The organism is Micromonospora sp. NPDC005172 (assembly GCF_040608555.1).
Classification (GTDB): domain Bacteria; phylum Actinomycetota; class Actinomycetes; order Mycobacteriales; family Micromonosporaceae; genus Micromonospora.
The window spans coordinates 57,672-115,342 of record NZ_JBEXIL010000015.1 but is presented as its reverse complement, the minus strand read 5'-3'; the positions used below and the strand labels follow the sequence as shown (position 1 = coordinate 115,342).

46 protein-coding genes (2 of these 46 cut by a window edge) are annotated in these 57,671 nt (G+C 71.6%); 30 read left to right on the top strand and 16 right to left on the bottom strand.

Translation table 11 applies throughout. From position 1 onward, the window contains the following. Nucleotides 1-993: the 5' portion of a serine hydrolase domain-containing protein gene (locus tag ABZV06_RS13375; protein ID WP_355621199.1), read on the bottom strand. Its footprint begins 321 nt before the window's first position; 993 of the gene's 1,314 nt are visible here — the first part of the coding sequence; the start codon lies at nt 991-993; its stop codon lies off the left edge, out of view. A 120-nt stretch (nt 994-1,113) separates the two neighbouring features. Here ABZV06_RS13375 and ABZV06_RS13370 point away from each other — a divergent pair, with 120 nt between their 5' ends. The 4 genes from ABZV06_RS13370 (at nt 1,114) to ABZV06_RS13355 (ending at nt 6,088) form a co-directional block, all read left to right on the top strand. Then, entirely contained in the window at nt 1,114-1,587 is a 474-nt protein-coding gene (locus tag ABZV06_RS13370) for an NfeD family protein (RefSeq protein ID WP_355621196.1), read from the top strand. A 5-nt stretch (nt 1,588-1,592) separates the two neighbouring features. After that, complete coding sequence (locus tag ABZV06_RS13365; protein ID WP_355621193.1) at nt 1,593-2,699, top strand: SPFH domain-containing protein; 1,107 nt, start codon at nt 1,593-1,595, stop codon at nt 2,697-2,699. A gap of 199 nt (nt 2,700-2,898) precedes the next feature. After that, the gene (locus ABZV06_RS13360; protein WP_355621190.1) at nt 2,899-3,669 is read left to right on the top strand and encodes a hypothetical protein; all 771 of its coding nucleotides are present in this window, start codon (nt 2,899-2,901) and stop codon (nt 3,667-3,669) included. 220 nt (nt 3,670-3,889) lie between these two features. After that, complete coding sequence (locus tag ABZV06_RS13355; protein ID WP_355621187.1) at nt 3,890-6,088, top strand: transglycosylase domain-containing protein; 2,199 nt, start codon at nt 3,890-3,892, stop codon at nt 6,086-6,088. Nucleotides 6,089-6,354: 266 nt separating this feature from the next. Here the strand turns inward: ABZV06_RS13355 and ABZV06_RS13350 are convergent, their stop codons facing one another. After that, entirely contained in the window at nt 6,355-8,202 is a 1,848-nt protein-coding gene (locus ABZV06_RS13350) for a thiamine pyrophosphate-requiring protein (protein ID WP_355621184.1), read from the bottom strand. A 92-nt stretch (nt 8,203-8,294) separates the two neighbouring features. On the opposite strand from ABZV06_RS13350, the gene ABZV06_RS13345 reads away from it, so the two are divergent. Genes ABZV06_RS13345 through ABZV06_RS13335 form a run of 3 tightly spaced genes read left to right on the top strand, consistent with a single transcriptional unit; the run spans nt 8,295 to nt 12,343 of the window. Beyond that, complete coding sequence (locus ABZV06_RS13345; RefSeq protein WP_355245795.1) at nt 8,295-9,134, top strand: RNA methyltransferase; 840 nt, start codon at nt 8,295-8,297, stop codon at nt 9,132-9,134. Between the two features lie 28 nt (nt 9,135-9,162). Then, the gene (gene argG, locus ABZV06_RS13340) at nt 9,163-10,614 is read left to right on the top strand and encodes an argininosuccinate synthase (RefSeq protein ID WP_355245717.1); all 1,452 of its coding nucleotides are present in this window, start codon (nt 9,163-9,165) and stop codon (nt 10,612-10,614) included. A 46-nt stretch (nt 10,615-10,660) separates the two neighbouring features. Next, nucleotides 10,661-12,343, top strand: coding sequence for a PucR family transcriptional regulator ligand-binding domain-containing protein (locus ABZV06_RS13335; protein ID WP_355621181.1), 1,683 nt, complete (start codon nt 10,661-10,663; stop codon nt 12,341-12,343). A 193-nt stretch (nt 12,344-12,536) separates the two neighbouring features. Here the strand turns inward: ABZV06_RS13335 and ABZV06_RS13330 are convergent, their stop codons facing one another. Beyond that, nucleotides 12,537-13,886 carry a hypothetical protein gene (locus ABZV06_RS13330; protein ID WP_355621179.1) on the bottom strand — a complete coding sequence of 450 codons (1,350 nt, stop codon included), beginning with the start codon at nt 13,884-13,886 and terminating at the stop codon, nt 12,537-12,539. 82 nt (nt 13,887-13,968) lie between these two features. Here ABZV06_RS13330 and murD point away from each other — a divergent pair, with 82 nt between their 5' ends. Then, nucleotides 13,969-15,321, top strand: a complete 1,353-nt coding sequence (gene murD / locus ABZV06_RS13325; RefSeq protein WP_355621176.1) for a UDP-N-acetylmuramoyl-L-alanine--D-glutamate ligase — start codon at nt 13,969-13,971, stop codon at nt 15,319-15,321. Nucleotides 15,322-15,337: 16 nt separating this feature from the next. On the opposite strand, the gene ABZV06_RS13320 is transcribed toward murD, so the two are convergent. Further along, entirely contained in the window at nt 15,338-16,300 is a 963-nt protein-coding gene (locus ABZV06_RS13320) for a hypothetical protein (RefSeq protein ID WP_355621173.1), read from the bottom strand. 88 nt (nt 16,301-16,388) lie between these two features. Between ABZV06_RS13320 and ABZV06_RS13315 the strand changes: the two genes are divergently transcribed. Together ABZV06_RS13315 and ABZV06_RS13310 are read left to right on the top strand one after the other, a co-directional pair. Beyond that, on the top strand, nt 16,389-17,261 hold the full coding sequence (locus ABZV06_RS13315; protein ID WP_355245732.1) for a hypothetical protein: 873 nt from the start codon (nt 16,389-16,391) through the stop codon (nt 17,259-17,261). A 19-nt stretch (nt 17,262-17,280) separates the two neighbouring features. Continuing rightward, nucleotides 17,281-18,174 carry a hypothetical protein gene (locus ABZV06_RS13310; protein ID WP_355621170.1) on the top strand — a complete coding sequence of 298 codons (894 nt, stop codon included), beginning with the start codon at nt 17,281-17,283 and terminating at the stop codon, nt 18,172-18,174. 6 nt (nt 18,175-18,180) lie between these two features. Here the strand turns inward: ABZV06_RS13310 and ABZV06_RS13305 are convergent, their stop codons facing one another. Then, the gene (locus ABZV06_RS13305; protein ID WP_355621167.1) at nt 18,181-19,074 is read right to left on the bottom strand and encodes a glutamate cyclase domain-containing protein; all 894 of its coding nucleotides are present in this window, start codon (nt 19,072-19,074) and stop codon (nt 18,181-18,183) included. A gap of 239 nt (nt 19,075-19,313) precedes the next feature. On the opposite strand from ABZV06_RS13305, the gene ABZV06_RS13300 reads away from it, so the two are divergent. Further along, the gene (locus tag ABZV06_RS13300; protein WP_355245741.1) at nt 19,314-20,612 is read left to right on the top strand and encodes an aspartate aminotransferase family protein; all 1,299 of its coding nucleotides are present in this window, start codon (nt 19,314-19,316) and stop codon (nt 20,610-20,612) included. Then, nucleotides 20,609-22,120, top strand: a complete 1,512-nt coding sequence (locus ABZV06_RS13295; RefSeq protein ID WP_355621164.1) for a CoA-acylating methylmalonate-semialdehyde dehydrogenase — start codon at nt 20,609-20,611, stop codon at nt 22,118-22,120. The genes ABZV06_RS13300 and ABZV06_RS13295 overlap by 4 nt, the downstream gene beginning before the upstream one ends. A 153-nt stretch (nt 22,121-22,273) precedes the next feature. Here ABZV06_RS13295 and ABZV06_RS13290 read toward each other — a convergent pair whose 3' ends face one another. Beyond that, nucleotides 22,274-23,260, bottom strand: coding sequence for a BadF/BadG/BcrA/BcrD ATPase family protein (locus tag ABZV06_RS13290; RefSeq protein ID WP_355621161.1), 987 nt, complete (start codon nt 23,258-23,260; stop codon nt 22,274-22,276). Between the two features lie 205 nt (nt 23,261-23,465). Here ABZV06_RS13290 and ABZV06_RS13285 point away from each other — a divergent pair, with 205 nt between their 5' ends. Genes ABZV06_RS13285 through ABZV06_RS13265 form a run of 5 tightly spaced genes read left to right on the top strand, consistent with a single transcriptional unit; the run spans nt 23,466 to nt 28,487 of the window. After that, entirely contained in the window at nt 23,466-24,419 is a 954-nt protein-coding gene (locus ABZV06_RS13285; RefSeq protein WP_355245750.1) for a MurR/RpiR family transcriptional regulator, read from the top strand. Then, the gene (locus ABZV06_RS13280; RefSeq protein WP_355245753.1) at nt 24,416-25,165 is read left to right on the top strand and encodes an SIS domain-containing protein; all 750 of its coding nucleotides are present in this window, start codon (nt 24,416-24,418) and stop codon (nt 25,163-25,165) included. Before ABZV06_RS13285 ends, ABZV06_RS13280 begins: the two co-directional genes overlap by 4 nt. A 26-nt stretch (nt 25,166-25,191) precedes the next feature. Further along, nucleotides 25,192-26,631, top strand: coding sequence for an N-acetylglucosamine/diacetylchitobiose ABC transporter substrate-binding protein (gene ngcE, locus ABZV06_RS13275; protein ID WP_355245756.1), 1,440 nt, complete (start codon nt 25,192-25,194; stop codon nt 26,629-26,631). 18 nt (nt 26,632-26,649) lie between these two features. Then, nucleotides 26,650-27,558, top strand: a complete 909-nt coding sequence (locus ABZV06_RS13270) for a sugar ABC transporter permease (RefSeq protein WP_355245759.1) — start codon at nt 26,650-26,652, stop codon at nt 27,556-27,558. Beyond that, complete coding sequence (locus ABZV06_RS13265) at nt 27,558-28,487, top strand: carbohydrate ABC transporter permease (RefSeq protein WP_355245762.1); 930 nt, start codon at nt 27,558-27,560, stop codon at nt 28,485-28,487. The genes ABZV06_RS13270 and ABZV06_RS13265 overlap by 1 nt, the downstream gene beginning before the upstream one ends. A 6-nt stretch (nt 28,488-28,493) precedes the next feature. Here ABZV06_RS13265 and ABZV06_RS13260 read toward each other — a convergent pair whose 3' ends face one another. Together ABZV06_RS13260 and ABZV06_RS13255 are read right to left on the bottom strand one after the other, a co-directional pair. Further along, nucleotides 28,494-30,185: an ABC transporter ATP-binding protein gene (locus ABZV06_RS13260; protein WP_355621259.1), complete on the bottom strand. Its 1,692-nt coding sequence runs from the start codon at nt 30,183-30,185 to the stop codon at nt 28,494-28,496. A gap of 50 nt (nt 30,186-30,235) precedes the next feature. Next, entirely contained in the window at nt 30,236-31,966 is a 1,731-nt protein-coding gene (locus ABZV06_RS13255) for an ABC transporter ATP-binding protein (protein WP_355621256.1), read from the bottom strand. 131 nt (nt 31,967-32,097) lie between these two features. Between ABZV06_RS13255 and ABZV06_RS13250 the strand changes: the two genes are divergently transcribed. After that, nucleotides 32,098-33,777, top strand: a complete 1,680-nt coding sequence (locus ABZV06_RS13250) for a bifunctional 3'-5' exonuclease/DNA polymerase (protein ID WP_355621158.1) — start codon at nt 32,098-32,100, stop codon at nt 33,775-33,777. A gap of 171 nt (nt 33,778-33,948) precedes the next feature. After that, nucleotides 33,949-34,542 (top strand): NTP transferase domain-containing protein, encoded by a 594-nt coding sequence (locus tag ABZV06_RS13245; RefSeq protein ID WP_355245768.1) that lies wholly within the window; start codon nt 33,949-33,951, stop codon nt 34,540-34,542. A gap of 254 nt (nt 34,543-34,796) precedes the next feature. Here ABZV06_RS13245 and ABZV06_RS13240 read toward each other — a convergent pair whose 3' ends face one another. The 6 genes from ABZV06_RS13240 to ABZV06_RS13215 all read right to left on the bottom strand — a co-directional run bounded on the left by ABZV06_RS13240 (nt 34,797) and on the right by ABZV06_RS13215 (nt 42,763). Further along, nucleotides 34,797-36,194, bottom strand: coding sequence for a GH1 family beta-glucosidase (locus tag ABZV06_RS13240; protein ID WP_355621155.1), 1,398 nt, complete (start codon nt 36,192-36,194; stop codon nt 34,797-34,799). Beyond that, nucleotides 36,191-38,431: an alpha-xylosidase gene (gene yicI / locus ABZV06_RS13235; protein WP_355621152.1), complete on the bottom strand. Its 2,241-nt coding sequence runs from the start codon at nt 38,429-38,431 to the stop codon at nt 36,191-36,193. Before yicI ends, ABZV06_RS13240 begins: the two co-directional genes overlap by 4 nt. Next, on the bottom strand, nt 38,428-39,309 hold the full coding sequence (locus ABZV06_RS13230) for a carbohydrate ABC transporter permease (RefSeq protein ID WP_355621149.1): 882 nt from the start codon (nt 39,307-39,309) through the stop codon (nt 38,428-38,430). Before ABZV06_RS13230 ends, yicI begins: the two co-directional genes overlap by 4 nt. A gap of 1 nt (nt 39,310) precedes the next feature. Beyond that, nucleotides 39,311-40,279: a sugar ABC transporter permease gene (locus ABZV06_RS13225; protein ID WP_355245780.1), complete on the bottom strand. Its 969-nt coding sequence runs from the start codon at nt 40,277-40,279 to the stop codon at nt 39,311-39,313. A 67-nt stretch (nt 40,280-40,346) separates the two neighbouring features. Continuing rightward, nucleotides 40,347-41,651, bottom strand: a complete 1,305-nt coding sequence (locus ABZV06_RS13220) for an extracellular solute-binding protein (RefSeq protein ID WP_355621146.1) — start codon at nt 41,649-41,651, stop codon at nt 40,347-40,349. 86 nt (nt 41,652-41,737) lie between these two features. Beyond that, nucleotides 41,738-42,763, bottom strand: a complete 1,026-nt coding sequence (locus ABZV06_RS13215) for a LacI family DNA-binding transcriptional regulator (RefSeq protein WP_355245804.1) — start codon at nt 42,761-42,763, stop codon at nt 41,738-41,740. Nucleotides 42,764-43,402: 639 nt separating this feature from the next. On the opposite strand from ABZV06_RS13215, the gene ruvC reads away from it, so the two are divergent. From ruvC to ABZV06_RS13175, 8 genes are all read left to right on the top strand, one after another. Next, on the top strand, nt 43,403-43,930 hold the full coding sequence (ruvC, locus tag ABZV06_RS13210) for a crossover junction endodeoxyribonuclease RuvC (protein WP_355247153.1): 528 nt from the start codon (nt 43,403-43,405) through the stop codon (nt 43,928-43,930). Further along, nucleotides 43,927-44,529 (top strand): Holliday junction branch migration protein RuvA, encoded by a 603-nt coding sequence (ruvA, locus tag ABZV06_RS13205; RefSeq protein ID WP_355247156.1) that lies wholly within the window; start codon nt 43,927-43,929, stop codon nt 44,527-44,529. Before ruvC ends, ruvA begins: the two co-directional genes overlap by 4 nt. Beyond that, nucleotides 44,526-45,593 carry a Holliday junction branch migration DNA helicase RuvB gene (ruvB, locus tag ABZV06_RS13200; RefSeq protein ID WP_355247159.1) on the top strand — a complete coding sequence of 356 codons (1,068 nt, stop codon included), beginning with the start codon at nt 44,526-44,528 and terminating at the stop codon, nt 45,591-45,593. The genes ruvA and ruvB overlap by 4 nt, the downstream gene beginning before the upstream one ends. 138 nt (nt 45,594-45,731) lie before the next feature. Continuing rightward, nucleotides 45,732-46,070: a preprotein translocase subunit YajC gene (gene yajC / locus ABZV06_RS13195; protein WP_354856026.1), complete on the top strand. Its 339-nt coding sequence runs from the start codon at nt 45,732-45,734 to the stop codon at nt 46,068-46,070. 279 nt (nt 46,071-46,349) lie between these two features. Further along, the gene (gene secD / locus ABZV06_RS13190) at nt 46,350-48,248 is read left to right on the top strand and encodes a protein translocase subunit SecD (RefSeq protein ID WP_355247162.1); all 1,899 of its coding nucleotides are present in this window, start codon (nt 46,350-46,352) and stop codon (nt 48,246-48,248) included. Between the two features lies 1 nt (nt 48,249). Beyond that, a complete protein-coding gene (gene secF / locus ABZV06_RS13185) occupies nt 48,250-49,446 on the top strand; it encodes a protein translocase subunit SecF (RefSeq protein WP_355247164.1) in 1,197 nt (398 codons plus the stop codon). Nucleotides 49,447-49,548: 102 nt separating this feature from the next. Then, a complete protein-coding gene (locus ABZV06_RS13180) occupies nt 49,549-50,115 on the top strand; it encodes an adenine phosphoribosyltransferase (RefSeq protein ID WP_355247167.1) in 567 nt (188 codons plus the stop codon). Between the two features lie 246 nt (nt 50,116-50,361). Continuing rightward, entirely contained in the window at nt 50,362-52,887 is a 2,526-nt protein-coding gene (locus ABZV06_RS13175; RefSeq protein WP_355621143.1) for a bifunctional (p)ppGpp synthetase/guanosine-3',5'-bis(diphosphate) 3'-pyrophosphohydrolase, read from the top strand. A 66-nt stretch (nt 52,888-52,953) separates the two neighbouring features. On the opposite strand, the gene ABZV06_RS13170 is transcribed toward ABZV06_RS13175, so the two are convergent. Both ABZV06_RS13170 and ABZV06_RS13165 read right to left on the bottom strand, forming a co-directional pair. After that, nucleotides 52,954-53,793 carry a peptidylprolyl isomerase gene (locus ABZV06_RS13170; protein WP_355247173.1) on the bottom strand — a complete coding sequence of 280 codons (840 nt, stop codon included), beginning with the start codon at nt 53,791-53,793 and terminating at the stop codon, nt 52,954-52,956. A 59-nt stretch (nt 53,794-53,852) separates the two neighbouring features. Next, nucleotides 53,853-54,725, bottom strand: a complete 873-nt coding sequence (locus ABZV06_RS13165) for a peptidylprolyl isomerase (RefSeq protein WP_355247176.1) — start codon at nt 54,723-54,725, stop codon at nt 53,853-53,855. A 266-nt stretch (nt 54,726-54,991) separates the two neighbouring features. Between ABZV06_RS13165 and ABZV06_RS13160 the strand changes: the two genes are divergently transcribed. The 3 genes from ABZV06_RS13160 to ABZV06_RS13150 form a co-directional block, all read left to right on the top strand. Next, on the top strand, nt 54,992-55,702 hold the full coding sequence (locus ABZV06_RS13160) for an MBL fold metallo-hydrolase (protein WP_355621141.1): 711 nt from the start codon (nt 54,992-54,994) through the stop codon (nt 55,700-55,702). Between the two features lie 71 nt (nt 55,703-55,773). Continuing rightward, a complete protein-coding gene (hisS, locus tag ABZV06_RS13155) occupies nt 55,774-57,102 on the top strand; it encodes a histidine--tRNA ligase (protein ID WP_355621138.1) in 1,329 nt (442 codons plus the stop codon). A gap of 70 nt (nt 57,103-57,172) precedes the next feature. Continuing rightward, nucleotides 57,173-57,671: the 5' portion of an acyl-ACP desaturase gene (locus ABZV06_RS13150; protein ID WP_355621135.1), read on the top strand. Its footprint extends 443 nt past the window's final position; the window shows 499 of its 942 coding nt (coding positions 1-499); the start codon lies at nt 57,173-57,175; its stop codon lies off the right edge, out of view.

The following is a 57,671-nucleotide window of genomic DNA, read 5'->3' as shown; positions in this document are numbered from 1 at the left end:
TACGAGGGTGAGCAGTCGCCGGCTGAGCGCGCCGAGGCCACCGGTGCGCAGGCCGTACGAGTTGGCGAAGCCGACCACGGCGGTGCGGGTGGGCCGGTGCACGGCCAACGAGGCGATGTAGCCGGGCATCGATCCGCCGTGCCCGACGAACACGCGGTCGCCTTCGCGGAAAAGTTCCAGTCCGAGACCGTGACCGTGCCTCCACGCCTCCAGGTCGCTGATCACCAGGGGGGTGCACATCTCGGTAAGCGTTTCGGCGGCCAGCACCGACGGGTCGGGGTCGGCCAGGAACGCGGCCCAGCGGCCCAGGTCCTCGATCGTCGACCAGAGCTGCCCGGCGGGGGCCATCGCGCCGGTGTCGGTGCGGGGCTCCTCGCGCAGCGTGTCGTGCCAGGGGTGGACGACGTAGCCGCGGGCGTACGGCTCGGTGGCCGCGTACGTGGTGCGCCGCATGCCGAGCGGGTCGAGGACGCGGGTGTTGAGCAGATCGGCCCAGGGTGTGCCGGTGAGCCGTTCGAGGAGGCCGCCGAGCAGCCCGTACGCCAGGTTGGAGTAGTGGTATGTGGCGTGCGGCGGGTAGGCGATCTTGTCGGGGCTGACCCCGGCGAGCAGGGTGGTGAGGTCGACGCCCGCGGCCCGCTCCCACCAGTCGCCCTCGGGTTCACGCTGGATGCCGCTGGCGTGCCCGAGCAGTTGGCGCAGCGTCAGCGAGCCGACCCCCGTGCCCGGCAGGTGCTCCTCCAACGGGTCGTCGACGGTGAGCCGACCCGCGTCGCGCATTTGCATGATCAGGGTCGCGGTCATGGTCTTGCTGATCGAGCCCAGCCGGTACTGCAGGTCGACGGCCGGGCGGGGGTGTTCGCCGGCGGGGGCCACGTGCACCAGCGTGCCGTCGCGGACCACGCCCAGCACCAGCGACGGGGCACGGCCCTCGGCCTGCGCCTGGGCGACCCGGGTGTCGATCTGTCGGGCGGTCTCGGCTAGCAGCGTCAACGGGATCTCCTCGGGTCGGGCCACCGTCGGGTGGTGTTCCGGTGGGCCGGAAAGGGTCTCGCCGAGCCTACTGATCTTCGCGGGGAGGCCGCGCGAGCATTTGCGTGTCACGATCGTGGTGTGGACGCCGTGGTGTGGATCGTTCTGGGTGTGGTGCTGGCGGTCGCCGAGATCTTCACGACGACCCTGTTTCTGATCATGTTCGGGGTCGGCGCGTTCGCCGCCGCGGGCGCTGCGGCTCTGGGAGCACCGGTCGCCGTGCAGGCCCTGGTCTTCGCGGTGGTGTCCGCCCTGAGCCTGGTGGTGGTCCGGCCGGTGATCAAGCGGCACGGCCGGTCGGCGCTGGAGAGCGGCGAGCAGCCGTTCGGCGTGGAGGCGATCGAGGGCTCCACGGCCCTGGTGCTGGAGCGGGTGGACGCCGACCACGGCCTCGTCAAGATCGAGGGGGAGATGTGGAGCGCCCGGCCGTACGACACGACGCAGACTTTCGAGCCCGGTGAGCGGGTTCGGGTGATAAAGGTCCGGGGCGCTACCGCCCTGGTGTGGCAGGACGATGTTTCTTCCGCCGGCGAGCTGCCGGAAGCGAGAGGGTGAACGGGATGACGATAGTCGGGGTGCTGATCATCGCGGTGGCGTTGATCGCCGTGATAACGCTGGCCAAGGCGGTGCGGATCGTGCCGCAGCAGCGCCAGGACGTGGTGGAACGGCTCGGTAAGTACAAGCGCACCCTCAACCCCGGCCTCAACCTGCTGGTGCCGTTCATCGACGCCGTACGCACCAAGGTCGACATGCGGGAGCAGGTCGTCAGCTTCCCGCCGCAGCCGGTGATCACCTCGGACAACCTGGTGGTCTCGATCGACACGGTTCTCTACTTCAAGGTGGTCGACTCGGTCCGGGCGACGTACGAGATCTCCAGCTTCCTCCAGGCCATCGAGCAGTTGACGGTGACCACGCTGCGCAACGTGATCGGCTCGCTCGACCTGGAGCGGGCCCTGACCAGCCGGGACGAGATCAACCGGCACCTGTCCGGGGTGCTGGACGAGACGACCGGCCGCTGGGGCATCAAGGTGACCCGGGTCGAGATCAAGGCGATCGAGCCCCCGGCCAGCATCCGTGACTCGATGGAGAAGCAGATGCGCGCCGAGCGGGACCGCCGCGCGGCGATCCTGACCGCCGAGGGGCACAAGCAGTCGGTGATCCTCACCGCCGAGGGTGACAAGCAGTCGGCGGTGTTGCGGGCCGACGGTGACCGGCAGGCCCGGATCCTGCAGGCCGAGGGTCAGGCGAAGGCGATTCGGACGGTCTTTGACGCGATCCACCAGGCCAACCCGAGCCAGAAGGTGCTCGCCTACCAGTACCTGCAGGCTCTGCCGCAGATCGCCCAGGGCAGCGCCAACAAGGTCTGGATCATCCCGGCCGAGCTGACCAAGGCCCTGGAGGGCATGGGTGGCGCGCTCGGTGGGCTGAGCCAGATGGTGGGGGATCTGCCCTCGCCGGAGGCTGCCGACCACGCGAGCCAGGTCGAGCGCGAGGCCGCGGAGGCGGCGCAGGCTGCGGCCGCCGCCGCCCAGCAGATCCACGACGAGGTACGCGTCGCCGAGGCGCAGGCCACCGGCGGCAACAAGCCGCAGGGGTTGCCCGCGCCGGAGCCGGTCACCCCGGACAGCCTGGTCAACGACCCGACCGACCAGCGCGAGCGCGGCTGATCCGGTACGTGCCGCCGGCCGCGCGGCGCGGAGGCGGCGCGCGGCCGACGTCGGTCGTCAGCCGCCCGGCCGGATAAACGCGAGAAAGGCTCATGGGGCGCTCCGACGCCTGCCACGATCGGTCCTAGGACGGGTGGTGACCAGGCAATCGGGGCGCCCCGGCGCGTCTCGCACCGCTCGTGGACGAGCGAGGTGACGCATGAAGGATCCGGCGAATCGGATGTGGTCCTCGGCCCCGGTGCCCGGCGCGCACGATCCCGTCGCACCCCTGGGCTCCCGGCGCAGCGGCGGCGGCTTCGGTGTACTGCCCTTCGTCGGCGAGCCCACCCCGCTCGCACCGGCCACGAACGCCAGTTGGGCCTGGTCGGTACGCCGGTTCGCGCGGGCCGCGGTGTGGCTGCTGCCCGCGTACGCCATCCTCTACGGCGCGGTGGCGATGGCCAGTGACGGCGGCGTGGGCAATGACCCCTATCCCGCCGACGGCCAGGCGGTGTACCTGATCGGCTGGGTGGCCGCGGTCTGGCTCGGCCTGCTCGCGCTGCTGGCCCTCACCGGCCTGCTGGCCGCGACGCGCAGCCGCCGGGTGGCCGCCGCCGGCCTGCTGGTGAGCATCGCCGGCACGGTGCTGATGCTGCCGTTCGCCGGGTTCGAGGAGCAGACGCCGGTCTTCGGCACCACCGCGCGGTCGCTGGTCCTGCTCGGCGCGACCTTCTACAGCGTCGGGTGGTTCCTCACCGGATGGGCGGTGGCCCGCTCTGGCACCTTCAGCCTCGGCGACGGAGTCATGCTGATCATCGCCGCGCCGCTGCTCGGCCTGGGTGGCGCGTTGATCGGGTCGCTCCAGACCTTCGGTGCGATCTTCGTGCTGATCGCCGGCATCGGCATCGGCTACCGCAGCGGCCGCCTGATGCCCCGCGAAACCGTCCACGACGCGGCCAACGCCAGCCTCCCCACACCCCCAACCCCCTAACCCGGCCGGCCGCCCCGCCCGCCGCGCCGCCCCGCGCCGCCCCGCGCGCCGATGCCGTTGATCATGAAGTTATTGCGCTCTGCCTCGGCGTGTCGTGGCAATAACTTCATGATCAACGCGGTCTGGCGTGGGTGAGTTGACTGATGGGGGGCCGTGAAGTTGCTGACAATCGGGCTGCGGGGGTGGTCGGTTGGCGTTATTTGTGGCAATCCTGGGTTGCATGGCCGCCCCTCGCTCGCCGCTGTCGCGGCTGTTCACCGTGCTGCTCGCCGGCTTGCTGGCCGGGTTGGTCCTGGCCGTCGCGGCGCTGCCGGGCAACCTGCTGGTCGGGTTCGCCGCGCGCGCCGCGATCGGGTCGTACGCCGCGCTGCCCGACGCGCTGCGCACCCCGGCCACGCCGCAGCGCTCCTACCTCTACGCCAACGACGGCAAGACGCTGCTCACCACGTTCTACGACGTGAACCGCACCGACGTCGCGTTGGCGGACATCGCCCCGGTCATGCGGCAGGCGATCGTGGCGGCCGAGGACCGGCGGTTCTACGACCACGGCGGCGCGGACCTGCGGGGCCTGGCCCGCGCGCTCATCGCCAACGTCAAGGGCGGCGGCACCGAGCAGGGCGGCTCCACGCTGACCATGCAGTACGTCCGCAACGTCCTCAAGACCGACCCGACCCGCACCGCCCAGGAGCGCGCCGCCGCCACCGACCCCACCGTCGGGCGCAAGCTCCAGGAGATCCGGTACGCGGGCGCGCTGGACAAGAGCCTCGGCAAGGACGAGATCCTCGGCCGGTACCTGAACATCGCCTACTTCGGCGCCGGCGCGTACGGGATCGCGGCGGCCAGCCAGCGCTACTTCGGCAAGCCCCCCGCACAATTGACCCTCGCCGAGTCGGCGCTGCTCGCCGGACTGGTGCAGTCCCCGGACGCGTACAGCCCCATCGGCGGCGACAAGGACGAGGCGCTGGCCCGTCGCTCGTACGTGCTGGACTCGATGGTCGCCACCGGCGCCATCACCGCCGCGCAGGCCGCCCAGGCCAAGGTCGAGCCGCTGGCCCTGCACCCCACCGCGCAGCCCAACGGCTGCACCGCCGTCGCGCAGGGCCACGACGACTGGGGCTACTTCTGCGACTACCTGCGTCAGTGGTGGCTGACCCAGCCGGCCTTCGGCGCGACCCCCGCCGAGCGCGAGCAGGCCCTGCGCTCGGGCGGCTACACCGTCGTCACGTCGCTCGACCCGAAGATCCAGGCCACCGCGCAGCAGCAGGCCACCAAGGTCTACGGGTACGACAAGAAGCACGCCCTGCCGATCGCCGCCGTCCAGCCGGGCACCGGTCGGGTGCTGGCGATGGCGGTCAACAGGCACTACAGCCTCGCCGACAACCCGGCCGGGCAGGCGAACTACCCGAACACCGTCAACCCGCTGATCTCCGGTGGGGCCAGCGTCGACGGGTACCAGGCGGGCTCGACGTTCAAGCTGTTCACCATGCTCGCGGCGCTGGAGTCGGGCCGTACGCTCTCCACCGGCTTCGACGCCCCCGCCAAGCTGCCCACCCGCTACCCGGCCGAGGGGCCGGGCAGTTGTGACGGCCACTGGTGCCCGGCGAACGCCAACCCGGCGTGGATGGACGGGTACCGGATGATGTGGGACGGCTTCGGCCGTTCGGTGAACACCTACTTCGTCTGGCTGGCCGAGCAGGTGGGCCAGGACAAGGTGGTCGAGATGGCGCAGCGGCTCGGCATCACGTTCCGCGCCGACACCGACGCCGCCTTCGCGAAGAACAACGCCGCGAACTGGGGATCGTTCACCCTCGGCGTGGCCGCCACCACCCCGCTCGACCTCGCCAACGCGTACGCCACGGTGGCCGCCGAGGGCACCTACTGCACGCCGGTGCCGGTGGTCTCGGTGACCGACGCGAAGGGCGTGAAGGTGCCCGTCGGCCAGCCGTCCTGCAAGCGCGTCGTCGACCCCGACGTGGCCCGTGCCGCGACCGACGCGGCCCGCTGCCCGGTGGGCCAGCAGTCGCCGTACGGGCAGTGCAACGGCGGCACCGCCACCGGTGTGAACGACATCCTCGACGGCCGGCCGGTGGCGGGTAAGACGGGTAGCTCGGAGGAGAACGCCACCGAGACGTTCGTCGGCTTCACGCCGCAGGTGGCCGTCGCCGGCATCGCGGCCAACCCCGACGACCCGGCCGACTCGGTGGGTTCCGCGGTGCAGAGCAAGGTGATCGACGCGGTCGCCCGCGTCATCGCCACAGCGGTGAAGGGTCAGCCGGAAAAGGCGTTCGCCGCGCCCAGCAAGGAGTTGGCCGGCGACCCCCGCCGCCCGGTGGAGCGCCCGGCGGTCCCGAAGCGCGAACAACCCCCGACCGAGGACCCCCTGTCCCCACTGGAACGCTGGCTGAACCGCCGAGGCTGATCCACCCAGCCCCGCCCCCACCCACCCCACCCAGCCGTGCCCGCCCGCCCCGCCCCGCCCCCACCCACCCCACCCAGCCGTGCCCGCCCGCCCCGCCCTCCAGCGCCCCGCCCCGCCCGCCCTCAACGACCCCGCCGATCTTGCACTTTCGGTTGTCTATTTGCCGTTTCTGTGCGGCTATGTCGCCACAGAAAGTGCAAGATCGCGGGGGCCGGGGGCCGGGGGCCGGGGGTTGGGGTTGGGGTTGGGGGTGGGGTTGGGGGTGGTTAGTGTTCGCGGCGGCGGGGGCGGTAGCTGGCGATCGTTGCCGGGAGACCGCGGCGGATGATGCCGGCCCAGTCGGTGTCGCCGCGCAGGACCGCCGCAGCGGTCTTGCGGGCCTGCTCGGCGGTGAAGTGCGGCGGCAGCATCAGTTCGGCCGGGTCGACGAGCGCGTTGATGACCACCGGCCGGTCGGCGCTGAGCGCACGCTCCCAGACGCCCGGCACCTGCTCCGGCGAGTCGACCAGCTCACCGTGTAACCCGAGCACCTCGGCCCACCGGTGGTAGCCGATGTCCGGGAGTTGCTGGCTGTCCGGGAACATCGGCGTCCCCTCCGAGGAGCGCTGCTCCCAGCTGACGAACGCCAGGTCCCGGTTGTTGAGCACCAGCACCACGAACCGTGGGTCGGCCCAGCCGCGCCAGTACTTCGCCACCGTGATCAGCTCGTTGACGCCGTTCATCTGCATGGCCCCGTCGCCGATCATGGCGATCAGCGGGCGGTCCGGGTGGGCGAACTTGGCGCTCAGCGCGTACGGCATGGCACCGCCCATCGACAGCAGCGTGCCGGAGAGGCTGGCCAGCATGCCGGGTCGGACCTGCACGTGCCGGGCGTACCAGGCGGTCGCGGTGCCGCAGTCCACGGCGAGCATCGCGTCGTCGGGGAGCCGGTCGCTGAGTGTGCTGAACAGCAGTTGCGGGTTGACCGGGTCGGCGCTCTGGCCGGCCAGGTCGTGCTGGGCGCGCCGCCACGCCGAGGTGGACTCGGCGATCTGCGCCCGCCAGGCGGTCGGCCCGGGGCCGGGGCCCAGCTCGTCCAGCAGCGCCCGCAGGGTGGGGCGGGCGTCGCCGGTCAGGTTCACCTCGGTCGGGTAACGCAGGCCGAGCTGCGTGCCGTCCAGGTCGATCTGCACCGCGCGGGCCTGCCCGGGTGGCGGATAGAACTCCGAGTACGGCATGTTGCTGCCCACGATCAGCAGCCGGTCGCAGCCGGTCATGAGCTGCCAGCTCGGGCGGGTGCCGAGCAACCCGATCGCGCCGGTGACCCACGGCTCGCGATGGTCGACGACGGTGAAGCCGAGCAGCGCGGTGGCCACCCCGGCGCCGAGCCGGTGGGCGATCTCGCGTACCTCGTCCTGCGCGCCGAGCGCACCCTGCCCGACCAGCATCGCCACCCGCTCGCCGCCGCGCAGCACCTCGGCGGCACGGCGCAGGTCCGCCGTCGGCGGGACGGTCGGCGTGCTGCTCGGCACGTTGCTGGTGTGGTAGTAACCGTGCGCGTGCGGCGGGTCGGGGATGGCGGGCTCGTCCTGGATGTCCGAGGGGAGCACCAGCGCGGTGACGGTCCGCCGGGACAGCGCCGTCCGACACGCCCGGTCGACCAGGTGGCGGACCTGCGCGGGATGGTCGAGCTGGGCCAGGAACGCCGCCGCCACGTCCTTGTAGAGGGCCAGGAGGTCGACCTCCTGGTAGTAGCCGCCGCCCTCGGCGGTGACCGCCGTGTGCCCGAGCAGGGCGACCACCGGCTGGTGGTCGAGTTTGGCGTCGTACAGGCCGTTGAGCAGGTGGATGGCGCCGGGACCGCTGGTGACCAGCGCGCAGCCGAGTGGACCGCCGCCGTACTTGACGTGCGCGGACGCGGCGAACCCGGCGGTCTCCTCGTGCCGCACCTGGACGAACTGGGCGCGTTCGTTGGTGCGTTGCAGGGCGGACGTGAGGCCGTTGATGCCGTCGCCGGGATAGCCGAAGTACCGGCGTACGCCCCAACTGAACAGGCGGGAGACGATGTGGTCCGCGACGGTCGGACGCCGGGGCAGAGTGCCCCGTTCGGCCGGTGCCGTGTGCTCTGCGCTCACCTGGCTGGTCCTTCCCGTCGCGTCCGGTACGCCACCGGTCGTTCCCCTTCCGGACCGGACAAAACACCGCCGCTGGGCGGACGTCGGGGCGGCTGACGGCCGTCCGGCAGAATCGTCGGGTGCCCGTCCACCAGATCACCGACCCCGACGACGACCGGATCGCCGACTACCGCGCGCTCACCGACGTCGAGCTGCGCACCCGCTGGGAGCCACCGCACGGACTGTTCATCGCCGAAGGTGAGTTGGTGCTGCGCCGCGCGTTACGCGCCGGCTACCCGGCCCGGTCGTACCTGGTCGACGCCAAGCGCGTCGACCAGCTCGCCGACCTGGACACCGGCGACGCGCCCGTCTACGCCGCCACCCAGGACGTGCTGCAACGGGCCACCGGCTTCCACGTACACCGGGGGGTGCTGGCGTCGTTCCACCGCCGTTCGTTGCCGACGGCGGCCGAGGTGCTCGCCGGAGCGCGCCGCGTGGTGATCCTGGAGGACGTCAACAACCACACGAACCTCGGGGCGATCTTCCGGGGCGCCGCCGCGCTGGGCATCGACGGGGTGCTGCTGTCGCCGTCCTGCGCCGACCCGCTCTACCGGCGCAGCGTGCGGGTCAGCATGGGCGAGGTCTTCGCGCTGCCGTACGCCAAGCTCGACCGCTGGCCCGCCGGTCTCGACGAGGTACGCGAGGCAGGGTTCACCGTGCTCGCCATGACGCCGGCGCCGGATGCCGTACCCATGCAGCTGTTGACCCCGGCGCAGCGCGCGCGGGCCGCGCTGCTGCTGGGCGCCGAGGGTCCCGGCCTGACGGCGTCGGCGCAGGCGGCCAGCGACGTGCGGGTGGTCCTCCCGATGCGGCGCGGGGTGGACTCGTTGAACGTCGCCGCCGCGGCGGCCGTGGCGTTCTGGGAACTCGGACGCGGCGATCCGCTTGCATGACCATGCGTTCTGTTGAATAATCTTTCCCGTGTCCAAGGTTCTCACCTCCCTGCCCATCGGCGAACGTGTCGGCATCGCCTTCTCCGGCGGCCTCGACACCTCGGTCGCGGTCGCGTGGATGCGCGACAAGGGCGCCGTCCCCTGCGCGTACACCGCCGACATCGGCCAGTACGACGAGCCCGACATCGGGTCGGTCCCCGGCCGTGCGCTCAGCTACGGCGCCGAGGTCGCCCGACTGGTCGACTGCCGTGCCGCCCTGGTCGAGGAGGGCCTCGCAGCCCTGACCTGCGGCGCCTTCCACATCCGCTCGGGCGGACGCTCGTACTTCAACACCACCCCGCTGGGTCGGGCCGTGACCGGCACCCTGCTGGTCCGCGCGATGATCGCCGACGACGTCCAGATCTGGGGCGACGGCTCGACCTTCAAGGGCAACGACATCGAGCGCTTCTACCGGTACGGCCTGCTGGCCAACCCGATGCTGCGCATCTACAAGCCGTGGCTCGACACCGACTTCGTCACCGAGCTGGGTGGCCGCAAGGAGATGTCGGAGTGGCTGCTGGAGCGCGGCCTGCCCTACCGGGACAGCACCGAGAAGGCGTACTCGACCGACGCCAACATCTGGGGCGCCACGCACGAGGCGAAGACCCTGGAGCACCTCGACACCGGCATCGAGACCGTCAGCCCGATCATGGGCGTCCGGTTCTGGGACCCGTCGGTGGAGATCCCCACCGAGGACGTCACGATCGGGTTCGACCAGGGCCGCCCGGTGACGATCAACGGCAAGGAGTTCGGCAGCGCCGTCGACCTGGTGCTGGAGGCCAACGCCATCGGCGGCCGGCACGGCCTGGGCATGTCCGACCAGATCGAGAACCGGATCATCGAGGCCAAGAGCCGGGGCATCTACGAGGCGCCCGGGATGGCGCTGCTGCACGCCGCGTACGAGCGGCTGGTCAACGCGATCCACAACGAGGACACCCTGGCCAACTACCACAGCGAGGGTCGCCGTCTCGGCCGCCTCATGTACGAGGGCCGTTGGCTGGACCCGCAGGCCCTGATGCTGCGCGAGTCGTTGCAGCGCTGGGTCGGCACGGCGGTCACCGGTGAGGTGACGTTGCGGCTGCGCCGGGGCGAGGACTACTCGATCATCGACACCACCGGCCCGGCGTTCAGCTACCACCCGGACAAGCTGTCGATGGAGCGTACCGAGGACTCGGCGTTCGGTCCGTCGGACCGGATCGGCCAGCTCACCATGCGCAACCTCGACATCGCCGACTCGCGCGCGAAGCTGGAGCAGTACGCGTCCCTCGGCATGGTCGGCGGCTCGCCCACCGATCGGATGATCGGGGCAGCGCAGGCGGCCTCCACCGGCCTGATCGGCGCGATGCCCGAGGGTGGCGCGGAAGCCATCGCCTCCCGGGGCGTCGCCACCGCCGAGGACGAGGCGCTCGACCGCGCGGCGATGGAGTTCGGCGTCGACTGACTGATCGGTACCCGGCAGGTCGGGGTTCAGGGTCACGGACGGTAGCGTGTCGGCCGTGTTCCCTACCGTCCGTGAGGTCCTGGCCCTGGACCCCGTCCGCCACGGCGCTCCGCGCGTGGTCGCCGGGGACGCCGGGCTGGACCGACCGGTCCGCTGGGTGCACGTCGCCGAGGTACCCGACATCGCCACCCTTCTCGGTGGCGGCGAGCTGGTGCTCACGACCGGAATCGGGCTGCCGGCCGACGACGCGGGACTGCGCGCGTTCATCGGCGACCTCGCCGACGTCGGCGTCTCCGGGCTCGTCGTCGAACTGGGCCGCCGCTACGTCAGCGGCGTACCGCGCGTGATGACCGCCGCCGCCGAGCGGCGCGGCCTGCCCCTGGTCGAGCTGCGCCGGGCCACCCCGTTCGTGCGGATCACCGAGGCCGTGCACGCGCTGATCGTCGACGCGCAGCTCACCGAGCTGCGGGCCGCGGAGGAGATCCACCAGCGGTTCACCGACCTCTCCGTCGAGGGCGCCGACGCGGCCGAGGTCATCCGGCAGGCCGCCGAGTTGTCCGGCTGCCCGGTCGTGCTGGAGAACCTGTCCCGGCAGGTCCTCGGGTACGACCCGGCGGGGGAGAGCGCCGAGCTGCTCCTGGACGGCTGGGAGCAGCACTCCCGGCGGATCCGGCCAGCCGGGCGCACCGCGTACGACCCGGACAGCGGCTGGCTGGTGACCGTCGTCGGCGCCCGGGGCCAGGACTGGGGACGGCTGCTGCTGCGCTGGCCCGCCAGCGGCGACCCGCCCAACACCGCACCCCCCAACCGGCTGAGCATCCTCGTCGAGCGGGCCGCCTCCACCCTCGCGCTGGGCCGGTTGATCCGCCGTGACGCCGAAGGGCTGGAACGGCAGCTCCACCGCACCCTGCTCACCGCCCTGCTCGACCACACCCGGCCGGTCGACGAGGTGGCGCTGCGCGCCAAGGCGCTCGGTGTGGCGCTGGAGCGCCGGCACCTCGTCGGCGTGCTGGTCCGCCACCGGGCCGACGACCCCGCCGGAGAGGGCGGCCCCGAAGCCGGCCAGGCCCGGCTACGGGACCTGTCCGAGGCCGTCGGCCAGGCGCTGCGGGAGGCCAGGCTGACCGCGCTGACCAGCGCGGTCGACGACAACTCGGTGGGCGCGCTGCTGGTCCTGACCGACCCGGCCGCCGAGGACCGCGCGCTGTCCGCGTTCGCCGACGCCCTCCGTCGGGTACGCGTCGACACCGCCACGGGCCGGGCCACGTCCAACGCTTCCGCCGGGGTGATCGTGGCTGCCGGCTCCGGGGTGAGCAGCCTGCGCGAGGCCCGGCGGTCGCTCGTCGAGGCGCGGCAGATCGCCGAGGCGGCCCGCCGGGACCGGCGTGACCTGCCCGTCTTCCGGCTGCCGCACGTGGGCCTGGCCGGATTGCTGCACCTGCTGCGCGACGAGCCCCGACTACAGACCTTCGTCGAGCGTGAACTCGGCCCACTCCTGGAGTACGACGCCCAGCACCCCCGGGAGCGGCTGCTCGACACCCTGCGCGCGTACCTGGAGCAGGGGCGCAACAAGTCCGCCGGCGCTGCCGCCGCGCACCTGTCCCGACCGGCCTTCTACGAACGCCTGGCCCGGATAGCCCGCATCCTCAACGTGGACCTCGACTCGGTAGAGGCAAGCCTCTCCCTACACGTGGCCCTCCTAGCCCTAGAAGCAGTCCGAACCCCCTAACCCCACCCCCCGTTCCCACTCCCGGGCCCACCCCGCCCCGGCCCACCCCGCCCCGGCCCGCCCCGCCCCACCCCGCCCTGCCCCGGTGATCATGAAGTTATTGCCAGTCGCCTCGGCGTGTCGTGGCAATAACTTCATGATCAACCGAGTGCTGGGCCCGGGGGTGGGGTGGGGTTGGGGGTGGGGGCGGGGGTTAGGAGAGGGCGGTTAGGGCTTTTGCGTAGGTTGCGGGGATGTGGTTGGGGCCGCCGGGGGTGAAGACGTCCGTCTGCGCCACCGCGGACCACGCTGTGGCGGGGACCGCCTCCACCAGGGCTTTGATCACCGGGGCGTCGCGCCACTGGTCCTGCTCGGCGAGCAGGCCGAGGGCCACCACCGACTCCTCGACCTCGCCCACGCACTCGAACGGCTTGTGCCCGTCCACGCCCAGCAGCTCCCGGTAGCCAGGAATCTGCTCCGGGTCGGCGAGCATGTCCCCGCCGAAGATGTGGGTGACCCGCTCCCGGGGCATGAACGGCGCCATGGCCAGGAAGACGAACCGGCACTTCGGGCAGTTGCGGCACCAGCGCTCGGAGGCGTCGCGCAGCTTGAAGGCGGCGTTGCAGCTGGTCACCACGTCGTCGTACCGGTCGAACTCGGCGAACAGTCGGGCGATGTGCAGCTCGGACAGCGAACGCAGCAGGGAGAAGTACGGCTCGGTCAGCCCGGCGTGCTCGGCCAGCGCGCCCCGCAGCAGGCCCTCGGCCTCGACACCCTTGGACCACTGGTGGTTGATCTCGTGACCGTTCCAGATCAGGTTCGGGTCGGACGCCGAACGCTCGTTGGACATCACCACCGGCCCCAGCCCGTGCAGTACGGCGGTGGCGACCGCGATCAGGGAGTTGATGGCGGTGACCGGGATGTGGCCGTTCAGCGCGCCGGCGGCGTTCAGGTCGAACAGCACCGGGTCGATCCGTCGGCGGGCAGCGAGGGGGGTCAGCCCGGACGCCTCATTCACCGCGACGATCACGTGGTTCGGGTTCACCGAGAACGGCACCGGGTCCAGCTCGGCGCGCCGTAACGCCTCCAGGCTCACGATCGAGTCCTTGCCGCCGCCGACCGCCGAGAGCGGGCGACGGTCCGAGTTGTCGTACACCCGGGGTGTCTCCGGGATGCCGGCCGGCACCTCCGGACGCAGTTCCAGCACGTGCGGCAGCTCGTTGCGGTACGCGTACTCGGCGAGGCCCTTGGTGTAGACGGCCGTGACGTAGTCGACGGTGGCCGCGCCCAGCGGCGCCGGCAGCACCAGCCGGGCCGGCGCGGCGGTCTTGTAGTAGCTGACCCCGGCGACCAGGTGCAGCACCTCCAGCACCCGGTCGAGGGTGGCCACCGTCTCGTCGGACGGCGGCTCCGCCGGCAGGGGAAGCGTGATCACCTCGGTGAACCGCTGCTCACCGGCCGGGCCGGTCAGCGCGTAGTCGAACAACGCCTCGCCGGTGGCGAAGTCGATCGAGTAGGACGGGAAGGTGAAGGCGTCCATCCGCCGGAGCTGCTCGTTAGGCACACGCCATACTAGGCCCTGGTTCGTCCGGCCGTGTCCGGACCGGGCCCCGCCAGCCGCCGCCGTGACCCCCGAGGAGAGCCCCGTGCGCCTGTCTGACCTGCGCGGACGTACCGTCGCCGTCTGGGGTGCCGGCCGGGAGGGCCGGGCCGCTGTGACCGCCATCGCCGCGCACGGCCCCGCCGAACTGGTCGCGGTCGACGACAGCGCCAACTTCCTCTCGCTGCCGTGGGAGGGCCCGCTGGCCGAGGCGGCGCCGCTGGTGACCGGCGAGGCGGGATTCGCAAGGTTGGCCGCCGCCGACGTGGTGGTCCGCTCGCCCGGTGTGCCGCAGACCCACCCGTGGCTGGTCGAGCTGCGGCGACGTGGCGTCCTGGTCACCCAGGGCACCGCCCTGTGGATGGCCGACCACGCCGCGCGCACCGTCGGGGTCACCGGCAGCAAGGGCAAGAGCACCACGTCCAGCCTGATCAGCCACCTGCTCACCGCGATGGGCCGGTCGAACGTCTTCGGCGGCAACATCGGGGTGCCCACGCTCGACCTGCCCGAGGCCGAGTTGTACGTGTTGGAGCTGTCCAGCTACCAGTGCAGCGATCTCACCGACTCGCCGCGGGTCGCCGTGGTCACCGCGCTCTTCCCCGAGCACCTCGACGCGCACGGCGGGGAGCGGGAGTACTACCGCGACAAGCTCAACCTGCTGGCCCACGACCCGCAGACGATCGTGGTCAACGGCACCGACCCGCGGCTCGCCGCCGAGCTGGGGGACCTGCCGGCGGTGCGGGCCGGCCGTCCCGACACCACCCACGTCGCCACCGGTGCCGACGGCACGCCCTGGTTCCACCTCGGTGACCAGCCGCTCTTCCCGCGTGCCGTGCTGCCGCTGGTCGGGCGGCACAACGAGGGCAACCTGTGCGTCGCGCTCGCCGTCCTCGACGCGCTCGGCGTCGACGTGGTGACCGCGAAGGACCACCTCGCCATCGCCGTCGCCGAGTTCCAGGGGCTCGCCCACCGGCTCACCGAGATCACCGACCCGTCCGGGTTGACCTTCGTCGACGACACCCTGGCCACCAGCCCGTACGCGGCCATGCACGCCATCGACGCGTACGACGGGCGACCGTTGACGGTGATCGTCGGCGGCAACGACCGGGGGCTGGACTACACGCCGTTGGCCGAGCACCTGGCCGAGCGGGAGCTGACCGTGATCGGGATTCCGGACAGCGGCGCCCGCATCGTCGAGGTGCTGGCCAACCTGCCGAAGGTCCGGACCGAACTGGTCGACGACCTGGTGGAGGCGGTACGGCTGTCCCGGGAGGTCACCCCGGCCGGCGGCGTGGTGCTGCTGTCCCCGGCCGCACCGAGCTACGGCCGGTTCCGCAACTTCGAGCACCGCTCCGAGGTCTTCGCCCAGGCCGTCCGCCAGACCGCCACCGCCGGCTGAACCCCGCGCCGCCGGCTCAGCCCAGGCTCTCGTGCAGGGCGCGCATCGAGCGGATCGCCGAGCGGATCTCCTGGAGATAGCGGCCCGGGGTGAGGGTCTGCTCGGGCAGGACCGCCACGTCGGCCACCGCCGGGTCCACGCCGACCGTGTCGATGTCGCAGCCGTAGGGCACGGCCAGGGTGCGCAGCGCGTCGCAGTGCTGGAACGGCACGTAGATCGGCGCGGTGACCGTCAGCACCTCGTCGCCGGGCGCGAGCCGGACGTGCCCGGCCCAGAACCGCTGGGTGTCGGCGGTGTGTGCCCGCCGCCGGTCCGGGTCGCTGGACGGCGCGGCCAGCACCCGTACCGGTGGCAGGCCCGCCGGCCGGTAGGTCCGCGACGACCAGGACTGGTGGGGGTGGCCGGCGTCGACGCCGTCCTGCTCGGTCGGGGCGGTCACCCCGAACACCTGCCGGACCGCCGTGTCCAGCACGTTCACCTCGGTCTCGTCCGGAGGCAGGCCCGCGTCGGCAAGGGTGGCGCGTTCCCACTCGGACAGTGGTCGGAAGCTGCCCAGCACGGCGACCTCGCCGGTCACCCGCAGGCCGGCGCGCAGCAGATGCGCGGCGTACGCGACGCGACGCACGCAGGCGTGCGCCAGGCCGCCCAGCACGACCAGGTGGGCGTACGCCGGGCGGGCCGGCGGCACCGCACGCACCATGCCGAGCGCGGCGGCCGCGTCGAGGACCAGCCTGGACGTGAGCGCGTCCAAGGTCGGCTCCCGCGCGTCCGGGCGTTCGCGCCCCTGCCGGAAGTCCCAGTGCCGGGCGGAGAAGTCGTCGAGGAAGCGCAGCACCTCGGCGAGGTCGCCGGTCGGCCAGCCGCCGCCGAAGTGCCGGACCAGGCCGCGGAGCGCAGTGGAGTCGACCCAGGCCCGGACGTCCGCCGTGATCTGCTCGGCGACCGTCGAAGTCGATGGGGCCGCATCCGCGCTCTGCACCTGCCGGATGCTACCGCTCTCCACCGGCGGGGCCCGCGGGTTGTGGCTGGCATCTACCCTGGCAGAACCGGCGGATTGGGGGAGTTCGATGGTCCGTGACATGGCCCGCCGACGGCCCCGGGAGCGCGGCGGCGCCTCCGACGGCTTCGCGCGTCTGGTGGCGCACACCGACCCGGTGGCGTTGGTCGGCATCACGTTGTCGATCAGCCTCAGCGTCATGCTCGACCTCACCAACGCCGCCTCCGGAGTGGAGTCGCTGCTGGCCGGCCTGATGGGCATCACCATCTCGCTGCTGGTGGACTCGCTGGCCCGCGCGGAGCGCCGGTTTCACCTGCGGACGTTGCTGGACGGGCCGCCGTGGCTCGTCCACACCACCACGGAGCTGGCCGGGGCCATGCGGGAGGCGGCCGAGCAGCACGCGGGCACGCGGGTCGCGGCGGAGGCGCAGCGCCGCTACGAGCAGTTCCGGCTGGAGGCCGAGCAGCTCGCGCAGGGGCGGATCATCCGGCGTGGCGACGAGGACGAAGACCTGGTCGGTGCGACCCGCGGCTGCGTGCACCGGCTGGATGCGTTGACGAACGTGATGCCCCGGGCGAGCGGGGAGCTGAGCTGGTGGCGCAGCGAGGTCGGCCGACGCTACTGGGAGGCGAACGTCGCGGCCCTGCAACGGGGCGTCCGGATCACCCGGGTCTTCGTCCACGCCACGCTGACCGATGAGCTGTCCGCGCTCGTGCAGCGGCAGCGCGCGGCCGGGGCGCGGGTGGGTCTGCTGCCCTTCGGTGTGGTCAGTCCACAGCTCCTCGTCAATCTGACGGTCTGGGACGGGGCGAGCTGCTGGGAGGCCCGGATGACCGCGCACGGCGAGATCGGCGAGAACCAGTTCTCGGTCAACCGGACGGACGTCGAGCGCCTCACCCGCGTGTTCGACGTCTGCGTGAACGCCGCGACCTTCCAGGACTGACGGCCGGGACGGGGAAGCCATGACGGTGGGTGCGGTCCTGCTGGTGACGGCCGTGGTCTGGGCGGTCAGCGTGATCCGCTCGATCCGGCTCCGGGCGTTGGTCTACAGCCTTCCGTTGCCGATGACGCTCGCCCTGGTCAGCACGCCTTACGGGGTGGGCGGCGCGCAGGTGCTCGGCGTGCTCGGGCTCAACCTCTTCTTCGTCACCGTGGCGGTCACTCACCAGCGGCTGCGCTGGCCCATCCTGCTCGCCGACGGCGCGGGGATCGCTGTCTACGTGGCGCTGAGCGCGGGTCTGCTGGCCGTCGACATCCCGTTCGAGGCGGCCCTCGCCGCCACGCTCGTGCTCTGGCTGGCGGCCATGCTCCTGCTGCGCCATCGCGCCCGTACGCGGGTCGCCCCCGACGCCGGAAAAGCGGACGCCGCCGCTGCCCCCGCCGCTGCCGGCGGAGCGGACGCCGCCGCTGCCGGCCCGACCGCAGTCGACGACGCGGGCTCCGGCGCGGAGACGCCGACCGGAGGCCGTTCGGACGGCCTGCCGGCGCTGCTCAAGTTGCTGGTCATCTTCGTGGGCGCGATCCTCACCGCGGTGCTCGGCGCGGTGTTGCGCGGCATGGTGGTGACATTCCCGTACTCGGGGGTGCTGGTCGCCGTCGAGGCCCGCCGGCAGTTGTTCGAGTTCAGCTGGCACTTCTCTCGCAACAGCCTCGCGCTGGTCGGTTTCCTCACCGCGTACCACTACCTCCAGGACGTCTCGTCGGCCGTCGCGTTGGGCGCCGGCTGGGCGGCCTTCGGGGTGGTCGCCACTGCCCTGCACCTGCCCCTGGGCCGCCGCGGAGCCGCCCGGGCCAGCGCGTCGGGACGCGTGTCGAGACCTCTGCGGCCGGCGGCCGAGCCACCCACCGTGCGGTGAGCCCGCCTACCGGGCGCTCCTGACCAGGTCCGCGATGCGGATGAGCGGTTCGGCGTACGAGGGCCAGTCGAGGCCGTCGACGCTGAGCGTGGGCCGGCGGCGGACCCCGTCCACCGCGCCCGCCGAGACGATCGCGGTCAGCAGGTCGGACGACCAGGCGGGCTCCAGCAGCGTCCGCAGCTCGGGCACCTCGGGGCGCAGCAGCGACAGCGCGCCGACGAGGGCTGCGGCGGCCCAGTTGGAGGTGCCGCCGACGAGCAGGGCGTCCGCGCCCACCACGCAGCGGATCCGCTCGCCGGAGGCGACCACCCGGCCGACGAGTTCCGCCGGCAGGAGGCCCATTCCCAGTTCGTTGCCGCCGTCGCCGATGCCGATCCGAAACGCGGAACCGGTGCGGTAGAGCCGGTCCAGAGGTGCCGTGTGCGCGCCGATGTCCTCGCCGCGCATGTTGCGGGGTCGACCGTCCGCTGCTGGCCCGACCCGTTCGCAGGCGATGAGGTGGGTCAGGCGGCCGTAGCGGGGCAGGAGGGTGGCGGCCCACTCGTCGTACCCCGCCAGCGGCGCGACATCCACCGGCAGGCCCGGCGCGGCGGCGGCGACGGCCGCCTCGACCACCGGTGCGCAGGGCTGGTCGGTGACGAGCCGGCACCGGCCACCGAGCAGGCGCAGCGCGGCGGCGATTTGGACCGCGCCGAGTGGGCCGTCGGTCTCCGCGGCGGGCGGCTCGGCGCCGGGGATGAAGAACCCGGTGAACACCGCGGCCTGCGGCGCACCCGCGGCGAGCGACCGGGCGGCGGCCAGCAGCCCGCCGGCCGCCGGCGCGGCCAGCGCCTCGCTGCCCCGGCCCACCTCTCGTGCGGCGACGCGTTCCAGTGCGGCGATGGTCTCGTCGATGCGCACCGCGTGCCTCCCCGGCGACAGTGGACGGACCCAGGGTAACGGGGCCCGGCCAGGCTGCGGATCGAGCGGAGCAAGAGCACGTTCGCTACGGAAATCAGCGGTCAACCACGACCATGGCAGTGAAAATCGTTGACGTGCTGTCAGGCCGGAACGGCCTTGCGCTACACCCTGACAGTTGTCCGCACCGGCCGCCGATGGGAGCGTGCGGTATCCACGAACGCCGCTGGAGGGTTGCCACGATGACCGATGACCTGCTGGCCCGACACCGGGCCGTGCTCCCGCCCTGGATGCCCCTCTACTACGCCGAGCCGATCGAGCTGGTGTCCGGCTCGGGTCGCCGGGTCACCGACGCCCAGGGCCGCACCTACCTGGATTTCTTCGGCGGCGTACTGACCAACATGATCGGGTACGACATCCCGGAGATCCGGGAGGCCGTCGAGCGGCAGCTCGCCACCGGCATCGTGCACACCTCGACCCTCTATCTGATCCGCCACCAGGTCGAGCTGGCCGAGAAGATCGCGCAGCGCTCCGGCATCGGAGACGCCCGGGTGTTCTTCACGAACTCCGGCACCGAGGCGAACGAGGCGGCGCTGCTGGTCGCCACCAACTATCGCCGATCCCACCAGGTCCTGGCCGTGCGCAACAGCTACCACGGCCGGTCGTACGCGACCATGGGCGTGACCGGCAACCGCACCTGGTCGGCCAGCGCGCTCAACCCGCTCCAGGTGGCCTGGTTGCACTCCGGCGACCGCGTACGCGGTCTGCTGGCGCGGCTCAGCGCCGAGGAGCTCATCGACGCGGCAGTGGAGGACCTGCGCGAGGTGCTCGCCACCCAGACCTCCGGCGACGTGGCCGCGCTGATCGCCGAGCCGATCCAGGGCGTGGGCGGCTTCGTCCACCCACCGGACGGGCTCTTCGCGGGCTGGAAGAAGGTCCTCGACGAGCACGGCATCCTGTTCATCGCCGACGAGGTGCAGACCGGCTGGGGGCGTACCGGGGAGCACTTCTGGGGCTACCAGGCGCACGGCGTCACCCCGGACCTGCTCACCTTCGCCAAGGGCATCGGCAACGGGTTCGCGCTGGCCGGGGTGGTCGGCCGGGCCGAGGTGCTCCAGGCGGTGCAGGGAATCAGCTTCTCCACGTTCGGCGGCAACCCGATCTCGACGGCGGCCGGTAACGCGGTGCTCGACTACCTGATCGCACACGACCTCCAGGCGAACGCGGCCCGCGTCGGCGCGATCCTCGCCGACGGCCTGCGGTCCGCCGTGGGCGGTCTCGACTGCGTCGCCGAGGTACGCGGAAAGGGGCTCATGCTCGGCGTCGAGTTCGTCCGACCGGGTAGCGGTGAGCCGGATGTCGCCCTGACCAACCGCGTCTTCGAGGCGTGCCGCGACGGTGGTCTGCTCACCGGCAAGGGCGGCCTGTACGGCAACGTGCTGCGGATGGGTCCACCGTTGACGCTCACCGAGGAGGAGGCCCGCGAGGGCCTGGCGATCCTCGTCGACGCGATCCGCTCGTCGGCGGAGGTGGCGGCATGAGCATCGGCGGTCCGGGCGGCACGAGCATCGGCCACTTCGTCGACGGCAAGCGGGTCGGCGGCACGTCCGAGCGGCGCGGTGACGTGTTCGATCCGGCCACGGGTCGTCGTACCGCCGAAGTCGAGCTGGCCTCGACCGCGGACGTCGACGTCGCGGTGCGGGCCGCCGCCCGCGCGGCCCGCGACTGGCGCGGCGTGTCGCTGGCGAAGCGGTCGGCCGTGTTGTTCGCGTTCCGCGAGCTGGTGCACGCCCGGCGCGACCGGCTCGCCGAGGTGATCACGGCCGAGCACGGCAAGGTGCTCGCCGACGCCGCCGGCGAGGTGCAGCGCGGCCTCGAGGTCATCGAGTACGCCTGCGGCCTGCCGTCGGCCCTGCGCGGCGCGTTCAGCGAGAACGTGTCCACCGAGGTCGACTCGTACACGATCCGGCAGCCACTCGGTGTGGTGGCGGTGATCTCGCCGTTCAACTTCCCGGTGATGGTGCCGCTGTGGTTCGTGCCGGTGGCGGTCGCCTGCGGCAACGCTGTCGTGCTCAAGCCGAGCGAGAAGGACCCGAGTGCGGCGCTGCTGCTGGCCGAGTGGTTCGCCGAGGCCGGCCTGCCCGACGGGGTGTGCAACGTGGTCAACGGCGACGCCGAGGCCGTCGACGCGCTGCTGGACCATCCGGAGGTGCGCGCGGTGTCGTTCGTCGGCTCCACCCCGATCGCCCGGCACGTCTACCAGCGCGGCACCGCCGCCGGTAAGCGCGTACAGGCGCTCGGTGGGGCGAAGAACCACATGGTGGTGCTCCCCGACGCCGACCTGGACCTGGCTGCCGACGCGGCGGTCAACGCCGGGTTCGGCTCGGCGGGGGAGCGGTGCATGGCCATCTCCGTGCTGGTGGCCGTGGAGCCGGTGGCGGACGCCCTGGTGGAGCGGATCGCCGCCCGGATGGCCGGGCTGCGAACCGGCGACGGTCGGCGGGGTTGCGACATGGGACCGCTGGTCACCGCCGCGCACGCCGACCGGGTGCGCTCCTACGTGGACGCGGGTGTGGCCGCCGGCGCGGTGCCGGTCGTCGACGGGCGGGACGTGACACCCGACGGCGATCCGGAGGGCTTCTGGCTCGGTCCGACCCTGTTCGACCGGGTCACCCCGGACATGTCGATCTACACCGACGAGATCTTCGGTCCGGTGCTCAGCGTCGTCCGGGTCGACTCGTACGACGAGGCCGTGGAACTGGTCAACGCCAGCCCGTACGGCAACGGCACGGCGATCTTCACCAACGACGGCGGTGCGGCCCGGCGCTACCAGCACGAGGTGGAGGTCGGCATGGTCGGCATCAACGTGCCCATCCCGGTGCCCATGGCGTACCACTCGTTCGGCGGCTGGAAGTCGTCCCTCTTCGGCGACCTGCACGCCCACGGCGAGGACGGGGTGCGGTTCTTCACCCGGGGCAAGGTGGTCACCAGCCGGTGGCTGGACCCGCGCCACGGTGGCGTGAACCTGGGATTCCCCACCCAGACCTGACCGATACCGATCACCCGGCTGCGCCGCCCGCCCCCTTAGATCTGCACAACATCACGGAAACTGCTGCCTCACGACGCCGTGAGGCAGCAGTTTCGGGGTAAGTGCGCGGATCTTGGGCGGCTCGGGGACGGGTCGGGCACCTCGAGGTGGGGGTCAGGGGGTGGGGAAGAGGAGGGCGTGCAGAGCTGCCGGGTCGGTGACCTCGGGGAGTTCGCGGGCGGCGAGCCAGGCGGCCGCGGCGGCGCCGTCGCCGGCGGTGCGCAGGGGTGCCGACGGCCAGCGCTGACCGACCTCGGCGCGGACGGCCCGGGCGAGCGGGGTGTCCGCGATGAGGAGTCCGCCGCCGAGCACGACAGGCGTCGTCGACTCCGCGGGGCGGATGCGGGTGACGCTCTCGGCCAGGTGGGCGGCGGCCTCGGCGATCAGGGCGGTGGCGACCGGTTCACCGTCGGTCGCGGCGGTCACCACCAGCGGTGCCAGGCGGGCCAGGTCGATCGGCGGTCGACGGGTGACGGCCTGGACGGTGGCGTCGACCGTGTCGCGGGGCCGGGGGGCGACGTCCGAGCTGCCCACCAGTTCGGTGAGCAGGGCCGCGCCCAGGGCGCCCGGGGTGTTCCCCGCGTCCAGGTCGGCGAGGAGTCGGCGGACCGCCTCGCGGCCGAGCCAGAAGCCCGATCCGGCGTCGCCGAGCAGCCAGCCGTGTCCGTCGGCGACGCGGTCCAGGCGCAGGTCGACGACCTGGGCGGTGATCGCGCCGGTGCCGGCGATGAGGATCGTCCCGTCGGGCTCGGAGCTGCCCGAGGCGTAGGCGACGAGGGCGTCGCCGTGCACGGCGTACGGGCAGCGTAGGCCGGCGTCGTGCCAGGCACGGTCGAAGGCGGCGCGCCCGTTGGGGTCGGCGAGGAGTCGGGGCGCGCCGGCGAGCCCGATGGTGCCGGCGGCCACCCGGTTCGGGTCGACGTCGGCGAGGGCGGCGCGCAGCGCGCTCAGCACCTCGGCGGCGGCCCGTTCGGCACCGTGGCTGGTGGGGTTACCGCCGCCCGCCTTGCCGGTGCCGAGGCGTTCGCCGGCGAGGGTCAGGGCGGTCGCCCGGGTGGACGTACCCCCGACGTCGAGGCCGACCACGACGGTGTCGGACATCGGCACGAGCCTCCTTGCTCTGCGCGGTCATGGGCCTGTTCATGCTGGTCGGCGCCGCCCTCTGGGGCAACCCGGGCGGGCCCTGGAGGGCTGTGCGGGAGGTAACAGTTTGAAAACTTCGCCCACAGTCTTGACACGGAGGGCCGTTCAGTAAGAACTTTTACCACTAACAGTTAACAGTCTTTTCGGAAAGTTGAGGCGCCCCATGGTTGATCACGAGGTGGACACCGCCGCGGGGACCGCGGTGGTCGACGCCTACGCGATCGACCGAAGGAGTGCGGCCTCCGACGGGGTGCTGGCGCGGGTACGCAACGGGCTCGGCGAGCTGACCGGCGCGCTGCGTCGGGTCGCCGAGCACGTGCTCAGCGACCCGGAGGCCGCGGCGCGCTCGACCATCGTGGAGCTGGCCGAGCGCAGCGGCACCTCGCCGGCCACCATCACCCGCTTCTGCCGGGCGATGGGCTTCGAGGGGTACGCCGACCTGCGCCTCGGGATCGCCGCCGAGACCGGGCGGGCCCGCTCCGCCGGCTGGACCGTCGACATCGGCCGCGAGATCCAGCCGAACGATCCCCTCGCCCGGGTCCTCGACCAGATCATGGCCGCCGACACCCGCGCCATGCACGACACCGCCGCGCTGCTCGACCTCGGCGAGGTGGAGCGCGCCGCGGTGGCCATCGCCGGCGCCAACCGGGTGAACATCTTCGGGGCCAGCGGCAGCGCGCTGGTGGGCGAGGAGATGCAGTTCAGCCTGCACCGCATCGGGGTGGCCGCCTGGGCCTGGAGCGACGTGCACGAGGGGCTGGCCAGCGCCGCGCTGCTCGGCGCCGGCGACGTCGCGCTCGGCATCTCGCACACCGGCCAGACCCGGGAGACCATCGAGATGCTCGCCGAGGCGGGCAGCAGGGGTGCCACGACCCTCGCCCTCACCGGTTTCCCCCGCTCACCGCTGGCCGAGCTGGCCGACATCGTGCTGCTCACGGCCAGCCAGGCGACCACCTTCCGGCCGGACGCGCTCTCCGCCCGCCACCCGCAACTGGTGGTGCTCGACCTGCTCTACATCGCCGTCGCCCAGCGCACCCACGACCGCGCCCACGCGGCCTTCCGGCGTACCGCGCAGGCCGTCGACGGGCACAAGGCAGCGAAGGGAACCCTTTCATGATCAGTGCACAGGGGTACGCGGACGCCGTCCGCCCGGTGCTCGACCGGCTGCTCGACTCGGAGGCCGACGGGATCACCCGGGCCGCCGACCTGATCACCGACAGCCTGCGCTCCGGCGGCGTGCTCCAGGCGTTCGGGGCCGGGCACTCCGAGGCGTTCGCCGCCGAGCTGGTCGCCCGCGCGGGCGGGCTGGTCCCCACGAACCGGCTGTCGGTACGGGACCTGGTGGTGCACGGCGACGCCCCGCGCGACGTGCTCGCCGACCCGAAGCTGGAACGTGATCCCTCCATCGCCCACCAGATCTACGCGCTCGCGGCGCCCCAGCCGCGCGACGTGTTCGTGGTGGCGTCCCAGTCCGGCATCAACGGCTCGGTGGTCGAGCTGGCGGCGCTGGTCACCGAACGCGGTCACCCGTTGATCGCGGTCACCTCGGTCGAGCACACCGCGCGGGTGGCGCCACGGCACCCGTCCGGTCAACGGCTCGCCGACCTTGCCGACGTCGTGCTGGACAACGGCGCGCCGTACGGTGACGCACTGCTGCCGCTCGAGGGCGGCGGCGCGGTCTGTGCGGTCTCCTCGGTCACCACGGCGCTGCTGGCGCAGTTGCTGACCGCTGAGGTCGTCCGACGGTTCCACCAGGCCGGAGAGGTGCCCCCTATCTACCTCTCCGCCAACGTCCCCGGCGGGGACGAGCACAACATCGCCCTCGAGTCGCGGTACGCCGGACGTCTCCGGCGTACCGCCTGACCCGAATTCCACAAGGAGAGACGACGATGTCGATTACCCCCGAGCACCCGGCCGCGCTCGACCGCCGCACGGTGCTGCGTCGCGCCGCCGCCGTGGGCATGCTCGCCACTCCGGCCATCGGCCTGCTCAGCGCCTGCGCGACGAGCAGCGGCGGCGACAAGGACAACGAGAAGGCCGCCGAAGGTACCAAGAGCGAGAAGAACCCGCTGGGCGTCAAGGACGACGCTCCCATCGAGGTGATCATCTTCAACGGCGGTTACGGCGAGAAGTACGCGACCGACGTGCACGAGCCGCTGTACAAGAAGGCGTTCCCCAAGGCGGAGATCAAGCACCAGTCCACGCAGGCCGTCTCCACGGTGCTCCAGCCGCGGTTCGCGTCCGGCAACCCGCCGGAGTTCGTGAACAACTCGGGCGAGAAGCTGATCGACTTCGGCTCGCTCGTCGCCGACGGTCAGCTCCAGGACCTCACCGAGCTGTGGGACGCCCCGTCGGTCGACGACGCCACCAAGAAGGTCCGGGACACCGTGGTGCCGGGCACCGTCGAGGCGGGCTCGTTCAACGGCAAGCCGTACGTGCTGTACTATGTCTCCACCGTCTTCGGCATCTGGTACTCGGCCAAGCTGTTCAAGGACAACGGCTGGGCCCCGGCGAAGACCTGGGACGACTTCATCAAGCTGCTCACCGCCATCAAGGCCAAGGGCATCACGCCCTACGGGTACGCGGGCGCGAACGCGGCCTACTACCAGTGGAACGTGATCCTCACCCAGGCTGCCAAGATCGGCGGCGTCGATGTGCTGAAGAACATCGACAACCTGGAGGACGGCGCCTGGAAGCAGGACGCGGTCAAGCAGGCCGCGACGGCGTGGGCCGAGGTCGGCGCGAAGTTCAGCGACAAGAGCTTCGAGGGCCTCAAGCACACCGACGTGCAGCTGCGGCAGAACCAGTACAAGGTGGCCCTGTACCCCAGCGGTGACTGGCTGGAGGGTGAGCAGAAGCAGGACACCCCGGCCGGCTTCGACTACCAGCTCATGCCGGTGCCGAGCCTCACCGCGTCGGACAAGCTGCCGGCCACCGCGCTGCGGGCCACCGCGGGCGAGGGCTACTTCGTCTCGGCCAAGAGCAAGAACCCCAAGGGCGGTCTGGAGTACATGCGCCAGATGCTGTCCGTGGCGGGTGCGAAGGGCTTCACCGAGGTCGTCAAGGCCCCGACCGTGGTCCCCGCCGGCTCGGAGGGCTTCGCCTTCCCGCCCGGTGTGGCCAGCTCGCAGGCCGCGCTGAAGGCGGCCGGTCAGGACGTGTTCAACCTGTACTTCGACGGCTGGTACAAGGAGCTCGACACGGAGGCGCGCAGCGCCACCAACGAGCTGATGTTCGGCCGGATCAACGCGGACGCCTTCGTGGAGCGGATCCAGAAGCGCGCCGACGCGATCAAGAAGGACAGCTCGGTCGCCAAGTTCAAGCGCTGATCGATCGGAGCTAGGGTCATGCGGCACGGCAAGTATCCATTCGTGATCGGGTTCCTGTTCCCCCCGGTCGCGCTGTACGTGACATTCGTGATCTGGCCGTACGCGCAGGCGTTCCAGATCTCGATGACCAACTGGCGGGGGCTCTCCGCCCCACAGTGGGTGGGCTTCGACAACTACCGGAAGCTGCTCGACGACGGCGCCTTCTGGAAGGCGGTCCAGCACCACGGCGTACTGCTGCTTGCCCTGCCGCTGATCACCATCGCCATCGCGTTGTTCTTCGCCTTCCTGCTCAACGTGGGCGGCAAGAGCAGTGGCGGTCAACGCCAGGGGGTCTGGGGGGCGAAGTTCTACCGGGTGGTGTTCTTCTTCCCCCAGGTCCTGGCGGTGGCGATCATCGCGGTGCTGTTCCAGATGGTCTACCGGCCGAACGAGTCCGGCCTGATCAACGGCGTGCTGATGAAGTTCGGCCTGGAGCCGATCCTCTTCCTCATCAAGCCGAACCTGGCCCTCTGGTCGATCCTCGGGGTGCTGGTCTGGCAGGCCGTCGGCTTCTACGTGGTGCTCTTCTCGGCCGGGATGGCCTCCATCCCGGGCGAGATCTACGAGGCCGCGGAGATGGACGGGGCGAGCAGGGTGACGTTGTTCTTCCGGGTCACCCTGCCGCTGCTCTGGGACACCCTCCAGGTCGCGTGGGTCTACCTGGGTATCGCGGCGTTCGACGCGTTCGCCATCGTTGCCGTGCTCTCGGTCGACGGCGGCGGCCCGGACGGCGCCACCACCGTGCTGGCCATGGAGATCTACCGCAACGCGTTCGTCTACTCGAAGTACGGCTACGCCTCCGCGATGGGCGTGGCGCTGTTCTTCCTCACCCTCACGTTCGCGGCGCTGACGCTGCGGCTCACCAAGCGGGAAAGCGTGGAGTACTGATGAACCCGCAGTCGACGCTGCCGCCGACGCCGGCGGCGCTACCTCCGAAGACCGGCGAGGGGTCCGCGACCGGCGGTCGGCGTGACAAGGGTCCCCGCTCGGAGGTACGGCTCTTCGCCAGCCTCGGGCACATCGCGCTCGCCGTGTGGGCGGTGATCGTGATCGTCCCGATCCTGTGGACGTTCCTCGCCGCGTTCAAGAACACCAGCGAGATCTTCAGCAGCCCGTGGACGCTCCCGGCGGAGCTGCGCTGGGAGAACTTCGGCCGGGCGTGGACCAAGGCGAACGTCGGCCGGTACTTCCTGAACAGCGTCTTCGTGGTCGCGTGCAGCACCTTCGGCACCATGCTGCTCGGCTCGATGGCCGCGTACGTGCTGGCGCGGTACAAGTTCTGGGGCAACCGGGCGATCTACTACCTGTTCGTCTCGGGGCTGGCGTTCCCGGTGTTCCTGGCCCTGGTGCCGCTGTTCTTCGTGGTGAAGCAGCTGGGCATGCTGGACACCTACCAGGGCGTGATCCTGGTCTACATCGCCTACTCGCTGCCGTTCACGATCTTCTTCCTGGCCGCGTTCTTCAAGACGCTGCCGTCCTCGGTCGCCGAGGCGGGGATGATCGACGGCTGCGGGCACACCCGGCTGTTCTTCCAGGTCATGATGCCGATGGCGAAGCCGGGCCTGATCAGCGTGGCGATCTTCAACATCATCGGGCAGTGGGCGCAGTACCAGCTCCCGTTGGTGCTGCTCTCCAACGCCAAGGACAAGTGGGTGCTCACCCAGGGCATCGCCGACATCTCGGTCAACGCCGGCTACGAGGCCGACTGGTCCGGGCTGTTCGCCGCGCTGACCATCGCCATCCTTCCGATGATCATCGTGTACGCGGTCTTCCAGCGTCAGATCCAGGCCGGCCTGACCTCCGGGGCGGTGAAGTAGCACCGGTCAGCGACCGTCGGCGTGGGCGTGCCACGAGCGCCAGAGCGCGGCGTACGCCCCGCCGGCCGTCACGAGCTCGTCGTGGCTGCCGATCTCGGTGATCCGGCCGTCCGCCAGGACGGCCACCCGGTCGGCGTCGTGCGCGGTGTTCAGCCGGTGCGCGATGGCGATGACCGTTCGGCCGACGAGTACGGCCGCGAGGGCCCGCTCGGTCCGCCGGGCGGTGCTCGGGTCGAGCGCGGCGGTCGCCTCGTCCAGGATCAGCGTGTGCGGGTCGGCGAGCACCAGCCGGGCCAGCGCCACCTGCTGGGCCTCCGCCGCGCCGAGTCGCCGGGCGCCGTCGCCGAGCGCGGTGTCCAGACCGTCGGGTAGTTCGTCGAACCAGTCCGCGCCGACGGTGGCCAGCGCGGCGAGCATCTGCTCGTCGGTGGCGTCCGGAGCGGCGAACGCCAGGTTGTCGCGGACCGAGCCGATGAAGACGTGGTGCTCCTGGGTGACCAGGGCGATCCGCCGTCGTCGTTCGGCCGGTTCCAGGTCGGTGACGGGGCAGCCGCCGATACTGACCACGCCCTGCCGTGGCGCGTCGATCCCGGCGAGCAGTCGGGCCAGGGTCGACTTGCCCGCGCCTGACGGGCCGACGACGGCCAGCCGTTCCCCGGGCCGTACCTCCAGGTCGATGCCGTGCAGCACGTCGTGCCCGTCGGCGTACGAGAACCGCGCCTCGCGGACGACGAGCCGCTCGCCCCGCGAGGTGGCCGTGGTGCCGGGCGGCTCGGGCGGGACCAGGCCCACGCCGAGCACCCGGGCGTACGACGCGAAGCCACGCTGTGCCTGCTCGGTCCACTGGAGCAGCCGGTCCATCGGGTCGATGGCCTGTTGCAGGTAGAGCGCGGCGGCGACCACCGACCCGAGCGGCACCAGGTCGGCGGAGAGGAGATAGCCGCCGACGAGCAGGACCAGGGCGATCGGCAGCGGATAGCTGGCCTCGACGATGGAGAAGAACACCGTACGCAGCGCGAGCGTCGCCCGGCGGGCCTGCCACAGACGCGCGACGCGGGTGGTGCCGTACCGGATGCGGTCGTCGGTCAGCCGCAGCGCCTCCACAGTGCGGGCGCCCTCGGCGGTGGTGGTCAACGCCTCGGTCAACTCGGCCGCCTCGGCGCCCTCGGCGAGGTACGCGGAGCTGGCGCGCCGCAGGTACCAGCGGGTCGCCGTCACGATCGACGGCAGCCCGGCCAGCGCCGCGAGCCCGAGCAGGGGGTGCAGCAGGAACACCGCGCCGAACAGCAACGTCAACTGCACCGAGGCGATGACGATGGTGGGCGCCACGTCCCGGACCGTGGTCCCGACCGTCGCCACGTCGACCGAGCTGCGGGTCGCCAGATCCCCGGCCCCGGCACGCTCCACGACCGAGACCGGTAGCGCGAGCGTCCGGTCGACGAACTGCTCGCGCAGCTCGGCGACGGCGCGTTCGCCGAAGCGGTGACCGGCGTACTGGGCGTACCGGGAGAGCAGCGCGCTCACCACGACGCAGCCGGCGATCGCCAGGGCCAGCCGGTCCACGGTCGCCACGCCCGCGCCCGCCGTGACCCGGTCGACGATGGTGCCCAGCAGCCACGGCGGGGCGAGCCCGGCGAGCGCGGCGGCGCTGTGCAGCACCAGCACGACGCCGACGGCCCGGCGATGCCTGCTGATCATGTCCCGCAGGGCGCGGCGAACGGTCCCGCGGTCCGCGACCGGCAGCCGGCTCACCGGTGTGCCTCCTCGGCGTCGTCGCGGCGCTCGACGAGCGGATCGTCGCTGCCGCGGGCGACCAGGTGCCGGTAACCGGGGACGTATTCGAGCAGGCCGTCGTGGGTGCCGGTGGCGGTGATCCGGCCCGCGCTCAGGTGCGCGACCTCGTCGGCACGGCCGAGCAGCAGCGGTGACGTGGCGAACACCAGGGTGGTCCGTCCGGCCCGCGCCGCGTGCAGCCGCTCGGCGATCCGCGCCTCGGTGTGCGCGTCCACGGCGGAGGTGGGGTCGACGAGGATCAGCACCTCCGGCTCGGCGAGCAGGGCCCGGGCCAGGCGTACCCGCTGGCGTTGACCGCCGGAGAGCGTCCGGGCCTGGGCGTCCAGCGGGGTGTCCAGCCCGGCCGGCAGGGCGTCGACGATGTCGTCGGCCGACGCGGTCCGCAGAGCGGCACGGACGTCGTCGTCGGTCCCCGGGCTCAGCACGTCCCGCAGCGTCCCGGCGAAGAGGTACGAGTCGTGGTCGGCGACGAGGATCCGGGCACGGACCTCGTCCAGGGCGACAGCGGTCAGCGGTACGCCGCCCCAGGTGGCGTCGCTGACGACGTACCGGCCGAGCCGGTCGGCAAGCGCCACGGCGTCCGCCGGGTCGTCGGCGGCGACGGCGGTCAGCCGGCCGGCGCGTACGGTCAGCCCGCTCGCCGGGTCGCGCAGGTCGGCGGGGCCGGTCGGCGCGGCCACGGCGTACGGGTCTCGCGTGCCGGGGACGACGGCCGGCCACCGGCGGCCCGGCCCGCCGACGTCGTCCGGGGTGAGCCGGAGCAGCCCGGCGATCCGGCCGGCCGCGATCCGACCACGGATGAGCTGGTGACCGCCCTCCAACAGGAACCAGACCGGCACGATCAGGGTCGCCACGTAGCCGTAGACGGCGACGAGTTCGCCGATCGTGACGTCACCGGTCACCGCCATCCGGGCGGTCAACCACACCACGACCGCCAGGAACAGGCCGGGGATGGCCACCGTCGCCGCGTCGATCCAGCTGACGACCGCGCCGACGCGGTAGCCCTCGGCGCGCAGGTCCTGCGACCGGCTCGCGTACCGGCGGGCGAAGAGATCCCGACCACCCACCCCGGCGAGCACCCGCAGCCCGGCCACGATGTCGCCGGACCGGGCGGTCAGCGCGCCCTGCTGCCCGCGGTAGACCGACTCCACGCGTTCGAGCCGGCGCAGCAGCGGCCCGACGACGAGCGCGACCGCCGGCACGCCCACCAGCACGCAGAGCGCGAGCAGCGGAGAGATCGACCAGAGCACCGCGGCGATGACCCCGTACGCGACGATCGCCCCGACCCCGGGCCCGGTCAACGTCAGCACCTGCGCCGTCCACTCGATGTCGGACCCACCGATGGTGGCCACCTCACCGGCGGCGGAACGACGCGGTAGCGCCGCGCCGACCCGGGACAGGTGACGCAGCAGCACCTCCGCGGAGCGGGCCTTGGCGTCCTCCCGGATGAAGGTCATCGTGCGGTGCCGCATGATCCCCAGGTACGACAACGCCACTCCCGCCACGACGATCGCCGCGACCCACAGGACCAGGGCGCGGGTGTCGCGGTCGCGCAGACCGTCGTCGACGGCACGGGCGATCAGGTAGGGCCGAACCGACAGCCCGACCATCCAGGCCGTGCCGAGCAGGCTGCCGCGCAGCACCCGCCAGGGCTGCCGACGGACGAGCCACCACAGGTACCGCATCGGACCGCGGGTGTCGGGAGTGCCGGGGTCGGGGTGCGGAATCTGGACGGGCACCCTGGCCACGCTACCGAGCGCCGGGCCGACCCACCGACCGGTTTTCCTGTCGCAGGGGGAAGGCAGAATCACATTTCGTGCTGGTGGCGGTGGTGGCAGATGAGCAGGGCGGGGGAGCGTTGCGCCCGCTCGACGCCGCTGGCCGTCCCGCCGGCCCGATCGAGACGGCGACCGACCTCGCCGCCGCGGTGGCAGCCCGGGAGGCGGCCGAGCGTCCCCGCTGGGTCTGGGCCACCGCGGGCACGATCTACCCGGCGTTGCTGCGGGCCGGCGTGCGGGTCGAGCGGTGCCACGACGTGGAGTTGACCGAGGCGCTGCTGCTCGGGCACGCCGGCCGGTGGGGCGAGCCCCGCGCGCTGGCCGCCGCCTGGGCCCGCCTGACCGGCGGGCCCGTGCCGGCCGACCCGCCGCCGCGTGCCGTCGCGCCGCCCGGTCACGGCCAGGGCGCGCTCTTCGACACGCTGCCCGGCCCGCCGGGCCCGGGCATCGAGGCACTGACCCAGGTGTACGCCGACCAGCTCGCCCGGGCCGCGCGGACCGAGCACCCCGGCCGGTTCCGGCTGCTGGTGGCCGCCGAGTCGGCTGGCACCCTGATCGCTGCGGAGATGGGTGCCGCCGGGCTGCCCTGGCGGGCCGACGTGCACGACGCGATTCTCGCCGAGCTGCTGGGTGAGCCGTCCCCGGTGGGTGGGCCGCCGCGCCGGTTGGCCGAGCTGGCGGCCCGGATCGCCGACGCGTTCGGCGTCCGCCGGCTGCACGCCGACTCCCCGGCCGAGCTGCTCAAGGCGTTCGCCCGGGCCGGGGTGGAGCTGCCCAACACCCGGGCCTGGGTGCTGCGCGGTGTGGACCATCCCGCGGTGCCCCTGGTGCTCGAATACAAGGAGCTGTACCGGATCTGGACGGCGCACGGCTGGTCCTGGCGTGAGCAGTGGGTGCGCGACGGCCGGTTCCAGCCGGAGTACGTGCCGGGCGGGGTCGTCTCCGGGCGCTGGGCGACCCGTGGCGGTGGCGCGTTGCAGATCCCCAAGGTGATCCGTCGGGCGGTGGTGGCCGACCCGGGCTGGCGGCTGGTGGTCGCCGACGCCGGCCAGTTGGAGCCCCGCGTCCTGGCTGCGGTCTCCGGGGACGCCCGGTTGGCGGCGGCGGGCGGCGCCGGTGACCTCTACGCCGCGCTGGCCCGGGAGTCGTTCGGCGGTGACCGCCCCCGGGCCAAGGTGGCGCTGCTGGGCGCGATGTACGGGCAGACCGGCGGGGCGGCGGTGCCCGCGCTGGCGGTGCTGAAACACAGCTACCCGACGGCGTTCGGCTACGTCGAGGCGGCGGCGCGCACCGGCGAGGCGGGCGGTTTGGTGCGCTCGTGGCTGGGGCGTACCTGCCCACCGGGTTCGGTCGGGTTCGCCGACCCGGACGAGGGGCCGGTCGACCCGGATGCCGCCGCCGATCGGCAGAGCCCACGGGCGCGCGCCGCCCGGTCCCGGGGCCGATTCACCCGCAACTTCGTCATCCAGGCCACCGCCGCCGAGTGGGCCTCCACGCTGCTGGCGACGCTGCGCACCGAGCTGGCCGGCACCAACGCCGAACTGGTGTTCTTCCAGCACGACGAGGTGATCGTGCACTGTCCCGCCGAGCAGGCCGAGGCCGTCGCGGCGGCGGTTCACCGGGCGGGTGACCGGGCCACCGCACTGCTGTTCGGTGCCACCCCGGTGCGCTTCCCGCTGGACCTGTCCATAGTCGACTGCTACGCCGACGCCACCTGACCGGCCCGGCCGCCGGGTTCGATGGCGGTCCGTTGCGTAACGGTTGCACTATTTTCCCTTTTCGCCCCGCCACCCGTGCACGACCCTCCTCGTTGCAGTGTCCGTAGGAGGGGCCGAGCGGTCACGGTCGGTCCCGTGCTTGAGGGGGCGCAGCTGAACCGGATCGCAGGAATGATCATCGCCGCAGGCGGGGGACGCCGTATCGGCGGGCCCGAGGCGCTGCTGCACCAGGGGGAAAAACCCCTGGTCAACCAGATGATCGACACGATGACCGAGGCGGGCTGCGAGCAGATCGTGGTCGTGCTGGGGGCCGCCGCCGACCAGGTCCGCGAGACCGCCGACCTGGACAAGGTCACCGTCGTGGTCAACAAGGCATGGGGCACCGGGGTCGGCTCGTCCATCCGCGCCGGTCTGGCCGCCATGGACGACGAGGGAATCGAGGCGGTGGTGGTGGTGCCGGTCGACATGCCGGGGCTCACCGCCGCAGCGGTATGCCGGGTGGCCGCGCTGCCGTACCCGGATGTGCTGGTCTGCGCCACCTACGACGGGCTGCGCGGCTACCCGATGCTGTTCGGCCGCCGGCACTGGCCCGGCATCGCCACCCTGGCCAGCGCCGACGTGGGCGCCCGGCCGTACCTGCTGGCGCACAAGGACCAGATCGTCGACATCGCCTGCGACTCGGTCGCCGACGGCAGCCGCGTCGACAGTCCGGAGCTGATGGAGCTCTACGGCCTGACCGTCCCATCCCAGCGCGTCGAGGTCTAGTAGCACCAGCGCCACGCCGCGCCGCCCTTGGGCCGCGCCGTCCTTGGGCCGCGCCGTCCTTGGGCCGCGCCGCCCCTGAGCCGCGCCGTCCTTGGGCCGCGCCGTCCTTGGGCCGCGCCGTCCTTGGGCCGCGCCGATCTTGCAGTTTCGGTTGTCGATATATGCGAAAACGGCCCCTATGTCGCGACAGAAAGTGCAAGATCGGCGCGGCGGGGGCGCGGCGGGGGCAGGGCAGGGCAGGGCGGGGGCTGGACTTAGTCGGGACGGCCGGTGGCTGCTAGGCGCGCGTACCAGTGCGCGCTGTCCTTCCAGGTGCGTTCCTGGCTGTCGTAGTCGACCCGGATGATCCCGAACCGGCGGTCGTAGCCGTAGCCCCACTCGAAGTTGTCCAGCAGCGACCAGACGAAGTAGCCCCGCACGTCCGCGCCCTGCTCGCGGGCGTCCGCCACGGCCGAGATGTGCCGACGCAGGTAGTCGATCCGCCGGACGTCGTGGATCCGGCCTTCGGCCGCCACCTCGTCGTCGAAGGCCGCGCCGTTCTCGGTGATCATCATGGGCTGTCCCGGGTACTCCCGGCTGAGCCGCAGCAGCAGCTCGGTCAGGGCCGGTGGGTCGATGTTCCACCCCATCGCCGTGTACGGGCCGGGCAGCGGCAGGAAGTCGACGTCGTCGGCGCCGACCCACGGCGAGTGCGCCGACGCGCCGTGACCGTCGGCGTCCGAGCGGGCCGAGCGGCCGTCCCAGGCCCGGACGAGGGTGCTGGAGTAGTAGTTGACGCCCAGCACGTCCAGCGGCACCGCGGCCACCTTCTCGTCGCCCTGCTGCACGAACGACCAGTCGGTGACGCCCGCCGTGTCGGCCAGCAGGTCGGCCGGGTACGCTCCGTTCAACATCGGGCCGAGGAACGCCCGGTTGGCCAGCGCGTCGATACGGCGGGCCGCGTCGACGTCCTGGGCCGTGTCGGAGGCCGGGCGGATCACGTGCAGGTTCAGCGTCACCGACAGCTCCGCGGTCGGCGCCACCTCCCGGACCACGCGACCGGCCAGGCCGTGCGCGAGGTTCAGGTGGTGCACCGCCGCCAGCGCCGCCGCCGGCTCGGTGCGCCCCGGCGCGTGGACGCCGGAGCCGTAACCCAGGTACGCCGAGCACCACGGCTCGTTGAGCGTGGTCCAGGTGTGCACCCGGTCGCCGAGCGCGGCGACGATCCCCGACGCGTAGTCCTCGAAGCGCAGCGCCGTGTCCCGCACCGGCCAACCACCGGCGTCCTCCAGCTCCTGCGGCAGGTCCCAGTGGTACATCGTGGCCACCGGGCGGATGCCGCGCTCGAGCAGGCCGTCGACCAGCCGGGAGTAGAAGTCCAGCCCGGCCTGGTTGAAACGGCCGGACCCGCCCGGCTGGACCCGCGGCCAGGAGATCGAGAAGCGGTACGCGCCCAGGCCCAGCTCGGCGACGTGGTCGAGGTCCTGCGCCCAGCGGTGGTAGTGGTCGGCTGCCACGTCACCGGTGTCGCCGTTCAACGTCCGTCCGGGTGTGTGGCTGTAGGTGTCCCAGATGGACGGACCCCTGCCGTCCTCGGTGGCCGCACCCTCGATCTGGTAGGCCGCCGTCGCCGAACCCCACAGGAAACTCTCCGGGAAGGTGCGCGCCGTCATCGTCCTGCTGCCTCCGTTCCGACGACCACACAGTGGTACGCCGACGATTCACCCGCGACCAGTTCCGCGCTGCCCACCCCGTCGCGGAAGCTCACCTCGAACTCCGCGCCGGCGCCCAGGCCGGGCGACGGTATCCGTACCCGCCGCCGCTGCCCCTCCGCCGGAGCGTATAGGCGCAGCTCCACCCCGTCCGCCCACTCGTAGTCGGGCCGGTCGGCGCGCGCCCCGAACGGGATCACCGCGCCCGGCCGGACGAGCACCGGCAGGCTGTCGAACTCGTGCTTCTCGGTCACCCAGGCCGGGCCGGTGAGCTGCGCGCCGGTCACCAGGTGCGTCCACGTGCCGGCGGGAACGTAGAAGGTGACCTCGCCGTCGGCGCTCAGCACCGGCGCGACCAGCACGTCGGAGCCGAGCATGTACTGCCGGTCCAGGTGCGCCGCAGCCGGATCGTCCGGGAACTCCACGACCATCGGACGCATCATGGGTGTCCCCTCGCGGTGCGCCTCCTGGGCGGCCGCCGCCAGGTACGGCATCAGGCGGAGCTTGAGTCGGGTGAAGTGCCGCAGCACGTCGACGGCCTCCGCGTCGTACGCCCACGGGACCCGGTACGAGCCGGAGCCGTGCAGCCGGGAGTGCGAGGAGAGCAGGCCGAAGGCGATCCACCGCTTGAACACCGCCGGATCGGGGGTGCCCTCGAAGCCGCCGATGTCGTGGCTCCAGTAGCCGAAACCGGACGCCGCCAGGGACAGCCCGCCGCGCAGTGACTCCGCCATGGCGACGAACGTCGCCTCGCAGTCGCCGCCCCAGTGCACCGGGAACTGCTGCCCCCCGGTGGTGGCGGAGCGGGCGAACACCACCGCCTCGCCCTCCCCACGCTCGGTCTCCAACAGCTCGAAGACCGCCTTGTTGTAGAGGTAGGAGTAGTAGTTGTGCATCCGCTGCGGATCGGAGCCGTCGTGCCACACGACGTCGGTCGGGATGCGCTCACCGAAGTCGGTCTTGAAGCAGTCGACGCCCATGTCCAGCAGGACCTTGAGCTTGCCGGTGAACCACGCGACCGCGTCCGGGTTGGTGAAGTCGACGAGCGCCATCCCGGCCTGCCACTTGTCCCACTGCCACACCGAGCCGTCCGGGTTGCGGACCAGGTAGCCGGCCTGGCGGCCCTCCTCGAAGAGGTACGACCGCTGCGCGATGTACGGGTTGATCCAGACGCACACCTTCAGGTCGCGCTCGTGCAGCCGGCGCAGCATGCCCTCCGGGTCCGGGAAGGTCGCCGGGTCCCAGACGAAGTCGACCCAGTGGAACTGGCGCATCCAGAAGCAGTCGAAGTGGAACACCGACAGCGGCAGGTTCCGCTCGACCATGCCGTCGACGAACTCGGTCACCGTCTTCTCGTCGTACGAGGTGGTGAACGACGTGGACAGCCACAGCCCGTACGACCAGGCGGGCACCCGGGCCGGTCGGCCGGTCAACGCGGTGTAGCGGCGCAGCACGTCCTTCGGGGTGGGCCCGTCGATGACGTAGTAGGTGAGCGACTGCCCCTCGACGCTGAACTGGTTCTGGGCCACGACCTCCGAGCCGACCTCGAACGACACGTGCTCCGGGTGGTCCACGAAGACCCCGTAGCCGGCGCTGCTGAGATAGAACGGCACGTTCTTGTACGCCTGTTCGCTGGCCGTCCCACCGTCGGCGTTCCAGATGTCCACGGTCTGGCCGTTCTTGACGAACGGGCCGAAGCGCTCGCCCAGCCCGTACACCGTCTCGCCGACGCCCAGCGCGAGCCGCTCGTGCACGTACCGACGGCCCTGGCCGTCGGTGACGATCCCGACGCTGCGGGTCGTGGACGCGGTGAGCAGCCGGTCGCCGTGCCGGAACTCGACCCGCCAGCCGTCGACGAGCGCGACCCGGGCGGTCAGTTCGCCGGCGGTCAGTGACGCGGTGATGCCGGTGATGTCGATGCTGACGGGGTGCGTGCCGTCGGTGGTCACCGCGAAGCGCGGCTCGCGGGGCAGTCCGCCGCTGTGGTGACCGATTGTCACCCCGACGACGCCCGGTGCGGGGGAGAAGAACCGGACGGTGACGACGGGCCGGTTGAGGGTGTCGCCCCGACCGGTGATCTGACCGGCCGGCGCGAAGACGGTGAAGCCGCTCTCGTCCGGCTCGACCGATTCCACCGCGCCGGGGCGCAGCACGCTGACCCCCGGGCGCAGTTGCCAGTACCCGTCGGTGAACTTCACTTCTCGGCTCCTGCCGTGATGCCGCGCGCCAGAGTGCGCTGGAAGATGAGGAAGAAGAGAATGGCCGGCACCAGGCTGATCAGCGCTCCGGCGTTCGTCGTCGGGGCGTCCATCAGACGGTCGCCCTGCAACGACGCGAGCGCTACCGGGATGGTCTGCGTCTGGTTGTCGATCAGCATGACCAGCGGGATGAGGAACTCGTTCCAGGTCCAGATGAAGAAGAAGATGAGGAGTACGGCCAGGGTGGGTCGCAGGTTGGGGAAGACCACCCTCCACAGCACCGTCCACGTGCCGGCGCCGTCGAGCGCGGCGGCCTCCAGCAGCGAGCGGGGGAAGGTGCCCAGGACCGAGGCCAGCAGGTACGTGCCGAACGCGCTCTGGATGACGGTGAAGATGATGATCACCGCGAGTCTCGTGTTGTAGAGGCCGACCTCCTTCGCCACGTAGTACAGCGGGTAGATCAGCGCCTCCTGCGGCAGCATGTTGGCCAGCAGGAACAGCCCGACGATCCACAGTCGGCCGCGGACCCGACCGATGCCCAGGGCGTACGCGTTGAGCAGGGACACGATGACGCCGAGTACCGCCACGGAGCCGGCGATGAGGGCCGAGTTCCACAGCTTGAGGGGGAAGTTCACCTCGGTCCAGTACGTCCGCAGGCCCTTGGTGTAGAACTCGCCCGGCCAGCTCAGCGGCCCGCCCGACGAGTAGTCGCCGGGCGACTTGAACGCGTTGAGCAGCATGAACGCGAACGGCACCAGCATGATGAGCGCCCCGACACCGACCAGGGCGAGCACGATCCAGCGGCTGACGCCGCGGTGGTGCCGATCGCGGACGGGCCGGCGGACCGGTGTCGGCGCCGGAGTGAGCGTCACGGCCATGTCAGAACCCCCGGTCCCGGCGCTCGGTGCGCGCCTGCCACCAGATGAAGACCCCGGCCACCACGACGATGATCAGTGTGAGCACGGTGGAGATCGCCGAGCCGTAGCCGACCTGGAGCTTCTTGAAGAAGGTGTAATAGGCGAAGTAGGACGGCACGTTCGTGGCGTTCTCCGGGCCGCCCCGGGTGAGCGCGAAGATCGGCCCGAACACCTTCAACGCGGCGATGGTGCAGGTCAGGGCCACCACGAAAGTCTCCGGCCGGATCTGCGGCAGGGTGATCGCCCGGAACCGGTGCAGCCAGTTCGCGCCGTCCACCTCGGCCGCCTCGTACAGCTCCGGGTCCACCCGCTGCAACGCGGCCATGAACACGACCACCGGGTAGCCGATCTGCACCCAGATCATCACCGCCATCACCGCCGGTAGGGCCGTGTCCGGGTCGCCGAGCCAGTCGTGGCGCAGCGCGCCGAGGCCGACCGCGTCGAGCAGGCTGTTGAACGCGCCGTCGGGCCGCAGGATCCAACCCCAGACGATGCCCGCGACCACCACGGGCAGCACCTGCGGAAGGTAGAAGGCGGCCCGCAGGCCGGCGGCGGTCCGCGGCTGGAACCGGCGGCCGATGACGTCGAAGAGCACCGAGGCGAGCAGCAGCCCGAGCAGGGTCGGCACCACCACCATCGCGACGATCATCGCCACGGTGTTGCGGAACGACGCCCAGAACACCTCGTCGTCCAGCAGGCGCTGGTAGTTGTCGAACCCGACGAAGGTGGGGTCGCCGATGCCGGACCACTTGGTCAGCGACAGGTAACCGGTGCCGACCAGCGGCGCGCCGATCACCAGGAGAAACAGCACCGCCCCGGGGAGCAGGTAGAGCCAGTACGCCGCGTCGCGGCCGCGCGGTCGGCGGCGGGGCTCCGGCGGGGTTGGCGTCGCCGTCGGGCGTGCGGCCTCGACGGTCTCGGAGACTGCCATGGAAGGTCCTTCCCGGCGGGGTGGGCGGGCGCTCCGGTCGTGCCGGTCGCGCCCGCCGCTCGCCGTGTCACTTGCCGGTGATCTCCTTGACGCCATCGGCGTACGGCTTGGCGATCGTGTCGAGCACCTGGTCCGGGGACTTCGACCCGTTGATCAGGCCCTGGAAACCGCCGACCAGCACGTCGTAGTAGCCGGGCACCGGCCAGTCCGGGTAGAAGGCCAGCCCGTCCTGCTTGCTGACGGTGTTGAAGTCCTCGATCAGCTTGCGGTCCTTCGGGTCGCTGATCTTGGACGCGTCGGCGGCCACCGGGACACCACCGTTGTTGCCGATGAGGTCCTGGATCTCCGGACGCAGCGTGATGTCGATGAAGTCGTACGCCAGGCTCTTGGCCTTGCTGTTCGACGGAACCACCCAGATGTTGCCCGACGACCCGGCGTTGAGGGTGTTGCCGGGGAAGAGGAACGTGTCCCAGTTGGCCTTCATCTCGGTCTTGAAGCGGCCGTACCACCAGCTACCTGAGACGATCATGGGGGTCTTGCCGGCGATGAACGCGGTGCCCATGTCCTCGGCCTTGAGGCTCGCCGAGTTCTTGGCGACGTAGCCCTTGCGCACCCAGTCGGCGAACGTGTCCGCGCCGTACTTCAGCGGGTCGGCCTTGAAGTCGACGGGGTTCTTGTAGAGCTGGTAGTTGTCGACGAACTGCCGGTCGGCCTTGGAGAGCGCCAACTGGTAGAAGAGCTGCCCGGCCGGATACTCGGCCCCGGCCATGCCCAGCGGAGTGATCTTCTTGCTGACGAAGGTGTCCATCGCGGCGGTCATCTCGGCCATCGTGGTCGGCACCTTGACGCCGTTGCGGTCGAACAGGTCCTTGTTGTAGTAGACCGTGACGTACTCGCCGTAGTTGGGTACGCCGAACCAGTTGCCCGACCCCATCACGCCCTTGTCGCTGTACCGGGCGGTGGTCTGGAGGCTGGCGCTGAGCTTGCCGGCCCAGCCGCGCTTGTCGGCCTCGGCGCTCAGATCGGTGAGCAGACCCTGCGACGACAGCAGACCGGCCGTCGCGTTGCCCTTGTTGTACTCCATGATGTCCGGGCCCTCGGACGAGTTGATGATCATGCCGGCGTTCTGCTGGATCTGTTCGAACGCCTTGCGCTCGAAGCGCACCTCGACGCCCGGATGCTCGGCCTTGAAGATCTCGATCGCCTTGTTCCAGCCGACCCCCATCGCGCTGTTCTCGCTCTCGTAGTGCCAGAGCTTGAGGGTCTTGGCCCCGCTGTCGTCCTCGCTCTCGCCGCCGCCACAGGCGGCCACGGTGGTCGTCGCTGTCGCCGCCAGGGCGATCGCCGCGACGATCCGGCGGAATCGCTGCATTGCTATCCTCCTCGTTGAGTATCGAGCCCGGTATCTCACTGGGCCCGTCGTCGCGTTGCCGCGCGGCGGCGGGCCGTTTTTACTGGTCAGCCCCTATGTGGTCGGTCTGGTCGCGGCGCGCCGGTCGATCCCCGGATTTCCAGGACGCACGGCAGCAGTTGCTGGTGGCGCTCGTCGCCGGGCCCGTCCAGGTGCCGCACCAATGCCTCGATCGCGATCCGACCCAGGGTCGAGCCGGGCGACGTCATCGCGGTCAGCGCCGGAGTGGCCAACTCGGCGACCTGCGGCGAGGTGACCATCGAGACCACCGATACGTCGTCGGGCACCGACAGCCCCCGCCCGGTCAACTCACCGAGGATGCCGAAGAGCGCCGTCTCGTTCATCGCCAGCACGGCGGTCAGTTCCGGGGCACGGGCGAGCGCGGCGGCCAGGGCCGCCCGCCCGCCAGCCGCGCTGTCCTCGGCCGGGATCATGATCGGCTCCAGGCCGTGGCCGGCCATGGCCGTGACAAAGGCATCCCGGGTACGCAACGCCGGGCCGTAACCGCTGGCGAGCGTCGCCGCCGAGTGGTTGACGTAGACGATCCGGCGGTGCCCCAGGCCGACCAGGTGCGCCACGGCCTCCCGGACGGTCTGCTCGAAGTCGATGTCGACGAAGGAGAGCCCTGCGGCGTCGCCGGTGCGTCCGATCAGCACCAGCGGCACACCCGCCTCCTGGAGCACCGTGACCCGCTCATCGGCGAGCTGCACCTCCATCAGCACCACACCGTCGAGCATCCGCTGGGCGGCCAACCGACGCAGGTCGTCCAGGTCCCCACCGCCGACCGGTGAGAGCACGAGGTGGTAACCGACCGCGCTGGCCGCAGCGGCGGCACCAGTGACGAACGCTGTCTCGGTGGCACCCAGACCACGCTCGTCCATCGGCATCAACAGGCCCAGGATGCGGCTGCGCCGGCTGGCCAGCCCCCGGGCCATGGCGTTGGGCTGGTAGTCCAGCTCGGCCATCGCCGCGAGCACCTTGGCGCGGGTGGCCTGGGAGATCGGCCGGGTGCCGGTGAGCACGTACGACACGGTGCTCACCGAGACCTGCGCGAGGCGGGCGACGTCGTGCATCGTGGCCACCACGCACCTCCTCCGGCCCGGCGGTGGAACGCTTCCCATTGATCGTCGAAGCGTTTCGACTAAACGTTTCGACAGACGCTAGGCCACCTGTTACGGCAGCGTCAATAGCCGATGTCGAGAAGAAGTCCGAGGGCTCCGAACCCCGATCCGCAAACGACGCCTCGGTACGCCTGACCGCACCGAGGCGTGCCCCGGCGCACCGACGGTGTGCCTCGCGCGGACCTCGGCGTGCCGGGCGTCTCGGGATCTCGGCGTGCTGGGCGGCATCTCGGCGTTGCCTGGCGTGGGTTCCGGCAAGCTTGACGTGCGCCCTGACGTGCCCGGGCTTGCCGAAGGCGTGCACATCTGCGCGCCCGGCGCGCGTTTTGGCGTGCCGGGGTGTGCCGAGGGCGATGCATCGGCGCGTCTCGGGTGTGCCTGGCGCGCATCTCAGTCAGCAAGTTCGGGGATGTTGCTGTCTCCGGCGGGGCGGATGCAGCAACTTCCCCGATGTTGTGAGGATCTTGGGCGCGGGGCGCGGGGCGCGGGGCGCGGGGCGCGGGGCGCGGGGCGCGGGGCGCGTGTCCCGTGGGGCCGGTGGGAAGGGCGGGGGTTAGGGTGTCGAACACACGTACTGGGGGAGGGGGCGGCGTGCGGGTGCTGGGGGTCGACCCGGGGTTGACGCGCTGTGGGGTGGGCGTGGTCGAGGGCGTGCCCGGTCGACCCTGCACGCTTGTCGCCTACTACGTCGTCTACACCGATCCGGCCGACGACCTCGCGTTGCGGCTGCTGCACCTGGACCGGTCGCTGAACGAGCTGGTCGCCGAGCACCAGCCGGAGAGCGTGGCCGTCGAGCGGGTGTTCAGCCAGCACAACGTCCGTACGGTGATGGGCACCGCCCAGGCCAGCGGGATCGCCGTGCTGGCCGGGGCGCGGGCCGGGCTGCCGGTGCAGACGTACACGCCCAGTGAGGTGAAGGCGGCCGTGACCGGCTCCGGTAAGGCCGACAAGGCGCAGATGACCGCCATGGTGACCCGGCTGCTGCGGTTGGCCGAGCCGCCGAAACCGGCGGACGCGGCCGACGCGCTGGCCCTGGCCATCTGTCACGTGTGGCGCGGCGGCACCCGTTCCAAGCTGGCCGTCGCGGCCGACCGGGCACGACGAGGAGGAGCACGATGATCGCCAGCGTGCGCGGCACGGTGACCGCGACGGGTCCGGATCTGGCCGTGATCGAGGTCGGCGGGGTCGGTCTGGCCGTGCACTGCGCCCCCGGGACGCTCGCGGAGCTGCGGGTGGGGCAGCCGGCGCGGCTGGCGACCAGCCTGGTGGTCCGGGAGGATTCGCTGACCCTCTACGGGTTCGCCGACGACGACGCCAAGGCGCTGTTCGAGCTGCTGCAGACGGCCAGCGGGGTCGGCCCGCGGCTGGCACAGGCCGTGTTGGCCGTGCACACGCCGGACGCGGTGCGTAAGGCCATCGCCAACGCCGACACCGCCGCGTTGACGCGGGTGCCCGGCATCGGCAAGAAGGGCGCCGAGCGCCTGGTGCTGGAGCTGCGGGACCGCATCGGCCCGGTGTCGATCGGCGCCGACGGGGTGGGCGGCGTGACCGGCGGCGCCTGGCCCGACCAGGTCCGGCAGGCGCTGGTGGGTCTGGGCTGGACGGCCGGGCAGGCCGACCAGGCGGTGGCCGCCGTGGCGGAGAGCATCGAGGGTGCCACCCCGCCCGTGCCGGTCCTGCTCAAGCAGGCCATCCGACTGCTGGGCCGTACCCGATGAGCGACACCGACGGGCTCGTCTCGGCGTACGTCAGTGATGCCGACCGGGACGCGGAGGCGACCGTACGGCCCCGGCGGCTGGCGGAGTTCATCGCCCAGGACCGGGTACGCGACCAGCTCGACCTGCTGTTGCAGGGCGCCATGCGGCGGGGCTCGCCGCCGGACCACATCCTGCTCTCCGGGCCACCCGGCCTGGGCAAGACGAGCCTGGCCAACATCGTCGCCGCCGAGTTGGGCGCGGGCATCCGGGTGACCAGCGGCCCGGCGATCGAACGGTCAGGCGACCTGGCGGCGATCCTGACCAGCCTCGCCGAGGGCGACGTCCTGTTCATCGACGAGATCCACCGGATCGCCCGACCCGCCGAGGAGCTGCTCTACAGCGCGATGGAGGACTTCCGCGTCGACGTGGTGGTCGGCAAGGGGCCGGGCGCGACCGCGATCCCGCTGGACGTCGAGCCGTTCACCCTGGTCGGCGCGACCACCCGGTCGGGTCTGCTGACCGGGCCGATGCGGGACCGGTTCGGCTTCGTCGCGCACCTCGACTTCTACGCCCCGGCGGATCTGGAGACGCTGCTGCACCGCTCGGCGCGCATCCTCGGGGTGCCGATCACGCCGGACGGCGCGGCGGAGATCGCCGGCCGGTCCCGAGGCACTCCGCGGATCGCCAACCGGCTGCTGCGCCGGGTCCGCGACTACGCGGAGGTCCGCGCCGACGGTGTGGTCACCCTGGGCACCGCCCGCAAGGCCCTGACGGTGTACGACGTCGACGCGCTGGGTCTGGACCGGCTGGACCGGGCGGTGCTGACCGCTCTGGTGGAGTCGTTCCGGGGCGGCCCGGTCGGCCTGTCCACCCTCGCGGTGGCGGTGGGGGAGCAGCCGGACACGGTCGAGGAGGTCTGCGAGCCGTTCCTGGTGCGCGCCGGCCTGTTGGCGCGTACGCCCCGGGGACGGGTGGCCACGGAGGCCGCCTGGCTGCATCTGGGGCGTACCCCGCCTAATGGTACATTTGGGGCGGATGTCGCGCCAGCACCCGATCTGTTCTCCGTGCCACCCGATCAGCCGTAATGTGAACGTGATCTGTGCCGCATTCGGTGTTCTCAGGTGCAGGGATTAGACTTCGCCGCGGTCTGTACAGGATGTGAGAATCCGCCTCCGCTCTGGCACTCCCCGTGCCGGACAGGGGCCAATGGGAAGGCAGTAACCGTGCAATACCTTGCAGCGGGTGGTGGGGCCGGCGGCTTCACGCCGATCCTGATGATCGTCCTGCTCTTCGGCGTCATGTACTTCATGATGATCCGTCCCCAGCAGAAGCGTCGCCGCGACGCCGAGGCCATGCAGTCGGCGCTCGGTCCGGGCGACGAGGTCGTCACCATCGGCGGGCTCTACGGCACGGTCACCGGCGTCGAGGACGACGCCGTCCTGCTCGAGATCGCTCCGGGCGTCCAGACCCGCTACGCCCGGCCGGCCATCGCCCGGGTGGTCACCCGCGCGGAGCTGCCGAGCGAGCCGGTCACCGAGGACGCGGACACCGTCAAGGAATGACCTTCCCGCAGGGGGTCGACGGTTTCGGCGCACGGCCGGCCGACCGGCCCCCGGGGTCACCGCGCCCGACGGGGCAGCGGACGTGACGTGAAAACTGGATAGTTGGGTCGACGCCGGGCGTCGGCACGTTCCCGTGGCCGTCGGCGTCCCCCGTCCGGCGTGTCCGGCCACTGTGTCGGCATCCCGTCGGCTCAGGTCAGACCGTTGGCCGGGACCCCCGGCCCGACACTCGCCGCCGCCGCGCGCAGCGGCGCGACCGTACAGGGAGACAGGACAACCGTGGCACCACCTCAGGGACAGATGCGACCCGGCCGGCAGCTCGCCGTGCTCGGGTTCATCTTCGTGGTCCTCTACCTTCTGGTGTTCTTCGCGGGCGGTGCCAGCGGCAGCTTCAAGGACCGGCTCGAGCCCAAGCTCGGTCTGGACCTGATCGGCGGCACCCGGATGACGCTGGAGGCGACCAACAACGTCGACGGCAAGCCTCCGACGGCGGAGAACCTCGAAGAGGCCCGCCAGATCATCGAGAGCCGGGTCAACGCGTTCGGCGTGGCCGAGGCCGAGGTGGTCACCGAGGGCAACCGGAACATCGTCATCTCCCTGCCGGGTGAGAACCGGGACCTGACGGACGTGGGCAGCGCCGCCGAGCTGCGCTTCCGCAAGGTGCTCAAGGCCGCGGACGGCAGCGGTACGGCCGCTGCGCCGCCGGCGGCCACGCCGGCGCCGGGCAGCGTCACGCCGTCCGGTGCCGCGACGCCGCCGGCCCCGTCGGGCAGCGCCGCGCCGAAGGTGAGCCCGTCGGCCAGCGGCGGACAGGGCGGGATGGCGCCCGCGCCGAGCGCCAGTGCCACGCCGACCCCGTCGGCCTCGGCGAGTGCCGCGCCGTCGGCGAGTGCCAGCGCCGAGCCGGTGCCGGCGAGCATCGAGCAGCAGCGCAAGGCCGTCGAGCAGAAGGTCGGTGCCGCCGCCTGGCAGGCTGCCAGCGCGTTGCAGGCTCCCGCCGACCTGAGCACCGACCCGTCGTTGGGTGACAAGCTCAAGCCGTTCAGCACGCTGACCCCGCAAGAGGTCGCCGTACTGCCGGCGCAGATGCAGTTCAACGTGCCGACGATCGGCTGCGCCCAGCTCGACAAGCGCCCGCCGGCGTCGATCTCCGACCCCAAGCAGCAGGTCGTGTCCTGCGAGGATGGGGCCTCGAAGTACCTGCTCGACCAGGCCAAGGTCGAGGGCACCGACGTGGACGACGCCGACGCGGTGCTCGACCAGACCAACGCCTGGGTGGTCAGCCTCGACTTCACCGGCGACGGCCAGGGCAAGTGGACCGCGTTGACCCGTGAGTCGTTCAACAACGAGGGCCAGGCCTGCGACGCGACCGCTCTCGGTCAGGACGGCAAGTGCCGGGTCGCCGTGGTGCTGGACAACGAGATCGTCTCCTCCCCGGAGATCCAGGGCGTGCTGACCGGCAACTCCCAGATCACCGGTAACTTCACCCAGAAGGACGCCAGCGCCCTCGCCAGCCAGCTCCGCTACGGCGCGCTGCCGGTGACCTTCGAGCCGCAGGAGTCGCAGAACGTCACCGCGACCCTGGGCGCCAGCCACCTGCGGGCCGGTCTGCTCGCGGCCGGCATCGGCATGCTGCTGGTCATCATCTACGCGTTCTTCTACTACCGGCTGCTCGGCTCGGTCATCTTCCTGAGCCTGATCCTCTCCGCGCTGCTGGTCTTCGGCGCGCTGGTGGTGCTCGGCCGGCAGATCGGCTTCACGCTCACCCTCGCCGGCATCGCCGGCATGATCGTCTCGCTCGGCGTGGCGGCGGACTCGTTCGTCATCTACTTCGAACGACTCAAGGACGAGATCCGGGAGGGGCGCAGCCCACGCAGCGCGGTGCCCCGCGCCTGGATCCGGGCCCGGCGGACCATCATCTCGGCCAACGCGATCACCCTGCTCTCGGCGGTGGTGCTCTACGTGGTCTCGGTCGGCACGGTCAAGGGCTTCGCGTTCGCGCTCGGCCTGGCCACGGTGCTGGACCTGGTCGTGGTCTTCCTCTTCCGACACCCGATCATGACGATGTTCGCCCGGACCCGGGCGTTCCTGTCCCCGCGGGTCAGCGGCCTGGGCCGAGCGCTTCCGGCCCGCAGCCAGCAGACTCAGCCCCGCAACCCGCGCGCCAAGGAGGCCTGAGATGGCTGAAAACGGTTTGGCGAGCCGCCTCTACAACGGCGAGGCCGGTCTCAACATCGTCGGCCGGCGCAAGCTGTGGTTCGGCGTCGCCGGTGTCCTGGTCCTGATCGCGATCCTGAGCTTCTCGATCCGCGGTTTCAGCCTGGGCATCGAGTTCGCCGGTGGCAACTCGTTCCAGGTGCCCGCCAGCGTCGGCACCCTGGACGACGCCGAGCGTGAGGTCAACTCGGCTCTCGCGGCCGAGAACACCGGCATCGAGGTCGCGACCGCGCAGAAGGTCGGCGGTCCCGGCGGCGACTCCTACGAGCTGCGCACGGCGCAGCTCACCGCCGAGCAGACCAACGCCGTGAAGGCCAAGATCGCCGACGACCTCGGCATCGACGTGAGCCAGATCAGCGGCAACCAGGTCAGCGAGGCGTGGGGCAGCCAGGTGACCGAACGGGCCGTGCTCGGCCTGGTCATCTTCATCGCGCTGGTGATGGTCTATCTGATCCTGCGCTTCGAGTGGCGGATGGCCGTCGCCGCGGTCTCGTCGCTGTTCATGAACCTGATCCTCACCGCCGGCATCTACTCGCTTGTCGGCTTCGAGGTCACCCCGTCGACGATCATCGGCTTCCTCACGATCCTGGGCTTCGCGCTCTACGACGTGGTGGTGGTCTTCGACAAGGTGCAGGAGAACACCCGGGGCATCACCGCCAACAACAACATGACGTACAGCGAGGCGGCCAACCTGGCCGTCAACCAGAGCCTCATGCGGTCGCTGAACACCTCCGTGGTGGCCCTGCTGCCCGTGGGTGGTCTGCTCTTCATCGGTGCCGGCCTGCTCGGCGCGGGCACCCTGAAGGACCTCGGCCTGGTGCTGTTCGTCGGTATGGCGGTGGCGTTCCTGACCTCCATCCTGGTGGCGACGCCGCTGCTGGCGCTGCTCAAGAACTACGACCCGCGCATCCAGGCGCACAACAAGCGGGTGCTGGCCCGCCGGGGTGCGTCGGGCCGTGGCGAGGCCACCGGCAAGGTCGCCCCGACCGCGACGCCGGTCGACGGCGAGACGGCCGACGTGATCGACCCGGACTCCGCCGCGCTGGCCGGAGCGGCCCCCAAGGTGGGTTCGCGGCCGGCGGGCAAGCGGCCGACCGGCGCGCGGGGCGGTCGCCCCGGCGGCGGCGGTAACCGGCCCGGTGGCGCCAAGCGGCGCTGACCGCCCCGGGGCTGACCCGCGAGGAAACGCCCGGACGGCGTCCGGCATGCTGTGCGAGCAGCAAGCCGGACGCCGTCGTCGTCGGAAGGGAACGGAACAGCCGTGACGGAGACCCACAGCACCGCGGCGCGCGGAGACAGCGGCCCGGAGGCCGCCCGGTTGGTGGCCAGCCGGGTGCTGGACGTGCCGGACTTCCCCAAGCCCGGTGTCCTGTTCAAGGACCTGATGCCGCTGTTCGCCGACGGTGCGGCGTTCCGTGAGGTGGTCGACGGGATCGTCGCGTACCACGGGCGGGACGCCTTCGACGTCGTGGTGGGCATCGAGGCGCGCGGGTTCGTCGTCGCGGCGGCCGTCGCGTACGCGGCCGGGGTGGGTGTGGTACCGGTGCGTAAGGCCGGAAAGCTGCCCCGCCCGGCGCACTCGGTGTCGTACGCCCTCGAGTACGGCGAGGCCACCCTGGAGGTGCACGAGGATGCCTTCACCGCCGGCCACCGGGTGCTCGTCGTCGATGACGTGCTGGCCACCGGCGGCACCGCCGAGGCGACGTGGGACCTGGTCGAGCGCGCCGGCGGTACGGTGACGGGCTTCACCGTGCTCCTGGAGATTGGGTTCCTGGGCGCGCGGGAGCGACTGGCACCACGTCCGGTCCATGCCCTGCTGACCGTTTGATACCTGACCTGCGGACGTCCTGGTAGGGGTGCCCCCGCGTTCCTGCGTGACCGGGTGTGACGGCCGGCGGCACCGCGGCCTGGTCGGCCCGGTCGCCCGGGCGTCGACCATCCGGCGGAGCGGCAGGGGACCGTCCGTGCGGGTAGCATTGCCCATTGCTGACGCCGGCGGTGCGCCGTCCGGCTACGCGAGACCAGGCCGGCCGACACACGGCCGGCGTGTTTCCGGCGAGCGGTGAGGAGGCCGGTGTCCCACGATGTCGTTCCTCCGGCGGAGGGCACGGTGCATCCCACAGGCGACGCTGACGGCTCGGTGACCGACCGGAACGGCGACGCGCCGGCACGGGTGACGGGCACCGACAACGGCGCCGGCAGGGCTCCTGCCGACGGCGCGACGGCTCCGACCGGGGTCACGGCGAGCGCCGTCGAGGCGTCGCCCGGCGCCGACGGGGTCGTGGTTCCGTTCCCGAGCGACGCCGGTGTCGATCCGTCGCCGAGCGGTGGTTTCGGGCTCTCCAGCGCCCCCACCGGCCGGCGGGTGCGCGCCCGGCTGGCCCGGTTCAACGCGCCCTGGCAGACCTCGCAGGTCAGCGAGGTGCTGGAGCCGCTCATCGCGAGCCATCGGGAGAACCACCCGAAGGCCGACGCCCGGCTGCTCCAACGCGCCTTCGACACGGCCGCGCGGTGGCACTCCGGGCAGTACCGCAAGTCCGGCGACCCGTACATCACCCATCCCCTTGCCGTGGCGACGATCCTCGGCAACCTGGGGATGGACACGACCACGCTTGTCGCGGCGCTGCTGCACGACACGATCGAGGACACCGAGTACACCCTCGACGCGATGCGCGCCGACTTCGGCGGCGAGGTCGCCCTGCTGGTCGACGGCGTCACCAAGCTGGACAAGGTCAAGCTGGGCGACGCGGCGAAGGCCGAGACGATCCGCAAGATGGTCGTGGCAATGGCCAAGGACCCGCGGGTGCTGGTGATCAAGTTGGCCGACCGGCTGCACAACATGCGTACCCTGTCCTTCCTGCCGGCGCCCAAGCGTGAGCAGAAGGCCAAGGAGACCCTGGAGATCCTGGCGCCGCTGGCCCACCGCCTCGGTATGAACACGATCAAGTGGGAGCTGGAGGATCTGGCCTTCGGCACGCTGTTCCCGAAGCGGTTCGAGGAGATCAACCGGCTGATCGGTGAGCACCAGCCGCAGCGCGAGTCGCTGCTGCGGCAGGTCACCCAGAAGGTCGGCACCGACCTGAAGGCCGCCAAGATCAAGGCGGAGACGACCGGACGGCCGAAGCACCTCTACTCGATCTACCAGAAGATGATCGTGCGAGGTCGCGACTTCAACGACATCTACGACCTGGTGGGTGTGCGGATCCTGGTCGACACGGTGCGTGACTGCTACGCGGCGCTGGGGGTCATCCACGCCAACTGGCAGCCGGTGCCGGGCCGGTTCAAGGACTACATCGCCATGCCCAAGTTCAACATGTACCAGTCGTTGCACACGACTGTCATCGGGCCCACCGGCAAGCCGGTGGAGATGCAGATCCGCACGTACGCGATGCACCGCACCGCCGAGTTCGGCATCGCCGCGCACTGGAAGTACAAGGAGCACAAGGGCACCCAGGTGGTCGGCCCGCCGGCCCACATCGACGAGATGACCTGGCTGCGGCAGCTGCTGGACTGGCAGCGCGAGGCGGCCGACCCGAGCGAGTTCCTGGACGCGCTGCGCTTCGACCTGTCCAGCCAGGAGGTGTACGTCTTCACCCCGAAGGGTGACGTCATTCCGCTGCCGACCGGGTCGACGCCTGTGGACTTCGCGTACGCGGTGCACACCGAGGTCGGGCACAAGTGCATCGGCGCGCGGGTCAACGGCAAGCTCGTGCCGCTGGAGTCGACGCTGTCCAACGGCGACGTGATCGAGATCTTCACGTCGAAGTCCGAGACGGCCGGCCCGACGCAGGACTGGCTGGGCTTCGTCAAGAGTCCGCGCGCCCGCACCAAGATCCGCCAGTACTTCAACAAGGAGCGGCGCGAGGAGGCGATCGAGGCCGGCAAGGACGCGATCGTCAAGGCGATGCGCAAGCAGGGCATGCCGTTGCAGCGGATGCTCACCTCGGACGCGCTGATGTCGATCGCCCGGGACCTGCACCTCGCCGACGTGGCGTCGCTGTACGCGGCGGTCGGCGACAGTCAGGTCTCCGCGCAGTCGGTGGTGCAGAAGCTGATGGCGGCGTACGGCGGCGAGGAGGGCGCGGCGGAGGACATCGCCGAGACCGCCGTCGCCACCCGACCGCCGCGCAGTCGGCAGAGCAGCGCCGATCCCGGTGTCGTGGTCCGGGGCGTCAGCGACGTCTGGATCAAGTTGGCGCGCTGCTGCACCCCGGTCCCGCCCGACTCGGTGTTCGGGTTCGTCACCCGTTCCGGCGGGGTGAGCGTGCACCGTGACGACTGCGCGAACGCGGAGGACCTGCGGGCGCAGCCCGAGCGTGTGGTCGAGGTGAGCTGGAAGCTCACGTCCGCGTCCACGTTCCTGGTGGCGATCCAGGTCGAGGCGTTGGACCGGCACAAGCTGCTCGCCGACGTCACCCGGGTGCTCTCCGAGGAGCGGGTCAACATCCTGTCCGCGACCGTCACCACCACCCGCGACCGGGTGGCGGTGAGCCGGTTCAGCTTCGAGATGGCCGACCCGAAGCACCTGGGCCACCTGCTGGCCACCGTCCGCAAGGTCGACGGTGTGTTCGACGCGTACCGGGTCACCTCCGGCGCCTGACGCGTACCCCACACACGAGAGCGCCCGCCGGCTCAGCCGGCGGGCGCTTCGTCATCCTGGTGGGCGTCAGCCCTGCGGCGCGCTCATCGTGAGGGTCTTGATGACGACCTCCTTCTTCGGGTGGCCGCCACCGGCCTGCTGGGCGAACGCCCCGTCGTCGCCGGCCTTGGCCACGTCCTTGACGATGTCCATGCCGCCGGTGACGGTGCCCAGCACCGTGTACGCGGGGTCGAGCGGGGAGTCGCCGTACACGATGAAGAACTGGCTGCCGGTGCTGCCCGGCTGACCGGAGTTGGCCATCGCGATGACACCCTCCGGGTACGGCGGGCGCTTGTCGGTGGGCAGGTTCTCCTCCGGCAGCCGGAAGCTCGGGCCACCCGTGCCGTCGGTGTCCCGCCAGCCCTTGCCGGTGGCGCTCGGGTCACCGCACTGCAGCACCTTGATGCCCTCGGTCACCAGGCGGTGGCACTTGGTGTTGTCGAAGAACTTCTTCTCGGCGAGGAGGCTGAACGCCCCCGCCGTGCACGGCACCTGCGACCGGTCGACCTTGGCCGTGATCGGGCCCAGGTTGGTGTCGATCGTCATGGTCTGCACACCGTCGGCGGACTGCTGGTTGCTCGGCACCCCGACGTCCTTGATCTGCGGGGACCGCTGGTCGGCCGGCATCGCGTTGTAGACGCACTCGGACGCCCCGGGCGCCGACGCGGCGTCCTTGCCCTTGTCGTCGTCGCCGCCGAGTGTCGTGGCCAGCCAGACGGTGCCGGCGACCACGAGCACCAGCACGGCGGCCGCGCCGACGATCGCCTGCGTCTGGCGGCGCTTGCGGGCCTTGGCCGATCGCTCGGCCATCTCCTTCTCGAGTCTGGCGCGTGCCGCCGCGCGCTGCCGCTCTCTGGTGGACGTCACGCCTGGATCCTCCTGGCTGTCTGCTGCGGGGTGCCGCTTGAGGTGGGTGGGGCGACCGGTCAGCCGGCGCTCGGGCTGCTGGCCGGGGCGCCGGACGGCGGCGGTGCCGCGCCGGTGACCGGCTCGCCGACCGTGAGGCTCTGGATCACCACGTCGGTCTTGGGCTTGACCTTCGCCCCGGTCCCATTGTCCACGGTCGGCTGGGCGCCGATCTTCTCCACCACGTCCAGCCCGCCGGTGACCTTGCCGATCACCGGGTACTTCGGGTCCGCCGTGGTGAAGTCCTTGAAGAAGATCAGGAACTGGCTGCCGTTGGCGCCCGGCGGGTTGGAGATCATCGCCACGGTGCCCTTGGGGTACGTCGGCGGCTGTCCGGGCGCGGGGCTGGCCGACGGTGACGGCGCGGTCGGCACGTCCTCGTCGTAGAACGAGTAGGTGGGCCCACCGAGGCCGGTGCCGCTGGGGTCACCGCAGCGCAGCGCGCCGTCGGTGGTGATCTCGTGGCACTTGGTGTTGTCGTAGAACGACCGGCTCGCCAGGTGCGCGATGCTCGCGCCGGCGCACGGCGAGCTGGTCAGGTTCAGCTCGGCGGTGATCGGCGCGCCCTGGTTGGTGGTGACGGTCATCGCCCGGGTGCCGTCGGTCGGCAGACCCTTGGTCTCCGGCGTGCCGACGTCCTTGAGGTTGGTGTTCGCCGTCGCGTCCTGCGGCGTCCAGAGGCAGGTGTCCTCCGCGGCCGTGTTCTGCTTCGGGTCGGAGTCGAACGCCCCGAGCGCCCAGGCCGAGCCGGCCACGATCACCGCGAGGACCAGGAAGGCGCCGACACCGGCCTGGATCTGCCGACGCCGCCGCGTGGCTGCCGCCCGGCGTGCCATCTGCCGGTCGAGCTTGGCCCGCGCCAGTTTGCGCTGCCGGTCCCTGCTGGAAGCCACAGGTGCTCCCCTTTCTTCGCCTGATCGTCACCGGCGGCCGGCTCTCCCGGCCCGTCCGGGCGTCGCGTGTGCCGCGCCACACGCCCGCCAGAGTGTACGGCTAGTGACTGGGAATGTGGTGTACGAGGTCCACCCCGTCGCGAGCAGCGCTTATCGGAGGTTGTCACTGTGCCTGTCGGGGCGTGCGGGACGGACGCGGCAAACCCGCTCGGCCCGCCGGATAGGCTGCTGGGCAGGACGACAGCTCGACGGAGAGGACAGCGCCCGTGCTCGTGGCCGGCTTTCCCGCGGACGCCTTCGGCACCAACTGCTACGTGGTCGCCACCGCGCCGGGGGAGCAGTGCGTGGTGGTCGACCCCGGCATCGGGGTGCTCGACCAGCTCGACGCGCTGCTCGCCGAGCACCGCCTGCATCCGGCCGCCGTGCTGCTCACCCACGGCCACCTGGACCACACGTTCTCGGTGGCCCCGGTCTGCGGCGCGCGCGGGATCACCGCGTACGTGCACCCCGGCGACCGGGAGATGCTCGCCGACCCGTCCAAGGGTCTTTCGGCCGACCTGACCTCGCTCTTCGCCGGCCGGCTGAGCTACAGCGAGCCGGACGACGTGGCCGAGCTGACCGACGGCGCCACCCTCACGCTCGCCGGCCTGGAGATCGCCGTCGACCACGCCCCGGGCCATACCGGCGGATCGGTGCTGTTCCGGCTGCCCGGCGCCGGGTCGGGCTGGGAGGCGGACGAGATCTGCCTCTCCGGCGACGTCCTCTTCGCCGGCTCGATCGGCCGCACCGACCTGCCCGGCGGCAGCATGCCGGCCATGCTCGCCAGTCTGCGCGACAAGATCCTCCCGCTGGCCGACGACACCGTCGTGCTGCCCGGCCACGGCCCCAGCACCACCATCGGCCGTGAGCGCGCCAGCAACCCGTACCTCGTCGAGGTCGCCGGCACGTCGCCGGCCGCGCCCACCCGGGGCCTCTAGCTCTCGTCCGCGCCGCGCGCGGACCCACGACACCACCGCGCCGTGGGCGCGGAACCGCAAGGAGTACGCCGATGAGCAAGCCCACGCCCATCTCCGGGTTCCCGGAGTGGACCCCCGGTCAGCGGATGATCGAGCAGTTCGTGCTCGACAAGATCCGGGCCACGTTCGAGCTGTACGGATTCGCCCCGCTGGAGACCCGCGCGGTGGAGCCGCTGGACCAGCTCCTGCGCAAGGGGGAGACCTCCAAGGAGGTCTACGTGATCCGGCGGCTGCACGCCGACGGCGACAGCGGCGGCGGTGACGACCAGCTCGGCCTGCACTTCGACCTGACCGTGCCGTTCGCGCGGTACGTGGTGGAGAACGCCGGCAAGCTGACCTTCCCGTTCCGCCGCTACCAGATCCAGAAGGTGTGGCGGGGGGAGCGGCCGCAGGAGGGGCGCTACCGGGAGTTCGTCCAGGCCGACATCGACATCGTCGACCGGGACACCCTGGCGCCGCACCACGAGGCGGAGATGCCGCTGGTCATCGGGGACGCGCTGCGCGCCCTGCCCATCCCGCCGGTGACGATCCAGGTCAACAACCGCAAGATCTGGGAGGGCTTCTTCCGTGGCATCGGGGTGACCGACTCCGAGGCGGCGCTGCGCAGTGTCGACAAGCTCGACAAGATCGGCCCGGCGAAGGTGGCCGAGCTGCTGGCCGAGACCGCCGGGGCGAGCGAGGCGCAGGCCAAGGCGTGTCTCGCGTTGGCCGAGATCTCCGCGCCGGATGCCTCCTTCGCCGACGCCGTTCGCGCGCTCGGGGTCACCGACCCGCTGCTCGACGAGGGCGTCGAGGAGTTGGTCCGGGTGGTACAGACCGCCGCCGACCACTCGCCCGGCCTCTGCGTGGCCGACCTGCGCATCGCCCGTGGCCTGGACTACTACACCGGCACGGTGTACGAGACGCAGCTCCGCGGCTACGAGCGGTTCGGGTCGATCTGCTCCGGCGGCCGGTACGACAACCTGGCGACCGCGGGAGCCACCTCGTACCCCGGTGTGGGTATCTCGATCGGGGTGACCCGGCTGCTCGGGCTGCTCTTCGGGGCGGGGGAGCTGTCCGTCTCCCGTTCGGTGCCCACCTGTGTGCTGGTGGCGCTGGCCGACGAGGAGCACCGTGCGACAAGCGACCGGATCGCGGCGGCGCTACGTCGTCGGGGTATCGCCACCGAGGTGTCGCCGAGCGCGGCCAAGTTCGGCAAGCAGATCCGCTACGCCGAGCGGCGGGGCATCCCGTACGTCTGGTTCCCCGGGGCCGACGGCACGTCGGACGAGGTGAAGGACATCCGCTCCGGTGAGCAGGTCACGGCCGACGCGCAGGCCTGGACGCCCCCGGCGGGTGACCTGAAACCGGCGGTGGTTTGACGGCTCCACTGGCGCTAACGGTCGCGGGGACCTACGGTAGCGTAAGTTACGCCACCGTAGGGAGTTACTCGTGACCGTGAGCACCGCACTGAGCCAGACCGCCCTGCTCGTCGAGCTGGAGCCGGTCGTCGCGCGAAACCTGGACCGCCATCTCTCGCTGGCGAAGGAGTGGTTTCCGCACGAGTACGTGCCGTGGAGCGACGGTCGTACCTTCGACGGTCCACTCGGCGGTGAGGCGTGGTCGCCCACCGACTCGGCGATCCCGGACGTGGCTCGCACGGCGCTGATCGTGAACCTGCTGACCGAGGACAACCTGCCCTCGTACCACCACGAGATCGCCACCCTGTTCGGTCGTGACGGCGCGTGGGGCACGTGGGTGCACCGGTGGACCGCCGAGGAGGGGCGGCACGGCGTCGCGATCCGCGACTACCTGACCGTGAGCCGTGCCGTCGACCCGGTGGCGTTGGAGCGGGCTCGGATGACGCACATGTCGGAGGGCTACACCAACGCCCACGGCGACGAGGTGCTGCACTCGCTGGCGTACGTCTCGTTCCAGGAACTGGCCACCC

Bases quoted from the DNA above. Each gene is read 5' to 3' on its own strand.
- ABZV06_RS13265 (WP_355245762.1), top strand. From the start codon at position 27,558: ATGAACCCGCAGTCGACGCTGCCGCCGACGCCGGCGGCGCTACCTCCG.
- ABZV06_RS13215 (WP_355245804.1), bottom strand. From the start codon at position 42,763: ATGCACGACGTCGCCCGCCTCGCGCAGGTCTCGGTGAGCACCGTGTCG.
- ABZV06_RS13310 (WP_355621170.1), top strand. From the start codon at position 17,281: ATGACGGTGGGTGCGGTCCTGCTGGTGACGGCCGTGGTCTGGGCGGTC.
- ruvA (WP_355247156.1), top strand. From the start codon at position 43,927: ATGATCGCCAGCGTGCGCGGCACGGTGACCGCGACGGGTCCGGATCTG.
- ABZV06_RS13365 (WP_355621193.1), top strand. From the start codon at position 1,593: ATGACGATAGTCGGGGTGCTGATCATCGCGGTGGCGTTGATCGCCGTG.
- ABZV06_RS13230 (WP_355621149.1), bottom strand. From the start codon at position 39,309: ATGGCCGTGACGCTCACTCCGGCGCCGACACCGGTCCGCCGGCCCGTC.
- ABZV06_RS13270 (WP_355245759.1), top strand. From the start codon at position 26,650: ATGCGGCACGGCAAGTATCCATTCGTGATCGGGTTCCTGTTCCCCCCG.
- ABZV06_RS13360 (WP_355621190.1), top strand. From the start codon at position 2,899: ATGAAGGATCCGGCGAATCGGATGTGGTCCTCGGCCCCGGTGCCCGGC.
- ABZV06_RS13225 (WP_355245780.1), bottom strand. From the start codon at position 40,279: ATGGCAGTCTCCGAGACCGTCGAGGCCGCACGCCCGACGGCGACGCCA.
- ABZV06_RS13280 (WP_355245753.1), top strand. From the start codon at position 24,416: ATGATCAGTGCACAGGGGTACGCGGACGCCGTCCGCCCGGTGCTCGAC.
- ABZV06_RS13220 (WP_355621146.1), bottom strand. From the start codon at position 41,651: ATGCAGCGATTCCGCCGGATCGTCGCGGCGATCGCCCTGGCGGCGACA.
- ABZV06_RS13295 (WP_355621164.1), top strand. From the start codon at position 20,609: ATGAGCATCGGCGGTCCGGGCGGCACGAGCATCGGCCACTTCGTCGAC.
- ABZV06_RS13315 (WP_355245732.1), top strand. From the start codon at position 16,389: ATGGTCCGTGACATGGCCCGCCGACGGCCCCGGGAGCGCGGCGGCGCC.
- ABZV06_RS13355 (WP_355621187.1), top strand. From the start codon at position 3,890: ATGGCCGCCCCTCGCTCGCCGCTGTCGCGGCTGTTCACCGTGCTGCTC.
- ABZV06_RS13260 (WP_355621259.1), bottom strand. From the start codon at position 30,185: ATGATCAGCAGGCATCGCCGGGCCGTCGGCGTCGTGCTGGTGCTGCAC.
- ABZV06_RS13300 (WP_355245741.1), top strand. From the start codon at position 19,314: ATGACCGATGACCTGCTGGCCCGACACCGGGCCGTGCTCCCGCCCTGG.
- ABZV06_RS13290 (WP_355621161.1), bottom strand. From the start codon at position 23,260: ATGTCCGACACCGTCGTGGTCGGCCTCGACGTCGGGGGTACGTCCACC.
- ngcE (WP_355245756.1), top strand. From the start codon at position 25,192: ATGTCGATTACCCCCGAGCACCCGGCCGCGCTCGACCGCCGCACGGTG.
- ABZV06_RS13245 (WP_355245768.1), top strand. From the start codon at position 33,949: ATGATCATCGCCGCAGGCGGGGGACGCCGTATCGGCGGGCCCGAGGCG.
- secF (WP_355247164.1), top strand. From the start codon at position 48,250: ATGGCTGAAAACGGTTTGGCGAGCCGCCTCTACAACGGCGAGGCCGGT.
- ABZV06_RS13240 (WP_355621155.1), bottom strand. From the start codon at position 36,194: ATGACGGCGCGCACCTTCCCGGAGAGTTTCCTGTGGGGTTCGGCGACG.
- ruvB (WP_355247159.1), top strand. From the start codon at position 44,526: ATGAGCGACACCGACGGGCTCGTCTCGGCGTACGTCAGTGATGCCGAC.
- hisS (WP_355621138.1), top strand. From the start codon at position 55,774: ATGAGCAAGCCCACGCCCATCTCCGGGTTCCCGGAGTGGACCCCCGGT.
- ABZV06_RS13285 (WP_355245750.1), top strand. From the start codon at position 23,466: ATGGTTGATCACGAGGTGGACACCGCCGCGGGGACCGCGGTGGTCGAC.
- ABZV06_RS13255 (WP_355621256.1), bottom strand. From the start codon at position 31,966: ATGCGGTACCTGTGGTGGCTCGTCCGTCGGCAGCCCTGGCGGGTGCTG.